At 61.3% G+C, this 57,671-nt stretch carries 37 protein-coding genes and 2 pseudogenes (1 of these 39 cut by a window edge); 13 read left to right on the top strand and 26 right to left on the bottom strand.

Annotated features, from left to right (window positions below; genetic code table 11):
• Positions 1-283: 283 nt before the first annotated feature.
• Positions 284-837 (top strand): annotated as a pseudogene (locus AC0IXR_RS12830) (succinyl-CoA synthetase subunit alpha); the annotation flags it as partial.
• A gap of 127 nt (positions 838-964) precedes the next feature.
• Here the strand turns inward: AC0IXR_RS12830 and AC0IXR_RS12825 are convergent.
• From AC0IXR_RS12825 to AC0IXR_RS12795, 7 genes are all read right to left on the bottom strand, one after another.
• Positions 965-1,495 carry a hypothetical protein gene (locus AC0IXR_RS12825; RefSeq protein WP_471760953.1) on the bottom strand — a complete coding sequence of 177 codons (531 nt, stop codon included), beginning with the start codon at positions 1,493-1,495 and terminating at the stop codon, positions 965-967.
• 375 nt (positions 1,496-1,870) lie between these two features.
• Entirely contained in the window at positions 1,871-3,334 is a 1,464-nt protein-coding gene (locus tag AC0IXR_RS12820) for a class I adenylate-forming enzyme family protein (protein ID WP_471760952.1), read from the bottom strand.
• 27 nt (positions 3,335-3,361) lie between these two features.
• Positions 3,362-4,093 carry a CoA-transferase subunit beta gene (locus AC0IXR_RS12815; RefSeq protein ID WP_471760951.1) on the bottom strand — a complete coding sequence of 244 codons (732 nt, stop codon included), beginning with the start codon at positions 4,091-4,093 and terminating at the stop codon, positions 3,362-3,364.
• Positions 4,086-4,913 (bottom strand): CoA transferase subunit A, encoded by an 828-nt coding sequence (locus tag AC0IXR_RS12810; RefSeq protein ID WP_471760950.1) that lies wholly within the window; start codon positions 4,911-4,913, stop codon positions 4,086-4,088. Before AC0IXR_RS12810 ends, AC0IXR_RS12815 begins: the two co-directional genes overlap by 8 nt.
• A gap of 27 nt (positions 4,914-4,940) precedes the next feature.
• Positions 4,941-5,657: an enoyl-CoA hydratase/isomerase family protein gene (locus AC0IXR_RS12805; protein ID WP_471760949.1), complete on the bottom strand. Its 717-nt coding sequence runs from the start codon at positions 5,655-5,657 to the stop codon at positions 4,941-4,943.
• Complete coding sequence (locus tag AC0IXR_RS12800) at positions 5,654-6,811, bottom strand: CaiB/BaiF CoA transferase family protein (protein ID WP_471760948.1); 1,158 nt, start codon at positions 6,809-6,811, stop codon at positions 5,654-5,656. Before AC0IXR_RS12800 ends, AC0IXR_RS12805 begins: the two co-directional genes overlap by 4 nt.
• 17 nt (positions 6,812-6,828) lie before the next feature.
• Entirely contained in the window at positions 6,829-7,677 is an 849-nt protein-coding gene (locus tag AC0IXR_RS12795) for an IclR family transcriptional regulator (RefSeq protein ID WP_244483658.1), read from the bottom strand.
• 232 nt (positions 7,678-7,909) lie between these two features.
• Here AC0IXR_RS12795 and tcuC point away from each other — a divergent pair, with 232 nt between their 5' ends.
• The 6 genes from tcuC to AC0IXR_RS12765 all read left to right on the top strand — a co-directional run bounded on the left by tcuC (position 7,910) and on the right by AC0IXR_RS12765 (position 15,510).
• A complete protein-coding gene (tcuC, locus tag AC0IXR_RS12790; RefSeq protein ID WP_471760947.1) occupies positions 7,910-9,217 on the top strand; it encodes a tricarballylate/proton symporter TcuC in 1,308 nt (435 codons plus the stop codon).
• Positions 9,218-10,196: 979 nt separating this feature from the next.
• Positions 10,197-11,546 (top strand): site-specific DNA-methyltransferase, encoded by a 1,350-nt coding sequence (locus AC0IXR_RS12785; RefSeq protein ID WP_471760946.1) that lies wholly within the window; start codon positions 10,197-10,199, stop codon positions 11,544-11,546.
• Positions 11,546-12,037 (top strand): DUF5681 domain-containing protein, encoded by a 492-nt coding sequence (locus AC0IXR_RS12780; RefSeq protein WP_471760945.1) that lies wholly within the window; start codon positions 11,546-11,548, stop codon positions 12,035-12,037. Before AC0IXR_RS12785 ends, AC0IXR_RS12780 begins: the two co-directional genes overlap by 1 nt.
• A gap of 712 nt (positions 12,038-12,749) precedes the next feature.
• Positions 12,750-13,280, top strand: coding sequence for a DUF3489 domain-containing protein (locus AC0IXR_RS12775; RefSeq protein WP_471760944.1), 531 nt, complete (start codon positions 12,750-12,752; stop codon positions 13,278-13,280).
• Complete coding sequence (locus AC0IXR_RS12770) at positions 13,280-13,828, top strand: DUF2924 domain-containing protein (protein WP_056433801.1); 549 nt, start codon at positions 13,280-13,282, stop codon at positions 13,826-13,828. The genes AC0IXR_RS12775 and AC0IXR_RS12770 overlap by 1 nt, the downstream gene beginning before the upstream one ends.
• The gene (locus tag AC0IXR_RS12765; protein WP_471760943.1) at positions 13,828-15,510 is read left to right on the top strand and encodes a recombinase family protein; all 1,683 of its coding nucleotides are present in this window, start codon (positions 13,828-13,830) and stop codon (positions 15,508-15,510) included. The genes AC0IXR_RS12770 and AC0IXR_RS12765 overlap by 1 nt, the downstream gene beginning before the upstream one ends.
• Positions 15,511-16,403: 893 nt before the next feature.
• On the opposite strand, the gene AC0IXR_RS12760 is transcribed toward AC0IXR_RS12765, so the two are convergent.
• The 3 genes from AC0IXR_RS12760 to AC0IXR_RS12750 form a co-directional block, all read right to left on the bottom strand.
• On the bottom strand, positions 16,404-20,339 hold the full coding sequence (locus AC0IXR_RS12760) for a peroxidase family protein (protein ID WP_471760942.1): 3,936 nt from the start codon (positions 20,337-20,339) through the stop codon (positions 16,404-16,406).
• Between the two features lie 144 nt (positions 20,340-20,483).
• Entirely contained in the window at positions 20,484-26,504 is a 6,021-nt protein-coding gene (locus AC0IXR_RS12755) for a peroxidase family protein (RefSeq protein WP_471760941.1), read from the bottom strand.
• A 1,438-nt stretch (positions 26,505-27,942) separates the two neighbouring features.
• Positions 27,943-28,806, bottom strand: a complete 864-nt coding sequence (locus AC0IXR_RS12750; protein WP_471760940.1) for a helix-turn-helix transcriptional regulator — start codon at positions 28,804-28,806, stop codon at positions 27,943-27,945.
• Between the two features lie 98 nt (positions 28,807-28,904).
• On the opposite strand from AC0IXR_RS12750, the gene AC0IXR_RS12745 reads away from it, so the two are divergent.
• Positions 28,905-29,807, top strand: a complete 903-nt coding sequence (locus AC0IXR_RS12745) for an SDR family oxidoreductase (protein ID WP_471760939.1) — start codon at positions 28,905-28,907, stop codon at positions 29,805-29,807.
• A gap of 195 nt (positions 29,808-30,002) precedes the next feature.
• On the opposite strand, the gene AC0IXR_RS12740 is transcribed toward AC0IXR_RS12745, so the two are convergent.
• The 10 genes from AC0IXR_RS12740 to AC0IXR_RS12695 all read right to left on the bottom strand — a co-directional run bounded on the left by AC0IXR_RS12740 (position 30,003) and on the right by AC0IXR_RS12695 (position 43,400).
• A complete protein-coding gene (locus AC0IXR_RS12740; protein ID WP_471760938.1) occupies positions 30,003-31,259 on the bottom strand; it encodes an amidase in 1,257 nt (418 codons plus the stop codon).
• 35 nt (positions 31,260-31,294) lie between these two features.
• A complete protein-coding gene (locus AC0IXR_RS12735; protein ID WP_471760937.1) occupies positions 31,295-32,611 on the bottom strand; it encodes an amidase in 1,317 nt (438 codons plus the stop codon).
• A gap of 67 nt (positions 32,612-32,678) precedes the next feature.
• On the bottom strand, positions 32,679-33,656 hold the full coding sequence (locus AC0IXR_RS12730) for an ABC transporter substrate-binding protein (RefSeq protein ID WP_471760936.1): 978 nt from the start codon (positions 33,654-33,656) through the stop codon (positions 32,679-32,681).
• 117 nt (positions 33,657-33,773) lie between these two features.
• On the bottom strand, positions 33,774-34,694 hold the full coding sequence (locus AC0IXR_RS12725; RefSeq protein ID WP_056453607.1) for an ABC transporter permease: 921 nt from the start codon (positions 34,692-34,694) through the stop codon (positions 33,774-33,776).
• Positions 34,694-35,479 (bottom strand): ABC transporter ATP-binding protein, encoded by a 786-nt coding sequence (locus AC0IXR_RS12720; RefSeq protein ID WP_244031534.1) that lies wholly within the window; start codon positions 35,477-35,479, stop codon positions 34,694-34,696. Before AC0IXR_RS12720 ends, AC0IXR_RS12725 begins: the two co-directional genes overlap by 1 nt.
• Positions 35,480-35,562: 83 nt before the next feature.
• Positions 35,563-36,543, bottom strand: coding sequence for a quinone oxidoreductase family protein (locus AC0IXR_RS12715; protein WP_471760935.1), 981 nt, complete (start codon positions 36,541-36,543; stop codon positions 35,563-35,565).
• A gap of 553 nt (positions 36,544-37,096) precedes the next feature.
• On the bottom strand, positions 37,097-38,863 hold the full coding sequence (locus AC0IXR_RS12710) for a GGDEF domain-containing protein (protein WP_471760934.1): 1,767 nt from the start codon (positions 38,861-38,863) through the stop codon (positions 37,097-37,099).
• A 436-nt stretch (positions 38,864-39,299) separates the two neighbouring features.
• The gene (locus AC0IXR_RS12705; RefSeq protein WP_471760933.1) at positions 39,300-41,576 is read right to left on the bottom strand and encodes a xanthine dehydrogenase family protein molybdopterin-binding subunit; all 2,277 of its coding nucleotides are present in this window, start codon (positions 41,574-41,576) and stop codon (positions 39,300-39,302) included.
• A gap of 188 nt (positions 41,577-41,764) precedes the next feature.
• Positions 41,765-42,559 (bottom strand): SDR family NAD(P)-dependent oxidoreductase, encoded by a 795-nt coding sequence (locus tag AC0IXR_RS12700; protein WP_471760932.1) that lies wholly within the window; start codon positions 42,557-42,559, stop codon positions 41,765-41,767.
• A gap of 655 nt (positions 42,560-43,214) precedes the next feature.
• Positions 43,215-43,400, bottom strand: coding sequence for a hypothetical protein (locus AC0IXR_RS12695; protein ID WP_471760931.1), 186 nt, complete (start codon positions 43,398-43,400; stop codon positions 43,215-43,217).
• Between the two features lie 150 nt (positions 43,401-43,550).
• Between AC0IXR_RS12695 and AC0IXR_RS12690 the strand changes: the two genes are divergently transcribed.
• A complete protein-coding gene (locus tag AC0IXR_RS12690) occupies positions 43,551-43,790 on the top strand; it encodes a hypothetical protein (RefSeq protein WP_471760930.1) in 240 nt (79 codons plus the stop codon).
• A 501-nt stretch (positions 43,791-44,291) separates the two neighbouring features.
• Here the strand turns inward: AC0IXR_RS12690 and AC0IXR_RS12685 are convergent.
• Together AC0IXR_RS12685 and AC0IXR_RS12680 are read right to left on the bottom strand one after the other, a co-directional pair.
• Positions 44,292-45,414 (bottom strand): annotated as a pseudogene (locus AC0IXR_RS12685) (IS3 family transposase).
• Between the two features lie 159 nt (positions 45,415-45,573).
• Positions 45,574-45,924, bottom strand: coding sequence for a hypothetical protein (locus AC0IXR_RS12680; protein WP_471760929.1), 351 nt, complete (start codon positions 45,922-45,924; stop codon positions 45,574-45,576).
• A gap of 176 nt (positions 45,925-46,100) precedes the next feature.
• On the opposite strand from AC0IXR_RS12680, the gene AC0IXR_RS12675 reads away from it, so the two are divergent.
• Both AC0IXR_RS12675 and AC0IXR_RS12670 read left to right on the top strand, forming a co-directional pair.
• Positions 46,101-46,709, top strand: a complete 609-nt coding sequence (locus tag AC0IXR_RS12675; protein WP_471760928.1) for a PAS domain-containing protein — start codon at positions 46,101-46,103, stop codon at positions 46,707-46,709.
• A 19-nt stretch (positions 46,710-46,728) separates the two neighbouring features.
• Positions 46,729-46,842, top strand: coding sequence for a DUF6894 family protein (locus AC0IXR_RS12670; protein ID WP_471760927.1), 114 nt, complete (start codon positions 46,729-46,731; stop codon positions 46,840-46,842).
• 282 nt (positions 46,843-47,124) lie between these two features.
• Here the strand turns inward: AC0IXR_RS12670 and AC0IXR_RS12665 are convergent, their stop codons facing one another.
• Together AC0IXR_RS12665 and AC0IXR_RS12660 are read right to left on the bottom strand one after the other, a co-directional pair.
• Positions 47,125-47,490: a hypothetical protein gene (locus tag AC0IXR_RS12665; protein WP_471760926.1), complete on the bottom strand. Its 366-nt coding sequence runs from the start codon at positions 47,488-47,490 to the stop codon at positions 47,125-47,127.
• A 71-nt stretch (positions 47,491-47,561) separates the two neighbouring features.
• A complete protein-coding gene (locus AC0IXR_RS12660; RefSeq protein WP_471760925.1) occupies positions 47,562-49,019 on the bottom strand; it encodes a methyl-accepting chemotaxis protein in 1,458 nt (485 codons plus the stop codon).
• 307 nt (positions 49,020-49,326) lie between these two features.
• Here AC0IXR_RS12660 and AC0IXR_RS12655 point away from each other — a divergent pair, with 307 nt between their 5' ends.
• Both AC0IXR_RS12655 and AC0IXR_RS12650 read left to right on the top strand, forming a co-directional pair.
• Positions 49,327-50,823: a GGDEF domain-containing protein gene (locus AC0IXR_RS12655; RefSeq protein WP_471760924.1), complete on the top strand. Its 1,497-nt coding sequence runs from the start codon at positions 49,327-49,329 to the stop codon at positions 50,821-50,823.
• Between the two features lie 328 nt (positions 50,824-51,151).
• Positions 51,152-51,757, top strand: coding sequence for a PAS domain-containing protein (locus tag AC0IXR_RS12650; protein WP_471760923.1), 606 nt, complete (start codon positions 51,152-51,154; stop codon positions 51,755-51,757).
• 628 nt (positions 51,758-52,385) lie between these two features.
• Here the strand turns inward: AC0IXR_RS12650 and AC0IXR_RS12645 are convergent.
• Together AC0IXR_RS12645 and AC0IXR_RS12640 are read right to left on the bottom strand one after the other, a co-directional pair.
• Positions 52,386-55,139, bottom strand: a complete 2,754-nt coding sequence (locus AC0IXR_RS12645; protein ID WP_471760922.1) for a bifunctional diguanylate cyclase/phosphodiesterase — start codon at positions 55,137-55,139, stop codon at positions 52,386-52,388.
• Between the two features lie 206 nt (positions 55,140-55,345).
• Positions 55,346-57,671: the 3' portion of a calcium-binding protein gene (locus AC0IXR_RS12640; protein WP_471760921.1), read on the bottom strand. It continues 110 nt past the right edge of the window; only the last 2,326 of its 2,436 coding nucleotides appear in the window; the start codon falls outside the window, past its right edge; it ends in the stop codon at positions 55,346-55,348.

Raw genomic sequence — 57,671 nt, 5'->3', positions numbered from 1 at the left:
GAAGCGTACCCTGCTTCGAGAACGATCTTCCAATGGTGTCCTAAATAATAGAACTTTCTTCGAATATGTGAGTCTGTACCCATTGACGGGCTTCAGGACACGCTGGATCGGACAGTGCAGCCTGGCGGTTTCTGGGGCCCCTCCACATGGCGGAGGCCTTGCTGAAGAGGCCCGCGAAGGCTCAATAGGCACAGATGAGCTAAGACCCATTGGCGACGGAATACTGCAGCAGCACGGTCGCAATGATCGGTGTCAGCCCGCTCGCGAAGATTTCGTCTGGAACGTCATCGCGATCCATCACGCGGCTTCGACGAACTATACCTGCATCATCGGCCCGAACACCGCAGGCATTGTCACCCCGGGCGAGGGTTTCGTCAGCATCATGTCTAGGCACAACCCGAACATTTTCCAGCCGCGCGAGTTCGGCGTGATCTCGCGCTCCGGCAGCCTCGGCACGCTGATCTGCCTCAACCTGACTAGGGCTGGGATCGGCCAATCGACCTTCCTCGGCATCGGTGGCGATCCGATGATTGGCACCACGACTCGCGACGCGCTGAAGGCCATCGAAGAGGATCTGCGGGCCCGTGCGGTAGTGCTGGTCGGCGAGATCGGCGGCGCGATGGAAAGGCGACGGCGGAATACGCCTCAGGCATGTCGAAGCCCGTCGTGTCCTTCATCGCGGGACGCGCCTCCCGACCGGGAGTGAAGATGGGCCATGCCGGGGCGATCGTGTTGGGCACAGTGGGAAGCTACGACGGCAACCGCCGCGCGCTCGTGGCAGCTGGCGTCGACGTTGCCGATACGCCGACAGAGATCCGAGGCCTGCTCGAAGCCGGACCCGGGGGGCCACCACCCAATCGACAGCAATGGTACTCAGGGCCAGAGTCACAGACCGAAGACCCTGCGTCGAAAGCGCCGCGGGCCTGTCAGCCCGCGGCGCTTTCGACGTTGAAATGTCAGCAGTTTATGCGCCGACGATCATCTTAAGGTGACTGACTAGCGAGGCGACCGTGCCGAATTTCTCGGCGAAGTCCGGATCGAAATACACGGCGCGCGCGGCGACGATCACGACGACCATCGCCCAAAAAAGGCCGGTGCCCGAACGCAACGCGATCCGCGAAGCGGCGCCGGGACGATCTTGGTCGCAACCCTGTGCGACGGGCTCGCCGTAGGGGTCGAATTGAATGGGACGCATGACGATCACGAGTGCTTGATGGCTGCTTTCTAGATCGTCACAGCATAGCCTCAGAGCAATGGCGGCGATTTCTATATTTAAGTGGCGATGGAGAGAGTCCTTCTCCCTGCTGAATCCGTTAGAGAATATTTCACTCGAACACGTCTTCCAGTCCTGTTTGAAGCCCTTGAGGAACGCCACTAGATTGGGCGCCAGCGCGTTGCAAAGATAACTGCCCTCCTGGATGATCGCCGTCGGTAGGCTGACAGGCGCGATGCGCCAGGCGGCCGACGAGAACCCCGATTCCGTCACGGCGAGCACGCCCAGTGGATCGCCTTATGCGGCGTCGAGCCCCAAGGCGGACACCATTGCTGCCGGACGATGGCTGAGGATGCGCGCCAGACCCTGCTCAATCGCGGCGAGCCACCCGTAATCGCCGGCGCCAGGGGGCAGTGGAAAGTTGAGGCTGAAGCCGTCGCCTGCCCCATCCCGGTCTCGTCGGCGAAGCCTGCGAAGAACGGGAAGTCGTTGGCTGGATCGGCTAGGACCGAAACGGTCAGCATGCGAAATCATTGTCCCGCGCCGGAAGAATAATTCGAGGTCGTGCCGCGTCGCCGACAGTTTCGAGGCTATCCGCATGATGACATCCCACTGCCAGAAGGCTCTTTTGCCTATCTGCCCTCAGAGGATGATGGCTCAGGCGTTCAGCAGGCTCCGCAACGACTTGCGGTCGGTTTTGCCGACTCCGTTCGTGGGAAGCACGTCGAGGCTGCGGATTTCGGCCGGAACGTAGATCCGCGCGAGCGAGCCGCGGATGAAGTCCTTGAGGCCGGTCTCGTCGAGAATCTCCCCGTCGCGCAGCACCACGAAGGCGACCGGCACCTCGCCGAGATCGGCATCCTGAGCGCCGACGACGCAGCAATCGCGTACCGCTGGGTGGGTCGCGAGCTGCCGCTCGATCAGGGCCGGCGAGATGTTTTCTCCCCCACGGATGATCACGTCCTTGATCCGGCCGGTGATCGCCAGGAAACCGTCTTCGTCGAAGCGGCCCAGATCGCCTGTGCGCAGCCAGCCATCGACGATAGGCTGCTCCGCGCTGCCGAGATAGCCAGTCATCAAGGCTGGCCCGGTGATCCGGATCTCGCCTTCCCTGCCTTCGGGAACCGGCTCGTTCGTAACCGGATCGAACAACGAAACCGTCTGGCCCGCTAGGACCGTCCCGATCGTTCCAAGCTTGCGTCGCTCCGGCGGGTTCATTGTCGAGGTGCAGGTCGCCTCTGATAGGCCGTAGGAAACGATGAGGGGTACGCCGAAGGCCTCCTCAATCTGCTTATGGAGGACCGGTGTGATCGGGGCCGAGCCGCAGCGCAGGAACTTCAGCGAAGGAAAACGCTCACCCGGTATCAGGTGGGGCAGCATCCGCGCGTAGATCGTCGGGACGCCCGTTAAGTAGGTCGGTCGGTCGTTGCGAAGATGCGCGAGGGTCATCTCCGGCTTGGATCGGTCAAGCAAGATTAAGCTCGCTCCGGCTAGGAAGGGCACGATCAGCTGATTGTTGACACCGTTGGTGTGATAGAGCGGCATGACGTGGAGCAGCCGGTCAGTCGACATGGTGCCCGTGTGCTGCACGACGCCATCGGCGTTGCAAATCAGCGCACCATGGCAAAGCAGCACGCCTTTGGGTCGGCCGGTGCTGCCTGAGGTGAACAGCAGCATGGCGTTGTCGTGGGGTTCGAGCGCCTCGTCGATGAAAGCACCCTCCCCCTCGAGGTCGCTTAGGGGGCGGATCGCCAGGCGCGTCTGTGCCGAAATGTCGAAGCGGCCGATTAGCGTCTCGTCCACCACGAGGTGGCGCATGCCGACCACGTCTGCCTGTTCCGCAACGATGTCGGGAGCGAGGCCGGGTTCGAGGAAGCTGACGCAGGCGCCGGCCTGCATCGCGCCGAAATAGGCCGCGATGGCGTCGACCGATTTCGGAGCGATCACGCCGACCATCGCGCCGCGACTGACGCCCCAGGTGCGGAATCCCGCCGCGAAGCCATCGATCCGAGTCTGGAGATGGGCGTAGCTGACCGGTTCCGGAGCGATGATCGCTGTCAGGCTGGCTGAAGCATGGCGCGTCATCGCCTCGCGGAGGCGTGCGCTGATCGACTCGGCCATGACGGATCCTCCCGATTGTTCTTAGGCTCAGCGCAGCTTGATCGCCGCGTTGCGTTCGAAGTCGCCGTCCGCATCGAGCGTGGACAGCGCGGCCGCTTCCGCGTCGGTCGGCGGAGCCGTGGGCTCGGCACCGTCGGCCTCGAAGGCGAAGCCAGTGCGGGCACGGACCTCGTCGAGGCTCGCCGCCGGATGCCAAGAGGACAGGACGAGGCGTCCCTCTCGCTTCATGAACACCGCGATAGGCGTCACCACCCCGTGCATACCGCCGGATGCCGTGATAAAGTCGAGGGTCTCGACAAGCGTCCTGATCGAGTGCTCAGTGCGCCAGGTGACGGCCCGCCTGGCGGTCGGGAGCATCACCGCGCCGCCGCCGCCGCCGGGCAGCCGGACCTTCGGCGCGTGCCAATCCCCGATCACCGAGACGTTGGTGCGCCCGAGCCCGTCGACCTGGGCCGCGCCGAGGTAGCAGAGGTCCATTTGGCCTCGGGTGCAAAGGTCGTAGAAATCCTCGTTGGAGAAGATCGAGCGCGAGCCCTCTGCCAGTACTGGGTCGGAACTCGAAATCGGAACCTTTGACGGGCGCGGATCCACGCCGCCAGCGACGTTGATGTAGGTGTAATCGAAATCGTAAGCCTGCTTGGCGACGAGGCAAGCCAGCATCGGCAACGCCGAGTTCACACCGCTGAAGGTGATCTCGCGGGGGCGGACGAACCGGGCGAGGTTCGTGACGATGTAGGAGAAGCCCGACCATTCACGCATGGGCCGCCTCCCGTGCCTCGGGGGCAGAGTCGAGGTGCTGTTTCAGCACGGCCGCGCCATCTTTCATGTACGCTTCCACGGCCGGGTAATCGACCTCGTAATGGGGCCAGCACGAGCCCGGCCAGGCTCCGTTCTCGACCACGCTGATTGCTTCGACGAGGAAATGGGGAATCAGCGTCAGCTCTGGCTGCTCGCGGAAGGAAGCGCTCGGTGCAAGCTTTTCGGCGACCACCAGCACGCGCTTGGCGGACCGGCTCATGATCCGGTCCCAATGCGAGGTGCCGTAGACGCGGACATCGCCCTCCTCGCTGACTTCGTTGGCCATGATCACCGCGAAATCCGGCGTGATCTTCGGAATGGCATAGACGGACTCGCCTGTGCCGTAGGGGTCTTCGATCTGCTTCCAGCCGTTCAGCCCTGGCAGATCGGAGCCATGGATGCCGCCACAGGGCATGAACGGCACGCCGAAAGCCGAGGCGCGCAGGCCCGCCGTCAGGGTTGCGCAGGCATGCTCCTCTAGCCTGATCTCGCCCCTCTCGACCGCTTTCCGGTACCAGGGCGCGAGGCCGAAATTGCCTTCCATGGCGACGATGCCGGCCCGGGCTCGCGCCAGCGCGCCGGCGCGGCACAGGATGTCGATGTCGTAACCCGGGGATTGCTTGACGACTTCGAGGTCCTTGCGACCCTGGCGGATCAGTTCGCGCACCAGGGCGAAGGGGCCGCGGTGCAGAAAGCTGCCGCCAAGAGCCAGCGAGTTGCCATCGGCGACGAGGGCCGCGAGCTCCGTCAGAGGAATGATTTTCGATGAGTGCGAAGCCACGTCGGCTCTCCAGATCGGTGTTTCGTCTCAGGCGCGATAGGCCCGGATCCGTTCCTTCAGCCCCGGCCGCGCGGCCGAGGTGACGAGGTCGGCGAGATCCATCGCCCGCGTGTCGGTAGAGGTGGCAGCGATGAGGTCGGCGTTCGCTTCTACGGATAGCCGCACCGAGGTCGCAGCGGCCGTCGCGACGACCTCGTCCCAGTCCTCCTTCGGCGCGGCCTTCGTGAGGAAGCCGGCGGCCAGCGCTTCGGTCGTGTCGAAAGCCTGGCCTTCCTCCAAGACCTGCCGGGCCAGCGCGTTGCCGACCCGCTCGGCGTATCGGCGCGTGCCAAGCACGAGCCCGAAGGACAGGCCCGGCATCCGGAAGGTCGCGCCGGGATCGGCGACGCGCCGGCCAGAGGAGCAGATCAGGTCGACGCCCGCGCCGAAATTCCGGCCATGCGCGAGGGCGAGAGTGTCGAAGGGCGCGTGATAGACCGCCTGCAGCAACTGTTCGATCCGGACAAAACGCATGACGAGATCGCCTTCGGAAAGATCCTCGTAGCCACCGAAATCGAAGCCGGCACTGAAGTTGCGCCCGTTGCCCTTGAGGACGAGCAGGCGCACATCGGATGTGCTCGCCTGCTGGATCTGGTCGAGCAGCGACTCGACGAGCGGTGCCGAGAGCGCGTTCATCTTGTCGGGACGGTTGAGTGTCAGGGTCAGCATGGCGCCGTCCCGCGCGATCAGAAGCTCGTCCATCATGCGCTCTTCGCGATAACGGCCGCGGCAGTACCGAACACCTCGTCATTATGTTCGCCGAGCGCCGGAGGGTCGCGGTAGATTGGGAAACCTTCACCCGAGAATTTCAGCGGCGAGACGAATGTGCGCGTCTCGACACCCGAGGGCAGCGTTACGGGCTGGACCCAGCCCATATGCGCGACCTGCGGGTCGGCGAGCGCCTCGGCATAGCTGTTGATCGGCGAGCAAGGCACGCCGGCCTTCCGGAAGCGTTCGAGCAGGTCTGCGCAGGAATGGGCGGCGAAATCCCGTTCGAGAATCTCGAGTAGTTCGGTCTGATGATCGGCGCGAAGGGCACTTGAGGCGAAGCGCGGATCGTCGATCAGGTCCGGCCGTTCGATGGCCTTGCAGGCCGCGCGATAGAGCGCGTTGTTGCCCGCGGCCATAGCGAAGTAACCGTCCTGGGCGCGGAAGGCCTGATAGGGAGCGTTGCGCGGATGGGCGGAGCCGAGACGCTCCGGGGCCTTGCCGCTGCCGAAATACTGGCTCGTCTGGAGAGCGCCCATGGCGAGCGAGGCCCCGAACATCGATGCGTCGATATGCGTACCTCTGCCGCCGGCGCCCACCTGCAGCAGCGCGGCCGCAATGGCGTAGGCGGCATAGAGGCCAGTCCCGAAATCCGAGATCGGCACTCCGCATTTCACGGGTGGCGCCCCCGGCTCGCCGGTCACGCTCATGACTCCGCTCATGGCCTGGAGCGTCAGGTCGAATCCGGCCTCGCGCGAGCGTGGACCCTCCTGGCCGTACGCCGAGATCGAGCAATAGACGAGCTTGGGCTGGTCGGTGCTCACGGTAGCGTAGTCGAGGCCGAGCCGCTGCATTACGCCGGGGCGGTTGTTCTCTAGCACAACGTCCGCGGAGCGGATCAGATCGCGCGCCTGAGTGTTCCCGGCGGGATCCTTGAGGTCGAGGGTCACCGAGCGCTTGTTGCGGTTGAGCGAGGCGAAGTTCTCGCTGTAGCCTGCGCTGATTGGAGGCCATGCCCGCATGGTGTCGCCGCCATCCGGGTTCTCGACCTTGATGACGTCGGCGCCCATGTCGGCGAGCAGCATGGCGCAGAACGGACCGGCAGCGACGCTGCAGAATTCGATGACGCGGATACCGGAAAGCGGTCCCAAAGCCTGTCCTCCTGAAATCAAGCGGGTTCGCGCATCACGCCAGTGCGGATGATCCGCGGCGCGAGGTCGATGGGGTTGTAGCCAAGAGCGCGTGACAACCCGCGGGCGGCGTCGACGACCACATCGCTAAAGCGTCGTAGAGCCGCCGGATCAAGCCGATCCGAGGGGCCGGAAATACCAATCGAGGCGATGGGCTTGCGCATCGCGTCATGGACGATGGCGGCCAATCCGCAAACGCCCTCGCGCCACTCGCCCCGGTTGATCGCGAAGCCCTGCACCCGCACCTGCTCCAGCTCGCGCCGCAGCATGTCGAGGCTGGTGATGGTGCGCGGGGTATACGTCGGGAGCGGATCGGTAAGATGCGCCAGCGCCTCCTCCTGGTAGGCGAGCAGCGCCTTGCCGGAGGCGACGCAATAGGCCGGAGCCCGGCCACCGATCGAGGAATAGGCCCGCACCGGATGCGGGCTCTCGATCTTGTGCAGGTAGATCACCTCTGCCCTGTCGAGCAGCGACAGGTGGATCGTCTCTTGGGTCTGGTCCGCGAGCGAGCGCATGAAACGCTCGGCGACCTGCCGCACATCGACCCTGGCTAGGACTGAACTTGCCAGCTCGAAGAGCTTCAGGGTGCACTCGTAGGCGCCACCCGGAGTCGCGCGGACATAACCCGCCGCGACCAAGGTCTGCAGCGTGCGGTGGACGTTACTTTTGGTCAAGTCGAGAGCCCGGGCGAGCTCGCTGACGCCGCGCGGCGCCTCACTAGCCGCGAGGTGTTCAAGAACGGTCAGGCCTTTAAGAAGTGTGCTGTCCATCGTTCCAATATTCAATACGGCGTCCTGAATAAACTCATACCGCTGGCGTATCTGCATGGTCAAGTCGGTTGGGGGAGAAAATTGAACAATGCTTCTTAATATTACTCAATGTACCTAAATTCATGCACGATGGTTCCGCATCCGATTGACGGGCGCGGCATGATTTACCTAATGTAGCATATCATAGACCGTCGTTCTAAATATTAGAACAAGAGAATGTCGGTTTTTGAGCTCTTGCCCACCGGACGTGTGGGCGGTCGAGACTTTGTCGGGTTACGGGAGGGGAAACATGGACGCCACAGTAAAGGGACAGTCGAACAAGAAGGATGTCGTCCGCGTTGTTAGCGGCAACTTCCTCGAGATGTTCGATTTCATGGTCTACGGCTTCTACGCCTCGTACGTAGCGCAAGCCGTCTTTCCGAACGACAACGAGTTCGTCTCGTTAATGCTTTCTTTGATGACTTTCGGCGTTGGCTTCCTGATGCGCCCACTCGGCGCCATCGTGCTCGGGGCTTATATCGATCGGCACGGACGCCGCGCCGGCCTGATCTTAAGCCTCGCAATCATGTCGGTCGGCGTCGCGATGATTGCCTTCACCCCAACCTACGCGTCCATTGGCCTTGGCGCGCCTCTCCTGGTTATTGTCGGACGTCTACTCCAAGGCTTCTCGGCAGGGGCCGAGTCAGGCGGCGTCTCGGTCTATCTTTCCGAAATCGCAACCCCCGGAAACCGCGGATTCTACGTGAGTTGGCAATCCGCAAGCCAGCAGGTCGCCGTTGTTTTCGCCGCCATCATCGGTGTCAGCCTGCGCGGTATCCTGACCGATCAGCAGATGCTCGAATGGGGTTGGCGCATCCCTTTCCTCATCGGCTGCATGATCGTTCCTGTGCTATTTTGGATTCGACGCTCGATGCAAGAGAGCGAGGAGTTCACCCAGCGCACTAAGCGCCGTCAGCCGACGCTACGCGAGATCTACGGCTCACTCCTGCAGAACTGGGCGATTGTGTTTAAGGCCGTACTGCTCGTCACGCTGACGAGCGTGTTCTTCTACATGATCACCGCCTACACCCCAACCTATGCTCGGCAGGTGCTAGGCTTGAGCGCTAACGACAGCTTTCTTGTCACGGTCTGCGTCGGCGTAGCAAACTTTATCTGGGTGCCCGTCATGGGTGCCGTGTCTGATCGCGTCGGGCGCCTTCCCGTCCTGATCACCTTCTCGGTACTGATTGCGATCACGGCCTATCCAGTCATGGCATGGCTGGTGTCGGACCCATCCTTCGCGCGGCTGTTCGCGGCGCTGATGTGGATGTCTTTCCTTTACGGCGGCTACCAGGGCGTGATGGTCGTCACGTTGACCGAGATCATGCCGGCTGATGTACGCGCCACCGGCTTCTCGCTAGCCTACAGCTTGGCCCAGGCGATTTTCGGAGGCTTCACCCCCGCGATCTGCACTTATCTCATCCATGTGACCGGCAATCGCGCCATGCCCGGCTTGTGGCTCGCCTGCGCTGCGGTGATCTCTATTATTGGAACGCTTACGCTGTTTCGGAATACCAACCTGTTCCGCAGGCTGACTCCGGCGGCCGGCCCGGTCTGATGTAAAAACTTCAGTCGCGGAGCCCTGAGGACATTGCTCGAATTTACCGGCATCCGCGACTTCGTATCACCCAATCCGGCAAATGCACCTGCATTAGTTACTTGACCCAGCGGGAGGCGGGGTGCCCGCTCTTTCGACTCTCCATCTGAAACCGAGCGCTCATTTAACGATCCTTAACTGTCGTAAAGCCGCTGAAGCTGCTACGTCCGCGCTGCTGTTGACCGCCGCAGTCAGAGCGAAGGGCCGGTTTTGTCGCTTCAGTTCCAGGAAGTAGACCGGCAAGAATCTACTCGTTGCGGATATCGCTCGTATGCACAGTGCGTGGAGCGGCCTTTCAAGCTATTTAATTAATCTTGAAGGCGCCTGCCATTCGACGTCACATGCTCGCGGATGTCGCCGGCCATACTCGCCATGTCGGCATCGCTGATCCAGTCGCTTGCTCGACGGCACCGACGAACTCGTCGTCAGGGTAAGCTGCTGCAAGGAGGACCCGGGCCTTACCTTCTGCGGCAGCCCGGGCTGTTATCAATAGGCAGAATCCTTTGGCCAGGTGAACGACGCGCCGATCACTTCACAAATTAAATCGGTCGCGCGGCAACGTCAGCAGTTTCGAAATACCGTGTGGGCCCCGCCCTATTCGGCAGATAGCGGACATGGCGTTCGCGGGCTCAGTTAATGGAATACGGCTAAAGTGGCTTGACACCCGACGGGTAAACTGTGCATTTTTATTATGTCTTGAAGTCTGTGTCCGCAGCGGACCGGCTTGGACCTACCTGCAATCTTGATCCTCCCCGAACGGTGTGCCTGACTGGCCCGCCTCGCGATCGCATATCTCCTCGCCTCGTGGCTCCCGCTCCGGGGCGTTTCTGTCTCCAGGCCTGAGCGGCCCTTCTCTCACAGTACTGCGCTGACTTTGACCCTGCAGCCGTATGGCACGCGGGCTCGTCGTCGTGCGCGCTTTTCCAAGGACATCCCCATCATGACGACGAACGCACTGGCCTTTCCCACGGCCGGGTTGACCATCCTCGACCAAGCTCCGACCTCCCTCAAACCCAACCCGCGCAACGCTCGCACCCATTCGAAAAAGCAGATCGCCAAGATCGCCGACAGCATCATGGCGTTCGGCTTCACCGTACCGCTCGTCGTCGACGAGACCGGGCTCGTGCTCGCCGGGCACGGACGCTTGTTGGCGGCCAAGCAGCTCGGCCTTCACACGGTCCCGACCGTCCGGCTCGATCACCTGAGCGACACGCAGAAGCGCGCCTATGCGATCGCCGACAACAAGATCGCCACCCTCGCCGGATGGGATCGGGCGACCCTCGCCCTTGAGCTCGGCGAACTCGCCATCCACCTGCCTGAGATCGGCCTGGATCTCTCCATCACCGGCTTCGAGATCGCCGAGCTCGATCTTCTGACGGGGGATCTCGAAGAGGAGCGCCTCGCCTCGCGCGAGGACGAGCAGCATGAGCCGGAAGCACCGATCTCGCAGCTCGGTGACCTCTGGCTGCTCGGCCCGCACCGGATCCTGTGCGGCAGCGCGTGCAGTAGCGATGACGTCGAGCGTCTGATGGGCGGACGAGAGGCCGACATGGTCTTCACCGATCCACCCTACAACGTGCCCGTCAACGGCCACGTCATGGGCCGCGGCAAGGTCCAGCACCGCGAGTTCGTCATGGGCTCGGGCGAGATGACGGAGGAGGCCTTCACCGCCTTCCTGAGCGAGAGCCTCGGCAATGCGGTCTCGGTCTCCCGTGATGGAGCCCTGCACTACGTCTGCATGGATTGGCGCCACCTGCCGGAGCTGCATGCCGCGACCCGCCCGCTCTACGGCGAACAGAAGAATCTCATCGTGTGGAGCAAGACCAACCCGGGGCAGGGTTCGCTCTACCGCTCGCAGCACGAGTTGATCGCGCTCTACAAAGTTGGCACAGCCAGCCACACCAACAACGTCGAGCTCGGCCGGCACGGACGCAACCGTTCGAACGTGTGGACCTATTCCGGGGTCAACACCTTCAAGGGCGCGGGCGATCTGGCGCTGCATCCCACCGTCAAGCCGGTGGCCCTGGTCGTCGATGCGATCAAGGATGTGACATGCCGCGGCGCGATTGTCCTCGATCCGTTCTCGGGCAGCGGCACGACCTTGCTGGCTGCGGAGAAGACCGGGCGTGAGGCACGGGTGCTCGAACTCGACCCGGTCTATGTCGATGTCGCTATCCGGCGCTGGCAGGCCTTCACGGGCCGCGACGCCATTCTCGACGGCACGGACGAGACCTGGGACGAGGTCCGGTCGGCCCGTACGGCCCCTGCCCTGCTCGAGGAGGCTGCGTGATGGCGGACGCGACGAACACCACGATGATCAAACCGAAGCGACGCACCGGGTACGAGGTCGGGTACGGCAAGCCACCGGCCGACCATCGCTTCCGGAAAGGTCAGTCCGGCAATCCTCGCGGCCGGCCCCGGGGTCACTCGGCCCCGCTTGGTCGGCGTGATCTTCTGGACGCGCTTACCCAGGCCGCGCGTGAGCCGATTGCTGTCACCAAGGATGGTCGCACGATCCGGACCACTCAGATCGAGGCGCTTGCCCAGCAGCTCACCCGGAAGGCACTGCAGGGCGACATGAAAGCCGCCAAGCTCCTTTTCGATACCATCAAGGCCCTGGCACCGGCGACCGAGTTCGATGGGATGTCACACGAGGAATGGCTGGAGGCCCTGGACGATCGTCCGAAGCTCCACCCTGGCATTGAAGTCCGGTTCGTCGATGCTGGCGATATGCGCTCAAGGCTCGGAGCGAACTTAGCCCCCTCCCCTGATGCCTCATAATCCCATGCAGCCGGAGAGCATCACCGCTCTCCGGCCTTTTTCGCGTTTGACCCGAGACGATCCCTGATCCCGCCGATCGACTTGCCTGTTTCGCCGACACGCGTCCCTGTTTGGCTGAGACCAATTCCCTGTTCCGCCGCACAGGGAATTGCTCCTTAAGTCATTGCCTTGGCTGCTGTATTGCCGGGCCAAAAAGAGCCTGGGAACTGCACCGCTCCGTTTCCCTGTTGTTTTCCCTGTTAGCAGGGAAATGGCGCCAGAGACCGGTTTGGACGGGATGCGTGCCCCACCACTCGCTCCCCGCGAACGACGGACGTTCGCGTTTGGCGGGAGATGTGCGGCGTCTCAAGGGCATAGCGAAAAGCTGCCGTTTTGAGGTCTCCTCTCCGGGGCGGTGCTGCGGCCCCGATTCTGGGCGGTTTTGGCCGTTTTCTCGCCTGCTGCCGGTGCAGCTTCCGCTACATGCCTGCTCATCGCGCTGGAGACCGGTTCGCAGGCCAGCGGAGCCGAGGTTCGCTGGCGGTCGTACACTGGCGTGTGAGCAATTACTGCCACTTCGGACTGGACTTGCGCTGCGAATGGAGCGGAACTGTCAGCGTCCTTGAGGCCGCCGACGCGGTTGCGCCTTCGACCCCCTGCCGATCCCTCGCGATCGGTGGGGTTGCGCTGGTGGCAGCAGACCCGCTGCCGACCCATCGCAAGGTCCACCCTCATGATCGACGAGACACACCAGGCGCTGCTCAAGGCAGCCGCCGAATCACCAGACCAGTTGATCGCCCGGCCCTCTGGGCTGAACGCCCGAGCCGCCAAGGCGCTGTCCGCCAAGCTCTGCAAGACGATGTTAGTGATCGAGGTCGTCGTTCCAAAGGATCAGCCGCACTGGCGTACCGATGAGCGCGGTCCGATCGGACTGTGCCTCACGCCAGTCGGCCGGGAAAGCCTTGGCCTTTCTCCTGATGCACCCGGTTCCGACGCCTCGCCGCCGGTTGCGGATGCCAGATCGGGTAGAGCCGAGACGAAAGCGCGACCCGGCACGAAGCAGGCGCTGATCATCGCGATGCTGCGGCGTGACGAGGGCGCCACGCTCGCCGACCTGATGGGGGCCACCGGCTGGCTCGCCCATTCGACGCGCGCCGCCCTGACCGGCCTGCGCAAGCGAGGGATGACCCTCGCAACAGCACGCGATGCCGAGGATCGGACCGTCTATCGCCTGGCTGATATTGCCACGACGGAGGCCCGGTGATGGCCGCCGTGATCAGCCCCGAGCTCAAGCGCGAGATCGAGGCGCTTGCCTCACTCGATCTGGGCGACCTGCGCATCCGCTGGCGGCAGCATCTGCGAACGGCCCCTCCCCCACATCTGTCTCGGACCCTGATGATGCGGCTCCTGGCCTACCGCATCCAGGCCAAAATGCTGGGCGATCTCGATCGCGACAGTGCCCGGCTGCTCGATCGGATCGCGAAGGAGAGGCTGCGCCGCCGCGCCGCCGCCGAGCGGGCCGCCAAGCCGAAGGCACCGCCCCTCGTCCCGCCGATCCCAAGCCCAGGGCTTCGACCCGGCACGCTGCTGGTGCGGGAGTTCGGGGGCGAGGTCCACACCGTCACTGTGGTGGCGGGTGGGTTTGCCTGGAGGGAGACGACTTATGCCAGCCTGTCGGAGGTCGCCCGCGCGATCACCGGCACCCGCTGGAACGGTCCCCGCTTCTTCGGGCTTCGGGACAAGGGAGCCACCAGGGCGCCAAGCAGCGGCGACGAGTCCTTTTCGGCTGTGGCCACGGGAGGGATGGCGTGATGGCATCCCTCTCCAAGCCGTCGCACCTCAAAGCCCAGCCTCCGAAGATCCAAGCACCCAAAAACCAGGCTCCTAAACCCCAAGCCCAGAAGACCCTGCGCTGCGCGATCTACACCCGCAAATCCACCGAGCACGGGCTCGATCAGGCCTTCACCTCCCTCGACAACCAGCGCGAGGCCGCTGAGGCCTACATCAAGAGCCAGGCGCATGAGGGCTGGCGCCTGCTGCCCGACGCCTACGACGATGGCGGCGTCTCAGGCGGCAGTCTCGAGCGACCGGCCTTGCAGCGGCTGCTTGCCGAGGTCGAGGCGGGGCGCGTCGATGTGGTGGTGGTCTACAAGGTCGACCGGCTCACCCGTGCGCTCTCGGACTTTGCCAAGCTCGTCGAGCTGTTCGACGCGCACGGCGTCTCCTTCGTCTCGGTGACGCAGGCCTTCAACACCACCAACAGCATGGGACGGCTGACGCTCAACGTCCTGCTGTCGTTCGCCCAGTTCGAGCGCGAGGTCACGGCCGAGCGCATCCGCGACAAGATCGCGGCCTCGAAGCGCAAGGGCATGCGCATGGGCGGTCCCGTGCCGCTGGGCTACCGCGTCCATGACAAGAAGCTGGTCCCCTGCCCCGATGAGGGGCCGCGAGTACGGGCGATCTTCGAGCGCTACCTCGCACTCGGCTGCCTCAACGGGCTGGTGGCCGATCTGCAGGGCCGGGGCATCCTGACCCAGCGATCCCCGCGCCGGGATGGCACGATCCGGGGCGGTATCCCCTTCACCAAAGGTCCGCTGGCCTATCTGCTACGCAACCGGGTCTATATCGGCGAGGTGATCCACAAGGACCGGCACTATCCCGGAGAGCACGAGGGCATCGTGCCGCGCGAGCTGTTCGATGCGGTCCAGGCGGCGCTGAGCCAGAAGGCGCAGGCGCAAGGTTCCGTCCGGGGCAACACCGGCTCGTGGCTGACAGGTCTGCTCTACGATGATCGCGGCAACCGGATGACGCCGAGCTCGGCCAGGAAGGGGGCGCTCCGCTACCGCTACTACGTCTCGCGCGCCCTCGAGACGGGGCAGCGCGGCGAGGCCGGCTCGGTCGCCCGCGTGTCGGCACCCGAGATCGAGCAGGCGGTGCGGGAGGCGCTTACACCACCCTCCCCAGACCAACCTTCCCCATCCGACGAGATGCCCCTGCTCGCCCAGGTCAGCCGCATCGTCGTTCACCCGAGCCATCTTGCCATCAGCTTCGTCCCGCGGGATGGTGCAGAGCACGATCACAGGGCGTGCGGAGCAGGCAGCATACAGCCCTCCCCGCTTAACGTGCCTTGGTCGGCCCGACCGAGCCGTCGTCGGCGCCAGATCATCCGCGCTGAGGGTGATGGAGGAACAGTATCGCTGCGGCCGATGCGGGTCGAGACCCGGGCCCGCCTCGTCGACGGGATCGCCAAGGCTCGCTTCTGGCTCGATGACCTTGTCAGCGGCCGTGTCGCCGACACCCATGCCATCGCCGTGGCGGAAGGCTGCAGCGAGCGCTCGGCGCGCATGACCCTCAACCTCGCCTTCCTGGCTCCATCCGTCATCCAGGCGGCGATCGCTGGCATCTTGCCGGAAGGGTCCGGCATCTCCGCGCTCATGAATGCGCCAATAGCCTGGAGCGAATATCCTGACGCATACGGCGGCAATGCAACGTGAAGGAGCACGTGCTGCGATTTACCGGCAGCGCACGGTCATACCGGCAGTCGGACGCTCGTTGTCATCTTGCTGCGGCAGCAATGCGCCATAAGCGGAAGTTCGCCGCCTGCCCAAAAGCAGACGTTCCGCATGCGACCCAAGTCTGACGTCGGGATCGTCATCGACGCTTCCCGTAAGCGGTCATTCGTTAGTCGTCCGGCAACTTCGGCTCGGGGTAGGAATAGAGAGCGAACCTTAGCTTTTGGACGAGAAGCGATCGCTCCACATCTGACCAACTACGCCATCCAGACCCTTTGTCCCGTCCGCACACAAGCGGACGTTACAGCGAATCCCCCGTTACCACTTAAATTTACCGATAACGACCGTTTCGCTCCGGGATTCAAGTTGTGGGTTAGCAGATGTTACGCGCTGCTTAGGTGGCAGCCTCAAATAACTCTTCTCGGTCTTTAGGCGTCCACAACAGGGGGACCGCAATGGCGGCCCAGGGCATGCGGTGAAATTCACCGCCTCGGAAAATCTCTGTCGATTGACGCAAAGATCGTCGGCTAAGAGACTGAGGGTTCGCCGAGGCCTGGATCTGATGAACCAGTGCCAGCGAAGCTGGTCTGTCCCCACCTATCGCTCAATTCGCCCCGGTTTCACGAGGTAGCCCACTGTATATACTCGGCTGATGCTTTGATGAGGGGAAGGTTTTCGGAAAGATATCCCGGTCTAATTTTGTGTTACTTGTTGTGAGCATGCAGGGGCGGCGACATCCCGAATGGTCGGCTAAATCGTCCCCCTCCGGGCGTTCTCCCCTGGCCGCGTCCGTGAAGCGGACGTTTCGTGATAAATTCATCAATGCTGCCGATTCGAGCTTCCTCGCGCCGAGGAGCGCGAGGAAGCGGATCGTGTCACGACAGGTGGAAGTCGGTCTGTGTGACGGTGTTGGCATTGACGCGGAGGAGCAGGATCGTGTCGGCCCCGATCATGACGGTGGTGTTGGCACCGGACTGATTGATCGAGACCTCGCTGGCGAAGTCGGCTGCCGTGATGCCGAGACCCGACAGGTCCATGACGTCCTGGCCACCGGTCGGGTCGGCATCGAAGCCGACGATCTGGTCCGATCCGAACCCGGACGCGAACACGAACGTGTCGTTTCCGGCGCCCCCTTTCAGGGTATCGTTCCCGAGGCCGCCGTTCAGACGATCGGCGCCGCTACTCCCGACGAGCGTGTTGGCGAGTTCGTTGCCGGTTAGGCTGAGGCCGCCGACCTTGGCGAAGAGGTTTTCGATCGATTCACCCACCCCCAGGGTGAAGTTGCTGCTGGCGTAGATCTTGTCGGTCCCAGCCCCGGCCGCCTCGTGCACGACGTCGTTCACGCCGTTGACGTAGTAGATGTCGTTCCCTCCAAAGCCGCTGAGGGTATCGGCACCGGCACCGCTGTAGAGCGTATTGACGAGCTCGTTGCCGCCAAGGCTGATGCCGAGGTTTCCCGCCTTGGCGACCAGGGTCTCGACCGATTCACCCGCCCCCAGGACGAAGTTGCTGCTGGCGTAGATCCTGTCGGTTCCGCCCCCTGCCACCTCGTGCACGACGTCATTCAAGCCGTTGACGTAGTAGATGTCGTTCCCCCCAAAGCCGCTGAGGGTATCGGCACCTGCACCGCTTTGGAGCGTATTGACGAGCTCGTTGCCGCCGAGGCTGATACCGAGAGTTCCGGCCCTGGCGACCAGGACCTCGACGGCTTCACCTGCCCCCAGTGTGAAGTTGCTGCTCGCGTAGATCCTGTCGGTTCCGCTACTGGCCGCCTCGTGCACGACATCGCCCAACTGATCGACGTAGTAGATGTCGTTCCCCGACCCTCCGGAGAGGGCATCCGCACCCCCAAGACCGTCGAGGACGTCGTTGCCGAGGGCCGAAGTGATCGTGTTCGCCAGATTGGTTCCCGTGAGCCGGTCGGCGTAGTCGCTGCCGAAGAGGTTCTCGAAGCCGTGGATCTGGTCGCCTTGCGCATGGCCGCCGCTGGCAGTCAAGGTGAGAAGATTGACCGTGACGCCGGCATTGGAACGCGCGTAGCTCAAGGTATCGATGCCGCCCCCGCCTTCCAGGTTGTCGCCAGCTCCTCCGCCCTCGATCATGTTGGCGAGGTTATCGCCGGTGATCCGGTCCGCGAGCGCGGAACCGACCACGTTCTCGACATTGACGGTCACATCCCGTTCGGCGTCGCCCCCCGATGCCTCGTCGGGCAATAAGCGCCCGCTGCGGACCTGCATATTGATCCTCACGCCCGCCGCGGAGGCGCTGTAATCCACCGTATCGATGCCGTCGCCGCCATCCACCGCATCGCGGCCCGCTCCCGGAGTGAGCCAGTCGTCACCGGCGCCCCCCTTGAGAAAATCCTTGCCGGCTCCGCCGCGGAGTTTGTCGGAACCCTCGCCGCCGTCCAGCACGTCATCGCCGCGACCGCCGTTCAGCGTATCGTTCCCGTCCTCCCCGTAGAGGTAATCGTCCCTCGTATCGGGGCCTGAACTCAGCGTATCGTTTCCACCCTCGCCGTGGAGGGCGTCGCTGCCTCCCGTTCCGCCGTTCAGAATGTCGTTCCCGGCACCGCCATAGAGCGTATTGTCGCCCGACGTTCCGATGATACGGTTGTCGAGATCGTTGCCAACGAGGACGAGGGCGACGCCCGCCGCCACGCCCGCTCCGGTGAAATCGCGGTTTGCCTCGCCGGCGGCCAAGCTCCGCTGCTCCGACACTTTGAACGTGTCCCAGTGGCCATGCGCGATGCCGGAATTCCGGGCGATCAGGTCCGAGAAATGCTGCGCGTTGATATCGTTGACGAGCATCGTGCCGTCGAGTTGTTCCAGGTAGTAGAAGCGGTCGCCTTCCTGCAGTCGGTCCAGCTGCTCTTGGAATATCCACGTGAAGGTGGAGCCCATCTGGCTGCCACCGCTGGGCGCTTCGGCAAGACCACCGATCCACAGGTCGACGTCATTCACATGGCTGATGCCGGTGCCATTGATCTTGCCGTTGGCCGGATCGATCACGTCCTCGCCATAGACGGCCTTGAACTGAGCCAGAAGCTCGGCTCTTTGCGCGGCGTTGCCGCGAAGGTGGGCCCCAAATTCGTTCCAGTTCTGGTAGGCCGCAAGGCTTGGCACGCCCGGCCCCCCTGCATAATCGGACGCTTGGCCGAGAGCGTCGAGACTTGTGCCCGCACTGCTCACTTCGGCCCTGAACTCGTTCAGCGAAGAGAGCCCGAGTTCGCGCCCGCGCATGATGTTGGCCGCGCCGAGATCGAGCGGAAGCCCGAGAAGCTGGCTGCGGACGGCCTCGACCAGCTTCTCGTCGATCTGGTCGTGTGCCACTTGCATCGTCCCGGCCAGGAACGCCGCCGTCCCTCCCGTCACGCCCGGGTGAGCCGAATCCTCGCCGGCGAACATGGCCGGGTTCAGGAAGGCCTGGATGAGGGGAACGTCCTTCAGTTCTCCGTTGGCATCGACGTAGGGAATCGTTTCGTTGATCATCGAGTGACCGACGCGATACATTGCACCAGCGAACTCCTCGGAGATCGCGGCGTTGACGTTCGCGCGATAGCCACTGAATCCGTGGTCACCGGCACCGGGAATCTCACCCGACATCGCGGTAGCGAACTCGTCGAAGACGATCCTCTGATATTCCGCCGAGGTGATGACCTTCGCGGCTTGGAAGACCTCCTCCGTGCTCCATTCGGGGTGAAGAGCGCGGATCTGGTCGGCCTGATAATTATGCTCCCGATGAAAGACGGTATGCACAGAGGTCAGCGCGACGTTCTCGTTCGCCCGGTGATCACCGGCGATGTAGTAGGACAGCAGCGTTTCCAAGCTGAAGTTCGGATCGGGCTGACCATCACGGCCGAGCGGGGACGTGTCGAAATCGTTTTTGTCGCCGAGCAGGATCGTGTGCTTGCCGTCGCCGATATCGGCGAAGTCGACGAAATTGGCCGCGTTCTTCAGGTAGGTCCAGGCGGCGTAGTCTCCCCCCGATGCGCTCGCCAGATCGAGGGCATGGGCCATATTGGCATCGCTGACTCCGTTGTTGAGCAGGACGTCCTTGTAGGTCGCGAGGGTCCCGCGGGCGACGCCGTCCGGGCCGACCTCCTCCACGCCGTCGAGGAGATGATGCGTTTTGACGAGATGGCCGCCCGCATCGCGGATGACCGCGCCGTTGGCATCTCTCGCGGTTTCGCGAAGCAGCCAGGTCATGCCGGGTTCCGACCCGTAGGTCTGATTCTGGTCCACGAAGGGCGAGACCTTGTTCAGATGGTCGGTTCCATTCACGTTATCCAGGACGGCGTTGCCGTCCGTGTCGATCGTGTATCGGGCCGCGCGGCCGCCGATGAGGAACTGCAGCTGGGGCGGAACACCCTGGGCGATGATGTTGTCCGTCGTGTCGATGGTCAGGCCGGGATTGGCGGCCGCGATCTGCGCGAGCTTCGCGTCGACGCCGCTCATATCGACGAATTGCGATCCGCCGCCACGGTCGTAGAAATCGAGGCCGTGATCGAAGAACTGACCGAACGACATCAAGAGGAGATTGGTGCCGTAGCTATTCGGCGTCTCGACGGATTGACCGTTCTGATCGATGGATTCGGAGACGACGTTGCTGATGACCCGCTCGTTGGGGAGCAGAGCGCCGCTGGCTCCGATCACCCGAACGCCGTTGATGCTCCCCGGCTCATAATGAGCAGCCGTCAGGCGAACGAAGGGCTGGTCGGCGTTGCCCCAAGAGGGGTGCGCGAGGTTGTTGCCCTCGCCGTTGATCGCCCTGAAATCACCGTCGTCGAACAAAGTGTCGAGAAAGGCCAAATCTTGCGATCGAAGCGAAATCGTCATTGGAACACTCCGTATCTATTGAGTAAACGGTGGTGTTCGCCGACTTTCATCGGCGTTCATCGGTCTAAACAAGCGGCCGATATTGGTCGTGTGCGCGGCGGGTTCGACCGGCTGCGGCTACAGAAGGTGGAAGTCGGTCTGTGTGACGGTGTTGGCATTGACGCGGAGGAGCAGGATCGTGTCGGCCCCGATCATGACGGTGGTGTTGGCACCGGACTGATTGATCGAGACCTCGCTGGCGAAGTCGGCTGCCGTGATGCCGAGACCCGACAGGTCCATGACGTCCTGGCCACCGGTCGGGTCGGCATCGAAGCCGACGATCTGGTCCGATCCGAACCCGGACGCGAACACGAACGTGTCGTTTCCGGCGCCCCCTTTCAGGGTATCGTTCCCGAGGCCGCCGTTCAGACGATCGGCGCCGCTACTCCCGACGAGCGTGTTGGCGAGTTCGTTGCCGGTTAGGCTGAGGCCGCCGACCTTGGCGAAGAGGTTTTCGATCGATTCACCCACCCCCAGGGTGAAGTTGCTGCTGGCGTAGATCTTGTCGGTCCCAGCCCCGGCCGCCTCGTGCACGACGTCGTTCACGCCGTTGACGTAGTAGATGTCGTTCCCTCCAAAGCCGCTGAGGGTATCGGCACCGGCACCGCTGTAGAGCGTATTGACGAGCTCGTTGCCGCCAAGGCTGATGCCGAGGTTTCCCGCCTTGGCGACCAGGGTCTCGACCGATTCACCCGCCCCCAGGACGAAGTTGCTGCTGGCGTAGATCCTGTCGGTTCCGCCCCCTGCCACCTCGTGCACGACGTCATTCAAGCCGTTGACGTAGTAGATGTCGTTCCCCCCAAAGCCGCTGAGGGTATCGGCACCTGCACCGCTTTGGAGCGTATTGACGAGCTCGTTGCCGCCGAGGCTGATACCGAGAGTTCCGGCCCTGGCGACCAGGACCTCGACGGCTTCACCTGCCCCCAGTGTGAAGTTGCTGCTCGCGTAGATCCTGTCGGTTCCGCTACTGGCCGCCTCGTGCACGACATCGCCCAACTGATCGACGTAGTAGATGTCGTTCCCACCAAAGCCGCTGAGAGTATCGGCACCGGCACCGCTATGAAGTTTGTTCGTAAGACCATTGCCCCCAAGGCTGATGCCGAGAGTGCCGGCCCTGGCGATGAGGCTCTCGACTGCTTCACCAGCACCCAGGATGAAATTGCCGCTCGCGTAGATCTTGTCGGTTCCGCCACCGACCACCTCGTGGACGACATCGCCCAGCTGGTCGACGTAGTAGATGTCGTTCCCTGACCCTCCGGAGAGGTCATCCGCACCGCCAAGACCGTCGAGGACGTCGTTGCCCGCGCCCGCCCGGATGATGTTGGCCCGGCCATCGCCCGTCACGGATTCCGGCGCGACATCGTTGATCGTGATCGTGAAGGTTTTCGTGAGGGTGTATTGCCCATCACGGACGGACACCGTGATGTCGTGGCTCGGCGCCTGCTCGAAATCGATCAGCGTCCGGTCGGCGATGACAATCTTTCCCGTATTGTCGATAGCGAAGCGGCCACCGGCATTGCTCACCAGGGAATAGGTCAGGACGGCCGTATCAGCGTCGACACCGACGACGCTTCCGACGACGGAACTATTAACCCGGTTCTCATCGGATGAAAGCGGCCCGCCGACGATGTCGGTCGGTTGATCGTTGATGGCGATGACAGGGGCGGTCGGTTCCGATGTGAGCCGTTCGGGAACGCCGAGACCATCGATGAAACTCGCGACAACGCGCAGAGACTGACCTGCCTGGAGGTCGCCGGGCGTGAAGGTTGCGCCGGTTGCGCCGGGGATGTCGCGCCAGTCGGTCCCGTCGAAGGACTGCCATGTCAGCACCAGGGTGCCCGGCCTGATCCCATTGAGATCGTTAAGGCTCAGAACTGCCGCGGTGAGGACCTGCTTCTCGGTGGGCGTCGCATCATTGATCGTCACCGCCCCGGTCGCGATGGCGTTGGTCCCGCTGATCGTGATGGTCTGATCGGCGAATTGCAGCCGCTCGATGTTGCGGATCGTATCGGTGCCATCCGTACCGACGTTGTCGGTCACGGTGCGGCGTCCGCCGCCATCGGGTCCGCTGATCGTGTAATCCGCGACATCGCCCGAGAAGACGGCGGTATCGACGTCGTTGACGCCCACGCCCGTGGTGACGATCTCGCGGACGATGCCGAGCTGACCGGGATTGATCGCCCCGGACAACATCTGCGCCTTGATCTCGTTCAGGCTGTCCACCGAGCGAATGACGGCGCCGCTGCCGTCCTTGTTCGCATGAACCGCGATCCGGACGTTGAGCCAGGCATCGCCGTCGATGAAATCGCTGCCGAGATTGCCGCGGATCAGGTCGCTGCCCGCGCCGCCGAGAAGGATCTCGCCGCCTGTGCTGCCGATACCGGCCCCTCCGCTCGGGTCGAAGACCACAGCGTTCGGCAGGCCCGGCGCCACGTTGAGAAGTCCGCGCAGGCCGGTGATCCTGTCGACGCCCGCCTGGGTGAGCACGTTGACGAAATTCTCACCGATCACGAGCTTGGAAGCACCCGTCAGGGTGTCGTTGAACTTCCATCCCGACAGGCCTTCGACGGAATCGAAGCGGTCTCGAAGGATGATGTTCTCCCGGTTGTCGAAGACGCGGATGCCGAGATCGGAATCCGCCGCGTTCGGATCGCCCTTGTGGATCGACCAGTCGAACCCCTCCATACCGTTGTTGCGCTGAATGCCCGGCCCTTCGACCATGATGTCGTCGCCGTTCTCGCCATCGTAATCCGTATCGTTCCCCTGACCGTTCAGGACGTCGTGGCCCACGATGGTGCTGTTGAAGAAGAGCTGCGAGTTCTCCCCCGAGAGCCCGTCGAAGCCTTCGCCGCCCTCGATCCAGTCGTCGCCTTCGTTGCCCATCAGGTTGTCGGGGGCGCTGCCGCCAAGGACGAAATCGTTGCCCAGCCCGGCAAACACCTCCTTGGTGTCGGTGGTACCCATGATGAAATCCTGACCGGCATCGCCGAACAGCAGATCGAGGCCCGTGCCGCCGTTGATAACGTCGTTGCCGAGGTTGCCCCGCAGCACGTCGTCACCGAATGGATCCTCGATGATATCGTCGCCATCGCCGCCGAAGACGTTATCGGATTCCATGCCGGCATTGAGGTAATCGTCGCCGCCGTCGCCCCAGAGGGTGTCGATGCCCTTGTCGCCGTAGAGCTTGTCGTTGCCCTCGGTGCCTCCGAGGACGAAATGCTCGCCGCCGCTCACCTTGAGCGTGCCGCCGACGTCATGCACCTTACCGTCGACGGTGATCGTGGCGCCGGTGTAACTGCGCACGACCTTGGGATCGATCGCCTGTTGCGATGCCCTGTCCCAGGTCGGATCCGTGCCCTCCTGAGCGATGCCGCGGTCGAGTTCGAGGATGTGATCCGGCGTGGTGAAAAGCGAGCCGTTGAGGTGGGTGGAGTAGAGCCCGCCCAGATCAGTGTTGCGCATCACCAGATCGGTGAAGGTATTCGGCTCGAGATTGTTGAGCAGGTTCAATCCCTGTGTACGGCTTAGGTAGTAGAGCCGGTCGCCGTTCTGCAGATGCTCCATCTGGTATTCGAAGACGAAGTTGAAGGTCGAGCCCAGCATGCCGCCGAACTCGTTCAGCTCCTCGGCCAGGCCGCCAATCCAGAGATCGACCGTGTTGAGACCGCCGAGGTTGCCGCCTGCATAGTCGCCGGTCGCGTTCAGGAAATCGAGTCGATCGCCCGCGACGCCGCTACCATTCTCGTCCACCCCCAAGACCAGTTCCATGGCCGCAACACGCTTGGCATCGACCGTCGTCGCGCCGGCGATGGTCGCATGGGTCCCGTAGGCGGCGATGAAGTTGATGATCGAGGTGGGATTCTTGATGTGCTGTGCGAAGTCTGCCCAGCTCGTATAAGGCTTGAGATCGGGGTCGCCGAAATCAGTATAGAGCTGCTTGCGGGTCTCGTTGAGCGAAGGCACACCGGTGTCGCGGGCGCGGGCGATATTCAGCGCCGCCAGATCGAGCGGCAGGCCGAGCAGGTTGCTGCGCACGTCCTGGACGATGAACTCGTCCATCTCGTTTCCCACGTCGCGGGTCAGGCCCCGGATGATGGCACCGTTCGTCGCGGCGAGATCATGGGCCGTACCGACATACATCTGCGGATTGAGGAACGCTTCGATCAACGTTGCCTGGGCGTTGTCGCCGTTGACGGAGTTCAGGTCGTTGTCGAGCCGGTCCACCGTCCCGGTGAGCATCGAATGGCCGAAGCGGTAGACTACATGCGCAAACTCGGCCACGATCGATGGGTCGATGTCCGCGCTGTTGGTGAAGACGAACGGATCGACGTTCGGCTGAACGCGGCGCGCAAATTCCTCGAAGACAAGATGCTGGTACTGCATTTCGGTGACGAAGCGCGCGGCTTGGAAGAGGCGTTCACCGTCCCATTCGAGTCCTGAGGCGGATGGAGGGATCTGCGTGATGTCCTTCGTCAGCCATTCGTTGATGAAATCGATGTCGCCGGTGGCGAGAATCGTAGCCTTGTTCTCCTCGACCAGACGGTTGTGCTCCGAATGGAAGACGGAATGCACTGCGGTGAGGGCGACGTTCTCGTTGCCGCGCCCGTCGCCGGTCACAAAATGCGCGTCGAGCATTTCGTTGTCGTAGGTCAGCGGATTTCGGTCGTCGGCCACGAGATCGGCCGCATCGATCCTGCCGTCGAAATTGAGGTCCTTCAGATCGTCGAGATCGATGCCACCGCTCTGGTTCGCATCCCGGATGACGCCCGCTCCGGCAGCGAGGTCGGCCGCGTTGCTGACGCCGTCGCCATTGAAATCGAGGCGGTCGTCATCGGCGACCTGTTGCAGCTTCGGAGTTCCCAGATTGTGGTCGTGATCGACGAAGACCGGCTCGGCGTGATGCGCGATGTCGTTGAGGAAGGCGTGGTTGGTGCCGATGGACCCCGCCGTGGTGATGCCCGCGGCGGTTCCTTCCTTGAACCAGGGGGTGTCGTGCGTGGCGTCCGGCGCCATGACCAGCTGAGCGTAGCCGTTCTCGCCGGGAATGAAGCGACCATACTGGTCGGTCTTGAGGAGCGGCACGTTGTGGACGTCGAAATCGCCGAGCCGGATGCCCAGCATCTCGAGCGCCTGGGCCTTGACCTCGGCCCAGTTCCCGATTGCGCCGTCGAGGGATCCGTTGCTCGCCTTGCCGTCGAGGAGGCGCCCGGTCGAGACCGCATGGCCGAGCGTATTCTTCTCGTATTCGCGCAGGAAGACCTGATGAGAAGCATGTGATGTATAGGTCTGGTTCTGGTCGACGAACGATGTCGTCGTGTTCTCATGCTGCGGGACGCCGTTCGCATCGAGCGTCACGGTCGCCCGCGTCAGCGCCATGAAGTTGGTTGGACTGCCCGGTACGTAAAGCGGGTCGTCGGGCTGCAACGGAATATAGACTGTACCGTTATTGCCCTTGGTGACGAGATCCAGCCCATGGTCGAAGAACTGGCCGAAGAAAGTCATCCAAGAATTAAAGCCCGGGGACAGACCGACATCGGGTGACTGGTTCGGGATCTGGGCGATGTCAGCGTTGGTGACGACCAGCTGGTTGCCCGTCGGTGTCTCCCCGGGGCGGATCGGAACCTTTCCGGGATGATCCGCCTCGAAGGCCGCGAGCGAGAGGGGATTGTTGAACCAGGCGTCGAGGGCCGCCGGGTTGTCGACCGTCATTTTGACGATGAGATTGGAGATGATGCGCGGATCCGCGTCGGCGACGCTGCTGGAGATACCATAATCTGTGTTAGTTATCGTAGGGGCGCCCGATCCAGGAGGACCGAGAGGCATCGTGTCCCCGTCGTCGTCATTCATGAAGACCGGGTCGAGCAGGCGCGGGAACGGATTATCGCCGGCACCGTATTCGGGCTGTAGGAGGTTGTTGTCCTGACCATCGACCGTGCGCAGGCCGTAGGGCGTTAAGGCGGCATCGGCGTCAGACAGGCCGACATAGACAGACTGAATCGCTGCCGTCATCGTCTTGCCGTCGGCATGCGCCTCCGCGATCTTGATCTGCTTGAGTATGAAGCTGAGATCATCTTGATTGACAATGAAACTTGTAGTCATTGCTCCCTCCCCTGATCGAAAGTATTCGATTTTTACGCGATTATATTTGACCTTCGAGTCTTTCAACTGCTCGACGTTTTTAAATATTACGCTCTATGCATCTTTGATATATTCAAGAAATATAAGTTCAATACTTATAAGCGCGGAGATGAATCGCTCAATTGAAGAGCCATCAGCGCAACAAGTGAAAATAAATATAGAAATCGCCGCAATCAAATGCCTATGTCAGTATTACTTCATGCTTTAGGGCGATAATCTAGCGCATATTTTGGCATATAGTCCGAAATAGATGGTCGACAGAGCATTTTGCCTAGTACCGACCATGCCGAAGGGGCGGCAACGGCTCGCCCTCCGGGAGAGTAATGCTGGCGATTTCCCTGCACGAGCCAGCCACCAACGCGGCCATGCTTGTGGTGCGATCGGTTGTTAATACCGAATTGATCTAACGGCTGAGCCCGCACGCGAGCATCATCGTAGAGGCACCGAAAGAATCCGTCACCGAACACTGCATGAGGGCCGACGCCGCGAGGGTAACCAAAGATGGACAGGGCAATAGGCGACTGGCAGCCGATCGACACAGCCAAACCCAAGACATGCAAAGATTTTCTTGTTTCCTGCCCAAATGGATTGGTTACCTTGGCGTGGCTGGCAGACGATGGATGGAGCGACTCCACTGTGCCGGACAACCTCGATCCGCGGCTGGATCCTCAGCCAACGCATTGGATGCCGTTGCCTCAACCGTTTCAGACCGGAGATCCCCCGCCTCGTCTACGCCGGAAAAGGGAGAAAGATGGAGGAAGGTGAGAAATCGAAGATCCATCCTTTGTGCTCATTTTTGCATCGACAATTTTCGACTGTATTGATCTGCTGTTTTCGAATTTATTATAAATTAAAAACGACGAATAAATTACAGCGAATGCAGAGTGAATATTATTTCGAAATTTGAGGATATTCTGGTAGAAATTCTAGATCAATAATAATCAATCTATATATCGCATAGCAATATATGAAAATAAACTGTTAACGACAAGTTTGAGTCTATTCAAATTATTTCTGCGTGATTCGGCGGCAGGAAAGACTGTATGGTTAGTGTGCGGAAGGGTGGACGCCTTCTCCCGTCAAAACTGCTTTATGAAACAGCTTACCCTGGCTATCATCATTCGTAAAAGTGACACCGAACGTCCGTCTGTGGGTAGCCGACCTACTTCCGTTCACGGCACGATCCGGATCCAAAGTTCTCACTCCCGCAGCGTCCGCTATCGAGGTGCTGCCAGCGTCGGCTGGACAGCGGCTATATGCGCTAAGCTGTCGATTCGCGGCCCTCGTTCGAACGTCCGTTTCTTAGATCTCGTCGCTTCAAACCGGACCGTCGCAAACCCACCCAGGCCGGATGTTGAGCAGATTAGTACGTCCCGGGCTGCCACCAGCCCATACGCTGCTAGAGGGGCTCCGTAAGGGTGCATTCGGTCTCGGACCTCTCGTGAGTACCGCGAAGGAGTGTGCCGATTCCATCCCGAACGCTTTGCATGACGGGGTTATAGACGATCATGCCGAGATCTGGACGGCCGTCCACGGAGAAGGCCGAGAACTCCAGCTCGATGGAGCCCAGGATCGGATGCCGGAGCCGCTTGATCCCGTCCGTGTGCGCCCGGACGTCGTTCTCCTGCCACAGGGCTGCGAACTCCGGGCTGGTGCGACTGAGTTCCTCCGCCAGTGCGTTGACCTCGGATGCGGCGCCCGCCCGCACCGCGTCAGCCCGGAACGCGCCGACGACATAGCGGGCGACGTTAAGCCAATCATGCTGAGCTGCCCGCATACGTGGGTCGCCGAACATGCGGCGCAGGATGTTGCGCTCGCTGGGGGGGACCGTGTCCCAGTCGGTCAGCACCACGGCGGCGGCGCGGTTCCAGGCTACCACGTCCCAGGTCGCCGTCTTGATCAGCGCGGGGCTGAACTCAAGCGTATCGAGAATCCGCTGCAGGCGCGGGGTAATCCCTTCCTTCGGCGCGTAGCGGACCTCGGGAGGACGGCCCAGGGCCAGCATGAACACGTGTTCGCGCTCCGGCTCAGTCAGCATCAGCCCGACCGCGATGCGGTTCAAGACGTCGGCCGAGGGCGCTCCACCACGTCCCTGCTCCAGCCACGTGTACCAAGTGGCGCTGATGTTCGAGCGCTGGGCGACCTCCTCCCGGCGCAGGCCGGGCGTGCGCCGGCGGCCCGAGAACCCGAGCGCGGCAGGATCAAGCCTGGTCCGCCGGTCCCGCAGGTATGCTCCGAGCGATGTTTCCGAGCTGGCAAGCATGGCGATCCTGTTAGTCCATATACCGGGATACGGTCACTACTTTAAAGGGATCGGTGGTGAGCGGATAGTTGGCGTCTGAACCCAACGGACAGCATCTCATGCTCATCTTCCTCACCGGCGCCACCGGCTTCATCGGTTCGGCCATCGTCCCCGAACTCCTCTCCGCGGGCCATCGGGTCCTGGGGATGACACGGTCAGAGGCTGGGGCACGGGCCCTTGCCGAAGCCGGCGCAGAACCGTTCCTCGGCAACCTGGAGGACGTCGACAGCCTCCATCGCGGCGCTGCCCAGGCGGACAGAGTCATCCACACCGCCTTCGACCACGATGACTTCTCGAACTTCGTCGCCAACTGCGAGAAGGACCGGCGCGCCATCGAGGCCCTGGGCTCGGCGCTAAAGGGGTCCGACCGCCCGCTCGTGATCACGTCCGGGGTCGGCCTCGGTTCCCCGGCCCCGGGACAGCCGGCAAGCGAGGACGTCTTTAACGCCGAGTACCCGAACCCCCGCGTGGCCTCGGAACTCGCGGGGGCAAAACTCCTGGACGAGGGCGTGAACGTCTCGGTGATGCGCCTCCCGCAGGTCCACGACACGGTCAAGCAGGGGCTCGTGACCTACCTGGTCGATCTCGCGCGCGCCAAGGGCGTATCGGCCTATGTCGGGGACGGAGCGAACCGCTGGGCGGCAGGTCCCGTCCTCGACGTCGCGCGCCTCTATCGCCTCGCCGTGGAAAAGGCGGAGGCGGGTGCTCGCTACCACGCGGTCGCCGAGGAGGGTGTCAGCGCCCGCGACATCGCGGAGGTCGTCGGCCGCGGCCTGAAGGTGCCGGTATCTGCCATCTCGTCGGAGGAGGTGGCCGGACACTTCGGGTGGCTTGGCCTGTTCGCCGGACACGACATGTCAGCGTCCAGTGTCTGGACGCAGGATCGGCTCGGCTGGCGTCCGACCGGACCGGGCCTGCTGGCCGACCTTGAGCGGATGGACTACTCCCGCGCCTCGTCTTGAGAAGGTGGACAACGCTTGAGAACGGCCTCTTCGACGCCTTCACCTGTCGACCGCAGAAAGTCGCAAACTCATCCGACATAAACGTAGAGCAAACGGACGGGTCCCGACCCAACCTTGCCGTAGCAGTTCCCTTACGCGAGACCTAAAAGCGGTCGTTCTGCGTGCCGTTTTACTAGCCTACTGGAATAGCTCGCATCAGCGATGGTGCTCATGCATCACCGTCTCGGCGAAGTGTGCGGCCGTCAGGGCCCGGGCATCGTCGCCAAGGCGGGCAATTATCTGCACGCTGAGCGGCAACCCGGCCGGGGTGCTTCCCACCGGCACGGTCACGCAAGGAACCCCCATCAGCGTCCAGAGGCGGTTGAAGCGGGAATCGCCCGTGCTGGCATAGCCTTCCGGCGCCGGGCCGGGCGCTGAGAGCGTCAGGATCACGTCCACGTCGTGCTCTGCAAACACATCGGGCAATTGCCGCCGGGCGCGATTCGCCACCTTCAAGGACGCATCGTAGGACTTGGGCGACACGCCTTGCGCGGCATCGAGATGCGCGCCCAGGAGTGGTCCGAGGTCCGCGCGATGCGTGGTGTATTCCCAATCCAGCGCCTGGGCCGCCTCAAAATCCTGGATCGTGCCATGAAGCCCGAAGGCTTCGGCGAAGACCGCTGGCAGGCCGACATCGCGCAGGCGGGCTCCGGCGGCTTCGGCGGCAGCCCGCACGCGTTCGAGGGCATCCAGCGCTTCGGGCTCCGCAGCGGTGCAGAAATCCTGCAGGACGACGCCGATGCGCGGCGTGCCTAGCTCTGTTGCGGGAAGGTCGAGACCCGGACGCCCCGTCATTAGCGCGAGGGCGTGGGCGGCATCGGCGACGCCCGCGGTGAATAGGCCCAGCGTGTCGAGCGTCCAGGAGAAGCATTTCATGCCCACCGTGGGCAGGAGCCCGAAGGACGGTTTCATCCCCACCACTCCGCAATAGGCGGCCGGGCGGATCACTGAGCCCCCGGTCTGTGTGCCCAGCGCCAGCGGCAGCATCCCCGCTGATACAGCGGCGGCCGAACCCGCCGACGAACCGCCCGGCGTATGGCCAAGGTGGCGCGGATTTCGGGTTTGTGTCGGGTCCAGGAAGGCGAAGGCCGTTGTGGTGGTCTTAGCCAGCGGTACGGCGCCGAGCCGCCTCAGGCGTGCCACGATGGCCGCATCTGCGCGCGGGCGCCAGCCTTCGTAAATCGGCGACCCCATCTGCGTTGGCAGGTCCGCAGTGTCGAGGATATCCTTCACTCCTACAGCGATGCCCGCGAGGGAACCTTGCTCAGGTACGACCGGATCGGGATTTCGGCTGACCAGCGCCTGGATCTCAGGCTCGTGCTCGGCAATCGCGGCCTCGGAGAGGGAAATGGCCTCGCGCGGCGTGAGTGAGCCGGCATCGATCTGCTTGCGCAGCGAGAGGAGGGACAGCATGGGGCAGCGTTCCGATGATCGCGATGTGCGGGTTTTCAGGAGGCGGGGCCGAAGACGGGAAAGGTGATGGGACGGGCCAGGACCGTCTCGCACCAGCGAGCTGTGCGCAGAAGCGCAAGATCATTGCGGTAGGTGCCCACAAGCTGGATCCCGAGCGGAAGCCCTTGGCTTTCCCCAGCCGGAAGCGCGACGGCCGGAACGCCGAGGCAGGTCCAAGGCACGCAGAAGGCGGGGTCGCCAGTCCAGACCAGCCCTTCTGGGGCAGGGCCGGAGGCCGGCAGGGTGAGGACCGCATCGGTGCCTGCCAGCACCGCATTGAGGTCCGCCCGCAGATCGGCCTGCCGTCGTAGGGCTTCAACGTAGGTAATTGCCGGGATCTGCGCACCTTCCGCGACGAGATCCTTGAGCGGCTGGCTCGTCCGGCCGGGGAAACGTTCCACCAGAGCTCCGAAGCAGGCGCTGGCCTCGACGGCGAGAATGGTGCGCGCGCATTCCCACAAGCCTTCGAAGGCGGCCGGGAGCACGAGGTCGGACACATGGGCTCCGGCCGCTCGGAAAGCTGCCGCCGTGGATTCGAGCAGTGCGCGCTGTTCCGGTTCGGCCCTGTCCCAGATCGTGGTCCGAAGCAGCGCGAGGCGCGGCGACTCACGGGGCGCCAATCCCGTGTCGAGGTCGACGGAAAAGCTCGGCAGCGAGCGGCCGTGCAGGTCCTCTTCGTCCTGGCCGATCAGATGCGCTAGGGCGAAGGCGGCGTCCGTCACCGAGCGGGTGAACAGGCCGACATGGTCGAGTGAGGGGGCAAGGGGATGAACGCCGACCCGTGGAATGGCGCCGTAGCTCGGCTTGAGACCGACGACCCCGCAATAAGCGGCCGGCCGGATCACCGATCCGAAGGTTTGGGTACCGAGGGCCAGGGGAACAATACCGGCCGCTACGGCAGCTGCTGATCCGCTCGATGAGCCACCCGGCGTATGTCCGCGCTTCCAGGGATTGTGCGTCGGTCCCGGATGGCGCCAAGCGAACTCGGTGGAGACCGTCTTGCCGAGCACCGAGGCGCCGAGGGTTTTCAGGCGGGCAACGATCCAGGCATCTGCGGCGGGCACGTGGTCCACATAGACCGGTGAGCCGTTCGTGGTCGGCATGTATGCAGTGGCGATGATGTCCTTCACCCCAACGGGGATGCCAGCCCAGGCTCCGTCTCCCGGCGCGGGATCCGCAGAGAGAACAGTGAAGGCGGCAAGATCCGAGCGGGCAAGGGCGGCATCATGGCTGGCCGCGAGGTAATCGCCGGGCGAAACGCGCCCATCACGAAACGCCCACAGGGCATCGACGAGACCGAGTTGGTTGAGCATCGAGGTTCCGTTGTCTTGCGCAGCCGAATGCCGCGCCGACGCGGCGCGGCATTCGGAAAACGCGGCTTCAGTTCGCCGCGAGGCTCTTCTCGATGAAGTCGCGGCGCACGAAGGTGGCGTAGTCAGGCAGGCCTGAGAGATTGCCGAGCGCGACCTGCGTCTCCATGCCGGTTTTGAGGGCCTCAGCGGTGATGTCGACGCTATCCGGATAGACCTTCTCACGCATCATGCGCTTGACCGCGGCCTCGACCACGGCGGGGTCAAGGTTCGGGAACTGCTTCTTGGCGATGGCAATCGTCTTCTCGGGCTCGGCGTGCATGAAGCGGATCGCCTTCTGCATCCCAGTCACGACCTTCTGAGTGATGGCGGGATCGACGTCCTTGCGGGCGCTTACGGCCGAGAAGGCGTAGGGGCCATAGCGCTCAGGAAAGCTCAGCACGACCTTCATGCCCTTGGCCACCACCTGGTCGAGCCCCGGCTCGTACATGACGGCAATCTTGGCCTGTCCGGCCAGAAGCGGGCCTGGCTCGGAGCCGAGTTGGACCTGGGTCATCTCAACATCCTCGGGCTTGAGACCGTTCTCCTTCAGGAGCTTCAGGAACAGCGATGTGCTCGTGGTCGGCATCAGCCCGGTGACGATCTTCTGACCCTTCAGATCCTTCACGTCGTTGAAAGTCACATCCGGGGTGGTGGCAATCCACACCGCGGCCCCGTTGACCACGTTCGCCACGACGTTCACAGGCGCGCCCTTCGAAGCAGCGATGGCTGTCCATTCGGGGCCGTGAATCGAATACTGCGCGCTCTTCGAGATCACGGCCGAGAGCGCGGCGGCTGGGGCGCCCGCCGTTTCCTTCGTCACTTCGACGCCTTCGCCCGCGAAGAAGCCGCCATCCATGGCGACGTAGAAGGGCAGGTAGAGCATTGATTGGAAAGCTTGCGACACCGTGACCTTGTCCGCTGCGCGGGCCGGCAATGCCACGAGGCTGGCGAATCCCACGGTCACTGCCAGGGAGGTTGAGAGACGCAGACGCTTGGAACGGATCATCCGTGAGGCCCTTCTTCGACAAATCTTCGGTAAGCAGGAGTTTGGAAAGCCTGTGCCCCGCGTCGATCACGCAGTGCGGCCGACGACAGCAGGCCCATCGGCGCGGGTGGTCAGAGATCAAACCTGAACTTGGCCGGCAGTGATGATCTGCCGCCAGGGCAGAATGCGACGCTCGGCGAAATCGATCACGTGGTAGAGGAGGAAGCCCACGAACATCAGCACGAACAATCCAACCCAGACGGTATTGAGGTCGTAGAGGCTCGAGGCCGAGTAGATTAGGTGTCCGAGGCCGCGCTGTGACGAGATGAACTCGCCGACCACCGCGCCCACGAGGGCGAAGCCGATGTTGATGCGGAACATCCCGATGATGGCCGGAAGGGTCGAAGGCACGATCACGCTCTTGAAAATGCGGTTCTTCGAGGCGCCCATTGAGGCCAGGAGGGCCTGCAGGTCGGGGTCGGCGTCGCGCGCGGCCTGATACGCGGCGATCAGGGCCACGAGGGCAGTGAGCGAAACTGCGAGCGCCACCTTCGAGACGAAGCCTGTGCCGAACCACAGGATGACGATCGGGGCCAGCGCGATCTTCGGCACCGAGTTGATCGCCACGATGAAGGGCTCGACGAGTCGCGCCACGAAGGCCGAGTACCAGAGGCCGAGGCCGGCCAGCGACCCCAGGAGCGTGCCGATCAGGAACCCGATGATCGCTTCGATCACGGTGTACCAGGTGTCAACCGGCAGCGATCCGTCCAGCATCGAGGCGAGGAAGACCCGCCAGATGCCCGACGGGGCACCGACCAGGAATTCCGTGAGCCAGCCGGCTCGGACCGCGATTTCCCATGCAAGAAAGAACACGGCGACCGCCAGCAGTTGGATGATGCCGCGCCCGAGTGTCGTATCCGCCGCCCGCGCTAGGGCGCCCGGCTTCGCGCGGGGCCGGGCAACAGGTTTCTTGGCGGACCGGACTGATGCTGGGGAGGAAGATTTTAGGTTCTGGGACGTCTTCAAGGCTTCCGACGTTTCCAAGGTGTGCGTCGCCATCAGGCCGCCCTCTGACGGGTCTGGATCTCTAGTTCGCCACACAGGGTCTGGAAGTAGTCGGAGAAGCGCGGATCGCTGCGCGCGCCGATGGGCGAACGGGCATCGAGTCCGATCTCGTGGACGGACTTCACCTTGGTGGGACGATTGCCCAGGACGACGACGCGCTTGGAGAGGGCGACGGCCTCGTCGATGTCGTGCGTCACGAGCACCACGGTCTTGTGGAAGGTCTCCACCGCGTCGAGGAGCACGCCTTCGAGGTAAAGCCGCGTCTGGTAGTCGAGGGCCGAGAAGGGTTCGTCCAGGAGCAGGATGTCGGGATCCATGATCAGGGTCCGGATCAGCGCCGTCCGCTGCCGCATGCCTCCGGACAGCATCTTGGGGTAGGCGTTCTCGAAGCCCGACAGACCGAAGGTCGAGAGATATTCACGGGCCGTGTCGAGGGCCTGGGCCCGGTCGACGCCCTTCATCTCCAGGCCGAGCATCACGTTCTGCAGGACTGTCCGCCAGGGAAACAGCAGGTCCTTCTGCATCATGTAGCCGACCCGGCCCTGGAGCCCGGGCACCACCTCCCCGCGAAACGTCATCGTTCCGCTGTCGGGTTCGAGAAGTCCGGCGATGACGTTGAACACCGTCGTCTTGCCGCAGCCGCTGGGGCCGATGATGCTGACAAAGTCGCGCTCGTAGATATCGAAGCTGAGACCGTCGAGGACCGGGACCGGACCGCCCTTGCCGGGAAAGGACTTGCGGATGCCGTCCAGGCTGAGTTGGACCTCGGGAACCGTCATGAACCCTCCATGTGTGAGGGGCGGCTCCAGCAAACCTCAGGCCAACGTAATTATGGATGCAAAAAATCTCGCCGAGCGCCGGTCTATGGACTGATGAGCAAGGCGCCGCCAAAGCGACGCTCTTCCGCAGCAACGTGGGCCTCCACGACGTCATCGAGCGTGAAGCGGCACCCGATGTCGACGTTGACATGACCCTGGGCGATGGCCTCGAACAAGTCGGCCGCATTGGCACGGAAGGTCGCCGGGTTGGCGTTGTGGGGAAAGACGGAGGGGCGCGTCAGGAAGAGGCATCCCTTCTTGTTGAGTAGCTCCGGGTCGACCGCTGGGGCCTTGCCGGACGAGGCACCGTAACAAACAACGAGACCGAACGGTGCCGCACAATCGAGCGACTTGATCAGGGTGTCCTTGCCGATCGCGTCGTAAACGACACGAGCCTTTCGACCGCCGCTCGCTGCCAGGAAGGCTTCAGGCCATTCCGGATCGTTGAGGTCGATGACATCCACGCACCCAGCGGCGATCGCGGCCTCCCGCTTGCGGGGTGAGCCTGTGGTGCCGATGACCGTGGCGCCCAGCGCCGTCGCCCACCGCGTCAGGATCTGCCCAACGCCGCCGGCGGCCGAATGCACGAGCAGAAGGTCGCCAGCCTGCACGGCATGTGTCTTCCGCAACAGGTACTGGGCCGTCATCCCCTTGAACAGCAGGGTTGCCGCAGCCTCGTCGCTCACCGTGTCCGGCAATGCGACGAGCTTGTCGGCAGAGACGTTTCGAAGGTTTGCATAGGCGCCGACGCCAGCGTTCATGTAGGCGACCCTATCGCCGATCCGGATGCTCGTGACACCCGAACCAACGCCATCGACGACCCCCGCCGCCTCGAAGCCAAGGCCCGTTGGTAGGGGAAGCGGATAGATGCCCTTGCGTTGGTAGATGTCGATGAAGTTAAAGCCGATGGCCGTCTGCCGAATCCGCACCTCATCCGCCATCGGCGGTGGAAGCTCCTCCGTCGCGATCGATAGCACCTGGGGCGAGCCGAACTCGGTGAGCTTGACGACGCGTCTCGTGACCATGCGAATGCGACTCCGTGACAGCCTGATGCGGTAATGGGGTGATAAGCCTCGTCGAAGGCTGTCGCACACGTTGGATCCAGCCGCCACGGCCAAGGTGTTATTCCCCGGCGACCCCAGCTCCGTTGGGGCAACTACGGATCATTGAGGACATACCATCGCTCAGCTGGAAGCGATGTCCGGGTAATGACCTTACGCTGTCAAAAGCAGATAGTCCGCTTGCCACCCGACCCGGTCGTAGAGTGGACTGTGAAGACACGACCCAACCTTGCCGTACAAGATAATTCACTTTGGACCCCAAAGCGGAAGTTCGTTTTCTCGTCATTGCAGTGGCCTGCCCGGACGGGATTTACGACGACCGCAACCAAGTCGAGCGCCTCTAGGCTAGGCTTAGGGAATGGCGCGCCTCGCCACCCGCTATGCGAAGACCGTCCTCAGCTTCATGGGCGTCGTCTGCCTTGTGGCCGCCCTCAATTGGCTCAAGCGATGACACACCCTAAAGGCTTGCTGTCAGACACAGATGTGCTCCGCGAGATCAGAGCTGGAGCGCTCACTACTATTCAGCTGCGACACGAAGGCGACCTGGTGAGCTAGCCGGCGCTTCGCGTTCGGCGCGCCAACCTGATTGAACTGGAGCAATCGCGACTTGGTTTCTTCCGCCATGTTTGGCGCGATAGAGTGCCGTGTCGGCTGCCTTGACGAGGTCAGCGCTGTTGCTCGAAGTGCTCGGCAGAGAGGACACCCCGAGCGATGCCGAGACCTTTGCACCATGGGCGCCGGACAGAGCCTCGATCCGCTCTCGGATTTGTTCTGCCTTGAGCGCTGCATCCTCAAGGCTGCAGTCGGGGAGAAACACGATCAGTTCCTCGCCACCGTAGCGACAGGCCACATCGGTCTCACGGAGCGCTCCGACGATCGCAGCCGCCGCTTCCCTCAGAACTGCGTCACCTGTCGCATGGCCGTGCTCGTCATTAAGGCGCTTGAAGTGGTCGAGGTCGATCATGATCACCGAGACCTTCCGCCCCTCGCGCTCGGCAATGCGGACATATCGATCGAGACTGTCCTCCATGTAGCGTCGGTTGTAGAGGCCCGTCAGTGGATCGCGGAGCGCCTGATTGCGCAGCTTCTCGCGCAGAGCGATATTGGACAGGGCGAGCGACATCGCGTCCCCGAGCGCCGAACTCAGCGGCAGGATGTCAGCGAGGCGTTCCTCCGCGTCCGAGCCCTGCGCAAAGATCTGGAGAAGGCCAAGGTTCTCGCCCCGCGCGACCATCGGGATTTCGAGGGCGGCGAGGCCGGAGACATGATGCTCACAGCAAAGGGCTTTGGAGCCGCCGCGGTTGATGTGCGGCTTGCCGCGCTTCATGGCCCAGCACTGGTTTATCGCGATTACCTCAGGCAGGGGCGATCCATCCTCGTATGCCCAAGAGGTCGAGAGGACGAGGCGGTCCCGTGAATTGTTGAAAACATAGAGCGCGCCGCTGAACCCGCCGATCAACTCGCCAGCGGTGGCTCGGAGGACTGCGTTTGCATCGTGATGATCGGCAGCGCTCTGGAGCATATCCGTCATCTCGAACAGATGGCCGATCTGTGTTCTGGAAGCGTCCATGTCCGTGATGGCCGTCGCCCGGGCCTGGGCATCTCGCGCACTTGATCGGAATGCGAAGATCATCACTCCCGCAATAAGAATCTGCGACAGCAACACGACACTTTTGCCGATCTCAATGCGCGTTTCATGGTCGGCGAAGTGCGAGTTCCAGTCCGCCAGGAAGGCATCGAACGCGCGACGCATGGTACCAATCAGAGCCGCACTCCTGCGCTCTCTGAGCAGGGTCTGAGCCGCCTCCAGCTTCCCGGCGCGGACGAGTTCGAGTGTATCCGTCCAGATGGCTTCGAGCGCCTTAATGCTGGCATCGGCGGAAGCGCTGGTCCCGTTGGGCGTCTTGAGGAAGGGATCGAGCCGGACGAGATACGTATCTCGACGGCTATGGAGCGCTTCGAAGGCGCGGCTGTACTCGCTGTATTCGCTGTCTCCGTCGCCGAGGGCTCTGTTGAGGACGTAGCCTTCCGCGTCCATAAGAGCTTCCTGGGCGATACGCATTTGCCGCCCGCCCTCGCGCAAGTCGATGAGAGCCTGCTGATGCCGGTTGGTGTAGAAGAAGCCTGAGAGCACGATCGTGATCATGACCACGACGAGACCAACCTGAGCGACAAGGCGATGCCGGACATTGTTGCGCCGGGTGCTAGTCATTTGGATGCCCACTTCGCGCCCACTCAATGCCATCGCCGGTCCAATAATGTTGGCACCGACACGGATCGGCACGCAGGAGACAGAAAGGCACCGAGCTCCTGTTTCCGGGTGAAAGAAGATGGCTAAGAAATAGGTTTTCTCCCGAGCAGGTGCGTTCCGGGGGGGCGTCCGGGGTTTAGCTCGCGCTCAGCCATAGCAGAGTGCCGCTTGCTTCCCCTCACAGCAGACATCTTAGTGGCGGAAATCTGACGGTTGGTACCGTCCGCATCCGACCCAAATCGGTCAGTCCTTATCCATCGAAAACTGCCCGTAAGCAGCCATATGTCGAGCTGCGGTGGTGATGGGCCCACCATCAGTGGTGGCACGAAGATTTGAATTCACCATAAGGGGCTAGCCACGCCAAAGAGCGACCTACAGCCCACCGAAACGACTGTCACGCACTTGGTCGCGATACGGCGGAACAAGGGACGACAAACCTATTCTGAAAATGGAGTTCGCCGGACCATCATCAGAGGAGGCCTTCGGCTCGGATTGGAAGGCGCCTGAAGCGACGGCCGCTTGCATGATAGATGGCGTTCGCGATGGCGGCGTTGACACCAATGATGCCGAGTTCGCCCAAGCCCTTCAGGCCAAGTGCATTCACCTCGGTATCCTCATCCGGCACTAGGATTGCCTCGACTTCCGGAGCATCGGCCGACGTCGCGACAAGGTACTCGGCCAGGTCGTCGTTGCGATACGCGCCATGGTCGAGCACCGTTTCCTCCAGGAGAGCCGATCCCAGGCCCCAGATCATCCCGCCCGTAAGTTGGCTCTTCGCGGTTAGCGGGTTGAGTACGCGCCCTGCCGCGAAGGCACCGAGCAAGCGCGCCACCCTGATCTCGCCGGTCAGTGAATGTATGTGCACTTCGGCAAATTGCGCCCCGAATGCCCAGGAGAGCGCCTTGCCATGTGCACCGCTTTCGAGAGCCATGCGACCTTCTTGGATCCGGCCAAGATCGTCCTGCTTGCTCCCGTCCGGGATGAGTTCGGCCAGCGTCTCGATCGAGACGGGATCAAGCCTGCCAATAGCATCGGACAAAGGTTCGGTGCGGCCGTCCGCAGCGGCCAGCATGCCGCCGACGAGACGCAACAGGGAGGGATCCGATCCGGCCAGTAGTCCGTTCGCAGTTGCGGCGCTCTCAGCAAGGCGGCGTCTCAAGGTCTCACAGCCAAGCTGCAGCGTATGAAGCAGGCTCGTCGTTGTGGAGGATCCGCCAGAGACGCCGGCTGCGGGCAGTAGGGTGTCGCCCAAAAGAACATCTACCGTTTCCAAAGGTACGCCGAGCCAATCGGCCGCGCCCATCGTCAGGAGGGTCGTGATGCCGTTGCCGATCTCATGGTGGGCCGTCTCGACCGTGACGCGTCCGTCCCGTGCCAGGACGATGCGCAGGGACGCCGGTGAGATCTTCACGGGCCGAACAGAAGCCGCGCATCCAAGCCCGACGAGCCAGTCTCCATCCTTCATCGCGCCATGTGTCGGTAGTCGTCGCGACCAGCCGAAAGCCGAGGCTCCCGCCTCGAAGCACCGCATCAGAGGCCGCGTTGAGAAAGGCTTACCGGATATCGGGTCCGTCGCCGTGTCGTTCCGGCGCCGCAACTCGATAGGGTCGAGGCCGAGGGCCCAGGCCATCTCGTCGACCGCACTTTCGAGCGCGAAAAGGTAGGGCACTTCTGGGGGCGCCCGCATTGGCCCCGGCGTATTGCGGTCGACGCGGATAGCCCGCTCATCGGTGGAGACGTTGGCGTACCCGTACAGGCTCGCGGTTACGTCCGTGCCTTCCATTGCGAAGGCATCGAATCGCGAGGTCGTCATTTCCGCCTCGTGCACCAAGGCGATGAAATGCCCCTCGTCATTGGCACCGAGGCCAAGGGTGTGCCGTGTCTCCGGCCGATGGTTCGCGATGGTGAAGCACTGACGCCGCGTCGGAACCAAGGACACGGGTCGACCGAGCCGCTTAGATGCCAGCGCGACCAGGGCGGTGTGCTGGGATAAAGCGAACTTCGAACCGAAATGGCCACCGATCAGTCCAGCGATGACGCGGATCCGCTTGGCATCGATGCCGAGCTGGGCAGACAGCCCATGTCGAACGGCGCCAATGTAACGTGTTGGCTCGTACACTGTCAGGTCCGGCCCCTTCCACGCGCACGCGGTCGTGAACAGCTCCATGGGGTTATGGTGCTGCACCGGCGTCTCGTACCGCCCTTCAATACGGTAGGCTGCATTGGCGAAGGCTGCTCGCGCGTCGCCGTGTTGCGGGTCGACGTGCTCCTTTTTCAGGTCGACCAAGCGCACGGTCTCGGACCCGGGATCGTCAAAGGTCGCGGCGAACGGCACCGCTTCATAGGCAACCCTGACGCAATCGGCCGCCTCCGCGGCGGCCTCCCTCGTCTCGGCCACGACCAAAGCAACGATCTGCCCATGGTAGGCGACGGCGGAGGATCCCAACGGAAGATGCGAGCTGTTAGTATAGCCCCCAGCCATCAGGTGCTTCACGGGCTGGATCTCGCCGGCGAAATCCTCGTACGTGAAGATCCGAAGGAGCCCAGGTACGGCCGCCGCGGCATGCAAGTCGAACTCCACGATACGGCCACGGCTGATCGTGCTCGTGACGAGTGCGGCATGCGCCATCTCGGGCAAGTGCACGTCGGAGGAATAGACGGCCGTTCCCGTGACCTTCGAAGGACCCTCCACCCGAACATGAGGCTGTCCAAGCATTGCGGTGTCTCGGGACGCGTCAGTCGCCATTCCCATGGGATCTTCCCTGTTACTTGAATGGATCGTCATGGTAGGGGCGGCTACGAACTCGCCCCGGCAGGACCTGATAGGCCAGTGGTCCTTCAGGAGGCTCAACGACGCGCGCTTCTTCCATTCGGCATTGCGCATGCCCCGTGCAGGGACGTCTCATTCGGCACTGCGGGAACACGAAAAACCGTTCAGGAATCGGCTGTGCCAGGCGCGGCGGCTTTGCCGTGCATCGCGGCGAGCAGACCAGACGGCGTGACCGTCGCGATGGCCGACTGCAGCTTGTTGTGCCAACCGCTCACCACGTCGCCCTCACCCTTCATCATGGCGTCGAAGCCAACCTTAGCGACGTCCGCGGCATCGTCCTTCTTCGACGTGCCAACCTTGGTGTCCATCATGTCGGCGCGCTCGAAGAACTCGGTCTCCGTCGCGCCAGGCATGAGGCAGGTGACCGTAACGCCACTGTCCTTCAACTCATGGCGTAGCGCGAACGAGAAGGAATCGAGGAACGCCTTCGTGCCGTTATAGACGGCCTGGTAGGTTCCCGGCAGGAAGCCCGCGATAGAGCCGGTGATCAGGATGCGGCCGGATCCCCGAGTACGCATATCGCGGCCGACCTTCTGAAGCAGGTCGAGTGTGCCAGTGACGTTGGTGTCGACGACATGGCGGACGTCCTCGAAATCTTGGTCGAGGAACCCGTGGCCGAGGCCCCGTCCTGCATTCGCCAACAGGGCGTCGACGGGTCGGCCTATCTTCCCAATGGCGGTATACAGCGCTGCGACGCCCTCGCGCGTCGCGAGGTCGGCTTGGACGGCCTCGACCTGGGCGCCCAGCCCACGGAACACTTCGGCAGCCTCGTTGATGCGAGCCTCGTCGGCAGCGACGACAAGGTCAAAGCCCTGAGTGGCGCAGATCTTGGCGAGCTCGTAGCCGATGCCGGTCGAGGCACCCGTGACGATGGCAAGTTGACGAGAGGTCGTGCTCATTCCGGAAGCCTCGTGTGCGCTTGAACCAGGGATGTGAGAAAGTTCGGGATAAGATCAGACTGATGCGGAGCGAACGCTAGCCTGCCCTCACGTGCCTCCCGAGACCTCAACGCATGCGGCGCGCACTGGTGCCTGCATTGGTTCGGAAAGGTTGTGACATAAGGGCCTGAGCAACTTCACGCCCGCTGATGTCTACTTCGGACGCGGCGAAGGGATCCTGGCCGAGCGGGAACGCATCAAGCGCCAGACCATGATGGATCGCCGCTTGCGCCACCACGCGCAGGCTGCCTAACCTCTTACCCCAGATGGACCAGAGCCTCCGTTTCTGAACACCGCTGAATGTCCCAAATCATCTGACGACGGACAGGTATGCGGCTGGACGATATGACGAACGCGTGTCCGGCTCACTGCGGAATTACTCCCACTGCGCGGAGCCCTAAGCATTGATTGAGGGTAGGAGCCCGTTAGGGGTGCAATCAATCCAAGAATGTCAACACGCCCAACAGGTACGTCGCGAAAGACAGGAGAGCGAGGGCGCACACGTCGAGCATGGCGCGGTGATAGGCCGGAGCGGCAGTCAGCTCCTTAACCTGTCTGTTGACGGTGCGTCTCAAGCGTAGCCGCCAGCAGATCGTGCCTATGAGCTACAGTGTTGCTATTTAGCACCATCTAAGCGAAGCATCTCTTTGCGCCGCTCCTCTCGTTGAGAGAGTTCCTGACCTACCTGCCACAAGAGAGCACGTGCCAGGGCAATCATCGCAGGTGTACCTGCTTCGATCACAGCCTCATGCGCGGCCAAGCAAGCCTCAGCCATGGAATTGAAACACTCGTCATCTTCCATTCTTTACGAGCTCCTGTCCTACATCTATCTATCTCAAGTTAGTAAGTTGCAAAAACTATCTAGGAATCAACCCTCGTTTTCTCCACGAGGCCGTGATTTGATTGACGCTTGAAAAGTAGGTAACTCGATTGCGCGCAATCGGAGATATCGATGTCTGAGTGGGATGCTTCTGGATACGGCACGAACCGAAAGGAGGCCCTTTTAGACAAGCTCGCTACGGCACTGGATTGCCCAATCTCGGCGTTTTCCGAACCCTCGTTAGGTGATCCGATCCAGACAGCCGAGCTCTTGCGGCTTTGGGCCATGATAGACGACGAGCAGGATCGTCTGAACGTCCTGAGCTTCATCCGCACCCTTGCTCTAAGAACCGACGTTCCGCAGAGCCGCTGACGTCAGAGCAACACCCGCAGCCTGTCCAGGGATGCAGAAACCTGCCGGAAAGGCAGGGTCGCCTTCACGCCAGCGGCTCGCGAGGCCCGTCGCAGGTAGCGAAGGCAATGCGATTACGACATGCCGCCGTTCGGCAAGCCGGACGATGCCATTAGGCCCACCCCTTGATGTGAATCAGCTTTCGGCTGGCTGCCGGGGGGATCAAACGTCGCTCAGCGCACGCTTCTATTCCGGCAGCCTAACAGCGAGGCTGGCAGCCCTAGTCCGGGGGAGGAGGCATGGCAGACGGGAAGCAGAATCACTCTCGGGTCGATGCGACGCCCGAAGCTGGATCTACAGCACCTGAGCCGCCAAAGCGGGACAAACATCCCAAGCCCGCTGAAACCGAAGCGTAGCCTGATAAGGCATTAACAAACCAGGACGTTGATCTGTAAGGGCGGACGAAGAGGTCAACCGTGTCCTTTCCTTAGTGATCCTCCCCCAATTTCGCGGACACAGGTGTTAGCTCGCGTTCCGCTTGGCCTGTTCGGGGGGGATGTAGCTGAGAGCCGAATGGATGCGCTGCCGATTGATGTCGTTCTCGATGTATGCGAACAAGTCGCGTCGAGCCTTGTCCTGAGTCGCCCATCGTCGTTGGTGGACGAGTTCGACTTTGAGGGTATGGAAGAAGCTTTCTATGGGAGCGTTGTCGTAACAACAGCCAGTCCGGCTCATGGATGGCGTCGCCTTCATGGCAGGGAGCTGCGATAAGCCTCGGCGGCGTATTGGCTGCCGCGATCCGAGTGACAGATGAGGCCGTCTCCAGTCTTTGCCGTTGGGCGGCCGACGTTAGTTCGGTGCGCATGGACCAGCCGACGATCTTGAGAATGGCGAGATCGAGGACGGCGGCCAGGTAGATACAGCCCTCGCCGGTGGGGAGGTAGGTAATGTCGCTACGCGGTCCTTCGGTTCCGCCAGCCAAACCGTGTCGGGCAGTGCGGGGAGAAGTGTTGCACCAGCAGGTTGGGCGCGATCGGCCGATCGTGACGGCTGTCGGTCGTGCAGGGCAGGAACCGACGCCCAACTAGAGCTCGGATGCCTTGACGACGCATCAGGCGCTCCACCCGCCCGTGGCTGGTTGTTCGCCCCTCCGCGCGCAAGGCCGCATGCACCCGAGGTGAGCCATAGCAACTGTGATGTTCGGCACGAATTCGTCGAACGGTCTTCAGGAGGTGACGGTTGGATACCGACCTGTTGCTCTCAGGATGTGATCGAAAGCCGTAATAGCCGCCGGGGGAGACTTTGAGCACGCGGCACATAAGACGCCCCGGCTAGGTGCTCGCATGCTGCTCGATGAAGGCGAACGTCACTTGGGCATCTCCGAGAAGATGCCGATCGCTTTTTCTTGGAGTTCGCGCTCCAGGCGCGTCCGGTCAAGTTCACGCCGCAGACGGGCAATCTCGGCTGCTTGTTCGGAGGGGGAAGCCACCGGGCTCGCAGGCACGGATCCTGGTGATCCTGCCGGTCGCGACGGTGGAGAGCCATCCATCAGCGCCGTGCGCCACTGCCTCAGCATGGAGGGTTGGATCCCAAGTTCGGCTGCGATCTGCATCTGGGGCCGACCGCTGCTTTCCAACAGGGCCACCGCCTCGCGTTTGAACTCAGGCGTGACACCGGCGGTGCAGCGAAGTAAACTCGCGTCGCGTCTTGGCCATCAAACACCTTCCGCGCCCGCAGAGAGCGTATCAGAGGTGTCCGCGAAACCGGGGGAAGATCACGCGTTTGCAATCTGCTACTGGGGGCATTACGCTTTTATCGCGGGACCAGCATCGATAGAGCCATATGCCACCTCACAAACCGCTTGCAGGCATCGACGGCGCATCTCCGGGTCTGTGATGCGGACGTAAGCGTCGAGCAGTTCCAGGCACTCGCGACTTAAGGTGGTATCGGTCGATTGAACTGAGTTGTTCGCGCTGTGCATTGCGTTTGGAGTTTTGCCTGGGTCCTGCAGCGCGGCGGCGGATATTCCAAGCTGCTCAGCGATGCGATGCTGAAGGTCCTTGCTACGGCTTAAGCCTGTTCGGTCCTGTCTGCCTGCCTCCGCGTCCGACAAGAAGATTCCCGCCACCTCAAAGTCATCGAGCTTGCGGCCCATTTTCTCATCCCCGATTGCATGCAAAATTCGGCCAAGCTTGTGTACCTCACCGGACATGCAAACGCGATAGTGCAAAGGTACCAGTAGGACACTTGCCTCTTACCCCCATTTGTTAATATTCTATCAGCCAGTTTCGATGCCAACTCAGGCCGACATGTGAGACGATAGAGGCTCTGATGGCGCGACGGGATACATGCGCGGTTGAGGTTTTACAGATCGTCCTACAGGACGCGATCGATGCCTCAGACATGATCGGGCGTTGGGACTGGGACATCCCCAATGATCGGCTGTACGCAGATGCAACAGTCGCTCTGCTTTTTAGCGTCGATCCCGCGATGGCGCGGGGCGGAGTTCCGCTGAGCCTGTTCCTGGACGCCATTCATCCGGACGATAGGACAAAAACTGCCGAGGTCATCGCGAAAAGTGCGAAGGCGGGTCACTCTTACGTGCAGGAGTATCGTGTTCATTCGGCCGATGGAGCTATGAGGTGGGTCTTAGCGCGCGGCCTCATCGAACTGGACGAGACAGGCCAGCCCCGGCGGGGGACTGGGTTCCTCGTCGACATCACCCAAAATCGGGTTGATGAAGCCGCTTATTCGGCTGGGATACCTGAATGTACAAGTCATCCCTTAGAAGAAGCGGCTGAGCATTGCTTAGTCGTACGAGGCGCCATCCAAAAGCTCTCCGACCCTCTTCTGCAAAGCATGACTGATATGCTCTTACTGGAGCTTGGACGTCGTATCTCGAAGCTTGAAAACGACCAGCGCCGTGCACGAATGAATTAATCTACGAGAAAAATTCTTTATGGAACGCTACTTCTTCGACGTCGAGAATGGTCACATCACGGTAGACGACGATGGCAGAGAACTGATTGGAGCTGACGCAATCGCCAAAATCGCTATGAGCACTCTAGCTTGAGTTCGCGCGTTTTGAGAGCGCAACCAACAGCGAACGCGAGCTTTCCGCGACCGTTTGGAATGGGCAGGGAGCCAATCTATCGAGCGTTCGTCACCGTGAAGGCCGAGTGGTTGGCCAGTGCAAGCAGCCGATCCGGTGCCCATAAAGATCAGGCTGAGAGTAACCTGCTGTAGCTGCATGGATCCTCTAAGTCAGAGAACCGATCGGATACCCGTCACACCAAGCTTTGCGCTGGGCACGCGTGTAGCCCTTGCGAGGCATATCGTGTAGACTAGGCCTATCCTAACAGGCTGGCTCACGACCGCCTTGAGCAAAAGTAGCAGCATAGAGCCATTCGTGCCGGATCATAAGTTTAGCAATTTGTGCACTAAGAACGTCGTAGCTCTCCCGAATGCGACGAAAGTTCGCGTTCGTTTGCTCCTGCAGATCACGCAGATAATGGAGCTTTTCGGTGTCTACATGATCGTCGAGAGAGTAACTGCTCTCGCGAAGGGCCAAAAGTCTAACCTGCTGCTCGATTGAGGCTAGGGCATCGAACAGTTCAGCAAGGTACTCTTGCGCATTCATGAGCTGTGCTAGGCTCGCTTGGAAAGTTCGCCGCATCCTAATGAGGTCGGGGCCTGGAAGCAGGTCGTTCGCAGGCACCATGAGATCATTCTCCTCCCACCAACGTTGCTTGGCGTTCGATCATGCGGCCTCGGGCAATGCGGCTCACACACTTAACGAGCGAGAACACGAGCAGCCTGCTTTGTCGTGTCGACAGCGTATGAGACCTCGTCGATCGATGCCGAGATCGCCAGCACGTTCTGTGAAATGGCTCGAACTGCTTCGGCTGCCTCCTGCATGCTGAGTGATATCTCACGTGTCACCACGCTCTGCTCCTCAACCGCAGCGGCCGTGCTGACAACGTAGTCCCGCATGGTCTCGACCGATCCCTGGATCGTTCCGAGCGTACCAGTGACCTGCTCCGAAGCTGTTTGTACGCTATCGATCTCACTGGAAATTTGGCTCGTGGCACGGGCTGCCTGGACGGCGAGGTTCTTGACCTCCTGCGCGACCACAGCGAAGCCGCGTCCTGCTTCGCCAGCCCTAGCCGCCTCAATGGTCGCGTTCAGGGCCAGCAGGTTGATCTGGCTGGCGATAGTCTGGATCAGGGCCACGATGCCGCTCATCGCCGTCGCAGCTGCTGTGAGCTTCTGGGTAACCGCACCCGCTACCTCTACCTGCGCATGCGCATCGTCCGTTGCGGCGCGTGCCTTGCTCATGCTGTGTGAGATTTCATCGACGGAGGCCGCCAGTTCTTCGGAGGCGGCAGCCATGGTTTGTACGTTACTGGCTGTACGTCCGGCAGCCTGAGTGGCAGACCTCGACTCCTGCGAGGAGAGCGAAACAGCACCGTCGATCTCAGCAAAATTCTGTTCGATCAGGCGCTCGAGGTCAGCCAACAAGGCGACTTGCGCCGTAATATCGGTCGAGAACTTCACGACCTTGTAGGGACGCCCACTCGCATCAAAAATGGGATTATAGGAAGCTTCAATCCAAACCTCGCGGCCATCCTTGCCGATGCGCTTGAATTGCCCCTTCTGGTACTCACCCTGGCGCAGGTTGGCCCAGAACGCAGCGTAAGCGGGACTGTCGGCGAACGCTGGATCGACGAACATCCTGTGACGCTGACCGACAATCTCGGGCAGCGTGTAGCCCACGACCGACAGAAAGTTCTCATTGGCCTCAATGATGGTTCCGTCTAGATCGAAGGCGATGACGGCCTGAGCCTTCTGGATGGCCTCGATCTGCCCTTCGCGATCCGCATCGAGCCGCTTCTGCCGTGTAATGTCGGCAGCGAATTTAATGATCTTGTAGGGCTTGCCACGACGATCAAAAATCGGGTTGTAGGACGCCTCGATCCAGACCTCGCGGCCATCCTTGCCGATGCGCTTGAATTGCCCGGCCTGGAACTCGCCAGCTCGAAGCTTCTCCCAAAACTCTTTGTAGGCACGACTGTCCCTCACGGCGGGCTCGACAAAGTCTCGGTGCTGCTGCCCAACAACCTCCTCTGCGCTAAGACCAAGCACGGAAAGGAAGTTCTCATTGACGCGAACGACAGTTCCATTGAGATCGAATTCGATCACTCCCTGGGACCGTTCGAGCGCAGCGAGCTTAGCGCTATCTTCCGTCATCGAATGCTGGTTGCGACTGAAGAGCATTGAAAAAACTTTCGAAAGCTATCGCGCGATGTCGGCCCGTAGTGCCCACAAACTACGCTCCAGCCCTAGCTGAATACTCGAACAACAGATGGTCACCATCATGCCGCATCCGTTAACAATGAGTTCAATTTCACCCAAAATTCAACTGACATGAGAACTTTCTGTACTACGTGCGGATTGGGCCTACGATTAGGAGCCCGTGATGGCTCACCGCATGAGGTGCATAATGTCCGCATCAACTGCCGTTCGGCATTCGTCTCGCTGGATGCAATCAGCCTTCTTGCTGGGCGCCCTGAACCTGCTTTCAGTGATCGGCATTTGCGCAGTCGCGGCGTTCCTCCTTTGGGAGATGCGCCTCGATGCAACGCGGCGCACCGAGATCAGCTCGCGCAGCGTAGTGCAGGTTCTGAGCCGTGACATCGCGCGCAATATCGAGATGTACGACCTTTCCCTGCGAGCGGTCGTCGACGGCATGAAACGATCCGAGGTGATGCAGGCGCTCCCCGAGTTGCGACATATGATCCTGTTCGATCGAGCGACCTCAGCGGCTGGTTTCGCCAATCTTTTGGTGCTGGACCAGAATGGCAACGCCATTGCCAACTCCCAGACGCTCGGACCCATCTCGCTTAACGCGTCAGATCGGGAGTACTTTCGTTACTTCGCTAACCGAGCGGACGACGGGTTGCATATCAGCACGCCCATCGTCTCCCGCCTCAGTGGTCGACCCGTTCTCGTGATGAGCCGCCGGTTGTCGAACTCCGACGGCATATTCACAGGGGTCGTTGTTGGTGGCATTGAGCTCGACTACATCCGCAAGCTCTTCGCCACGGCTGACGCCGACCATCTTGGAACCGTCACTCTGTATGGGCCAAGAGGAACGATCGTCATGCGTGACCCCTTCGATCCAGATCGACTCGGGATCAGCGTGGCACAAACGCCGAGCTACCAGAGGATGTTAGCTGCCAAAAGCGGCAGTTTCATTGGCCGAGCAATGTTAGAAGAGGGGGACCGTCATTTCGTGTTCGCTCAGATCGGCGACTACCCACTTCAATTGAGCACCTCCGTCACCCCGGCTCAGGTCTACTCCGACTGGCTTGGGAAGTCATTGGGGCTTGGCGTCGTCGTCGTCAGCCTCTGTGGCGCGACGGTGGTCTTAACTTGGATGTTCGGTCGCGAGTTGAGCCGCAGGAAGCGTTCCGAACAGGTTACTGCCGCTCTAAACGTCGAGCTGGAGCAGATGGCGACCACAGATGCTCTGACGGGGCTCGCCAATCGGCGACGCTTCGACGAGGTGCTCGCACGGGAGTGGAGGCGCTCTGTTCGCACCCAACAGCCGCTGTCCCTGATTTTGCTGGATGCGGATCACTTCAAGGGCTTCAACGACACCTATGGGCACCAGAGAGGTGATGCAGCCCTGAAGCTGATTGCCCGGTCGATCGAGGCGGCAACCGACCCAGCTCACGACATCGCGTGCCGCATCGGCGGTGAGGAGTTTGCGGTGATCCTGCCCGAAACGGATGCTGCCGGAGCGGAGATCGTTGCGGATCGCATCCGCGAAGCCGTATCAGGGTGGAAAGAGCCACACGCGGCAAACCCGCATGGCGTTCTGACCGTCAGCGGGGGCTTGGCTCAGATCCCGCAAGTTCGCGCTGCGGATACGGCTGCTCTCATCGCAATTGCCGATCGCGCGCTCTACCAAGCCAAGGCTCGTGGCCGAAACCAGATACGGGTCGCAGGTAAGCGCGAAGCTGGCCTACGAACCGTTGCCGACACCTAGAATACTGTTTTCAGGACTTAGGCCATCCTGAGCTACGTGGATGGCTAGCCTTGTCCCCCACCCCGGCGGCGTCCTAAAATAAACATCGTCTGCTTCAATCAAAGTCTCGTCGTCTAGGAGAAGAGATTGGGCTATATCATCGGATGGTATGCCATAAACCTTTCTAAAGCTGCGTTTGAATACACTATTCACATTAATGACCTTTCCTAAAGCATACTAACGTACAAAATCCTACCCTCGAACCGCAAAAGATTGATTTTTGTAAACACTTCCTATAGCCGCCTTATGCGATTGTACCCGACCAAATAAACGTAGGACGGAGTTCCAGGTGGGACAGAAGGGAATTGCAGCGGACGTCACGTTGGTTTCGCTCCAAGAGGCTATCGACGCACAGGATATCATTGGCCGATGGGATTGGGACATTCCAAAAGACTGCGTGTATGCGGACGCGCTAGTAGCTTTGCTCTTTAATGTTGATCCGAACCAGCTAGAGATTGGTACACCAATAAGCGAATTCATCGAAGGAATCCATCCTGGTGATCGTGCAAGAGTTCGTGACTTGATTACAAAATGTGCTAAGGCTGGCCGCTCGTACGTGGCGGAGTACAGGGTCTGTTCTGCCGACGGTCAAACGCGTTGGCTTCTTGCTCGTGGTCGTTTCTTTCTTGACACGACTGGAGAGCCCTTACGCAGCAGTGGTCTACTGATCGATGTCACGCACAGCAAAATCGATGATGTGGCCTATGTTAGGGAGACCACTTCACACTTAGAGCATCCTCTGGCGCAGGCTGCCGAGCATTATTTAGCAGCCCGGGAAGTAATTTCCGAACTTTCTCACCCGCGTTTGCATCGGCTGAACGATATGATTCTCTTAGAAATTGGCAGTGAGCTTGCAGCCCATGATAGAGTGCAACGCATCGCGCTCATGCATTGATCAAGCGGTCTGGGTCCTCTACTCCGCGGTATTTATCAAGTAGACAGAGCTAGTTCAGGAGGGCAGGTGACGATGTCGTTACTGTCCATAATGGTCGACAATTTAGGCGTCGGCAATTTAATCAAACATTATGTCGGTACATCAGAGGCTTGTCGGTAAAGTTTCTATCCCTCAAGCCTACTTGCCCTGCGAACTCGAAACGCGGATCGCTGCCTTCGTCGCGCATTACAACCACTGCCCAGCTCACGATAGCCGCCACGACGTCACGCGCGTCGAAGTCCACCTCGGACACGGCGAAGGGATCCTGGCTGAGCGGAATTGCATCAAGCGCCAGCTTTCATGTACCGCCGCTTGCGTCACTAGCCGAACGCTGCCTACTCTCTCACCCCAGCTGGACCGGAGCCTTCGCTGCTGGATGCTGTAAAATTTTCGGATAATATGATGATGGACAATTTTGCAATCAAATAATAATAATCTAATTAGATTGATTATTATCGGAATAAAGTTAAGTTTTATTTTGTTATGTTATTAATTTACTATTATACATATAAGATATTTTTTCATATTTGATAATTCACCGACCTAAAAAATCGTGAAATATTATTGTGTTTATGCAAGTCCCTAGTTGTTAGTATAATATTGATGAATTATTATTGCTAATTCCCACATCTTGATTAATCTTTAAGTTAACATCGCTTGAGTATTCGACAAAATTTCGATGAATATACGCATTGGTTTCATTGGATGGCAATGGTCGACTTATGAAATAACCCTGTATATCCGTGCAGCCCTCCATGCTAACTTGATCTAGTTGATAATTAGTCTCGACGCCTTCGGCCGTAACGGTTGCCCCGAGTTGCGTTGCGATTCCAACGATTGCTCGGACAATCGCCGCAGCACTGGGGTCGTCAATATCGCTGACGAAGGAGCGGTCGATCTTGATACTGTCGAAGGGAAAACGACGCAGATAGCTGAGAGATGAGTAGCCTGTGCCAAAGTCGTCAAGCGCAATGCGAACACCAGCGCTTTTCAAGCGATGCAGGCAGGCGATCACCGCCTCCGCATCCTGGACGAGAACGCTCTCGGTGATCTCCAATACGAGACGATTGGGCGGGAGACCTGAGGTACGCAGAGCCGAGATGACACTCTCTTCAAGCCCCGGTTGCTGGAACTGAACGGCAGAGACGTTGACGGCAATCCGCAGATGGCGAGGCCAGGCTGCCGCTTCCCGGCATGCCTCCTGCAGCGCCCAGGAACCGAGCGAGACAATCAGTCCGGTTTCCTCGGCCAATGGGATGAACGCACCAGGCGCAATCATTCCACGTGTCGGATGAGGCCAACGCATCAGCGCCTCGAAGCCGACGATCCGGTGGTCAGACAGACGCAGCACAGGCTGATAATGCATGGCAAAGCTGCCGCACATGATGGCCTCACGCATCTCCAACTCAAGCTGCATGCGGGCCTCGATAGCCGCATCCATACCGGGTTCGTAGAAGCGGTAGCTGTCGCGCGCTGCCTCCTTGGCTCGATAAAGCGCGAGGTCCGCGTTCTTGAACAGGGTTTCGGCTGTGTCGCCGTTGGACGGAGACAGAGCAATCCCAATGCTGACGCCGACAGTCACGAGGTGCCCGCCAAGATCGAGTGGTTGGCCTACCGCATCGATCATACGTTGTGCCAGCGAGCTGACTTGATGCACGTGGTCTACGTGCGAGACGATAATCGCGAACTCGTCGCCGCCGAGCCGTACCACGACATCGCCGTCGCAAATGTTTGCGCGCAAGCGCGTGGCGATCTGGCAGAGCAGTTGGTCGCCCGCAGGATGGCCGAGTGTGTCGTTGACGGACTTGAACCGATCGAGGTCAAGGCACAGCAGCGCTGCCTGGCCTCGGCCGCGGCGAACCTCGGCCAGTCGGTGCTCTAAATGCTCGTAAAAAACGGTTCGGTTGGGCAAGCCCGTGAGCGCATCGTGGCGTGCCATGTAGGCGATGCGGTGTTCAGACGCTTTACGCTCCGAGATGTCGATATAAGTGCCAACCATGCGCAGCGGGGTGCCTTGCGGGTCCCGCGACACCACTCTGCCACGTGAGAGAACCCAGGTGTAGTCGCCAGACTTGGTTCGCATGCGGCGCTCAGAGGCGTACGTGGCGGATCGCTCCTCGAAATGCTCCGCTACAAGCGCCAGCGTCTGCTTCAGGTCGTCAGGATGAGTGAGCCCCATACAGGTGTTGATGTGCGCTTCGACCTCTCCTGGCTCGTAACCAAACATGGTGTACCAGCGGTCGGAGTACCAAACCTGCCCCGTGGTGACGTTCCAGTCCCATAAGCCATCGCTACCACTGTCGAGGGCGAGGGCAAGGCGCTGCTCGCTCGTGCGTAGGCGCATTTCGCTTTGAATGAGAGCGTCTTGGGTCGTGCGTCGCTCGGTTACATCGAGATCAAGGCCGACGATCTGCAGCGGCTTGCCAGTTGCCTCATCACGGATGATGCGGCCAAAGCTCATAAGCCAGCGGTACCCAGCACTGCCCTCGGGTCGCCTCACCCGATACTCTACTTTGTAGTTCGAGCCATCACGAAGCGCTGCTGCGTGAGCCGCATGGACAAATGGAAGGTCGTCCGGGTGTACCCTTGCGGCCCATTCGGCGATGCCGATGTCGATCCAGTCCGTTGAGCCCGACTCGCAATCGAACCCAAGCATGTTGGCGCTCTCAGGAGAGTTTTGCGCCACATTCCCATCCAAGCTCCACTGCCAAATTCCCGCTCCGGCAGCTTCCTGTGCAAGCCGGAGAAGATCGGTTGTCTGCTCAAGTTTCGCATGTGCGGTCCGGTAGCGCTCCTCGCTCGCTTTGATCAGCGACACCGATCGTATGCGCTCCTCCAGCGCGGATTCAGCTGCAATCCGTGCACGATGAAGTTCGATGTGAGCCACAACAATCCGAGCGAGGCCTTGCAGCTGGACTATCTGCAGCTCCGAAAACGTTCGCGGCTTGGTGTCGACGAGGCACAGCGTGCCAAGTCGAATGCCGGAGCGAAGAACAAGAGGGGCGCCTACATAGAAGCGGACAGCATGCTCGCCCGTTACTAAGGGGCTGTGGGCGAAGCGTGGGTCCGTCGTTGCGTCCTCCACGACGAGAACATCGTCAGACAGGATGGCATATGCACAGAACGCGATATCACGCGGTGTGCCATCTGCAGCGATCCCACACTTGGCCTTGAACCATTGTCGCTCGCTGTCGATGAGCGTGATCAGTGCGATAGGCACAGCAAACAACGTGGCGGCAGTGCTGCACACCGCATCGAAATGGGCCTCAGGCGCCGTATCGAGGATGCGCAGGTCGCGCAGAGCCGCGAGACGCTCGGCCTCGTTTGGCGGAAGCGGCGGCATGGTTATTCCATCGCTGGAGGTTGCTCATACCAGGCGGGTTAACGCACGCTACGCATCAAAGGATGAATAACTTTCACGCATGCGTACTCGATTGCGCAGCTTGCAGAGACAGCGGCGTCATTTGGGGGCCGTCATGTCTGATCAGTCGTTATATGGATGCAGAGAAGGGGCTGCCTGACGGCAACCCCTTCATGGCTTAAAAAGCGTCAGACGACGAACGATCCATTGTCGAGGACATGATGGCCCTGAAGAAGGACGGCGAAGTCAGCTGCTCCATCACCATTGGTGTCCCCCTGCACGAGGGTGCTTCCGCTCCCGAACTTCATTCGCAACTCACCAGCCTGCCCCGAGAACGCATCCGTTCCGATGAATTGGAAACTCTGGTTTCCCGATGCCCCCATATTTGCATCGATCTCACTGATGTCGATACGATCACCTTCTGAAGAGTCGAAATCCTTGATGGTGTCGCGGTTACCAAGGGTCACACCGCTGTCCAAAATGGTTTCGAAAACGAAGGTGTCGGCTCCATTTAGACCTGAAAGTATATCGTGGCCTGCACCACCATAGATTAAATTATCACCGGAATTGCCAGTGATTACATTGTCAGCATCGTTGCCTATTGCGACCAAATCACCCGAACCGTAGAGCATCATCCGCTCAATATTCGCTTCCATCGTATGGCTTACAGTTGAACGGATCGTATCGAAGCCTTCGTTCGGTTGTTCGATGGCGCGATCGCCGATGTTGTCGATAGTGTAGATGTCATTTCCAGTGCCACCGCGCATCGTGTCAGCACCGGTGCCACCGTCGAGCAAGTCATTGCCGGTTCCTCCGTTGAGGACATCGTTGCCGCCCCTGCCAAACAAGAGGTCGTTGCCTCCAAGACCATAAACGGTATTGTTGCCAGAGTTACCGTCGATCCGGTTATCGATGTCGTTGCCCGAGGCAACCAAATCACCTGAGCCGTAGAGCATCATCCGCTCAATGTTCGCTTCCATCGTATGGTCTACAGACGACCGGATCGTATCAAAGCCTTCGTTCGGTTGTTCAATAGTGCGATCGCCGATGTTGTCGATAGTGTAGATGTCATTTCCAGTGCCACCGCGCATCGTGTCCGCACCGATGCCGCCATCGAGAGCGTCGTTGCCGGTTCCCCCATCAAGGACATCGTTGCCGCTTCTGCCATATAGGAAATCCTCACCCGCAACGCCGTAGATTGTGTCGTTGCCGGCGTTTCCCTCGATCCTATTGTTGCCACCGTTGCCAGTGGCGACCAAATCATCAGAGCCATAGAGCATCATCTTTTCAATGTTGGCTTCCATCGTGTGGCTGACGGACGAACGAATTGTATCGAAGCCTTCGTTCGGTTGTTCGATAACGCGATCGCCGATATTGTCGATCACATAGACGTCGTTGCCGGCGCCACCGCGCATCGTGTCCGCACCGATGCCGCCGTCGAGGAAGTCGTTGCCGGTTCCTCCGTCAAGAGTATCGATCCCACCCCGACCATACAGAAAATCGTTTCCTGCATTCCCAAAAATTATGTTATTGCCAGCATTACCGTCGATCGTGTTATTGTTATTGTTGCCGTTAGTATCGATATTCCCGGATCCGCTCAGGATGACGTTTTCCACATTGGCGCCCAGGGTATAGGTCACCGACGAGCGAACGGTGTCGTTGCCTTCATCGGCCTCTTCGATGACCTGATCACCGGTGGAATCCACAACGTAGACGTCGTCACCGGCTCCGCCGCGCATGATGTCGTCGCCGGTGCCGCCAACGAGGACATCGTCGCCACCACGCCCGGTGAGGCGGTCGTTTCCAGCCCCGCCATCGAGGCGGTTGTCACCGGCATTGCCGACGATGCTGTTGTCGAGGGCGTTGCCCGTCCCGTCGATGTCGCCGGTGCCGGTGAGGACGAGGTTTTCGACATTGTCGGGAAGAGTGTAGGTCACCGAGGAGCGAACGGTATCGTCGCCTTCGCCGGCATCCTCCACCACAGTGTCACCGGATGAATCGACGATGTAGGTATCGTCGCCGCGGCCACCGATCATGGTGTCGTTTCCGGCGCCGCCGTCGAGGGTATCCCCTCCGATGCCGCCTCGCAGCGTGTCATCGCCGTCGCCGCCCGTCTGGGTGCCGCCGGCATCGATCACGATGTCGATGAGATCGGGCGTGGCGTCGAGATTGAGCCCGACCAGGGCGACCGTTTCATCGAGGGTTCCGAGGAGGAGATCCACGGTGCCGCCCACGAGATCTGTGACGAGGTCTCCAACATTGCCAAGAATGCCGGGGCTGGTTTCCGTTCCAAGATCGACCGGCTGGAATGGCAGGTCGAGCGTCGCCAGGACCGTATCGCCGAGCTTCACTTCCACGCCGTCATAGCCGCCGCTGGCCGACACCGTCCCTGTGAGGAGGCCTGTCGACGCCTCGATCTCCCAATTGCCGGTGTAGTTGTAGGTGAGGCCGTTCGCCTCGACCGTCAGAACCTCGAACGTATCCGTGCGGCTGCCGCCGAGGAGGAGGTCCCCG

The sequence above is a fragment of the Methylobacterium sp. AC832 genome (genome assembly GCF_979256025.1).
This window is presented reverse-complemented; position numbering and strand designations above follow the sequence as displayed.

Coding starts and splice junctions, on each gene's coding strand:
- AC0IXR_RS12720 (WP_244031534.1), bottom strand. CDS start 35,479: ATGACGGTTCCCGAGGTCCAACTCAGCCTGGACGGCATCCGCAAGTCC.
- AC0IXR_RS12745 (WP_471760939.1), top strand. CDS start 28,905: ATGCTCATCTTCCTCACCGGCGCCACCGGCTTCATCGGTTCGGCCATC.
- AC0IXR_RS12725 (WP_056453607.1), bottom strand. CDS start 34,694: ATGGCGACGCACACCTTGGAAACGTCGGAAGCCTTGAAGACGTCCCAG.
- AC0IXR_RS12690 (WP_471760930.1), top strand. CDS start 43,551: ATGTCTGAGTGGGATGCTTCTGGATACGGCACGAACCGAAAGGAGGCC.
- AC0IXR_RS12815 (WP_471760951.1), bottom strand. CDS start 4,093: ATGCGTGAATGGTCGGGCTTCTCCTACATCGTCACGAACCTCGCCCGG.
- AC0IXR_RS12740 (WP_471760938.1), bottom strand. CDS start 31,259: ATGCTGTCCCTCCTCTCGCTGCGCAAGCAGATCGATGCCGGCTCACTC.
- AC0IXR_RS12700 (WP_471760932.1), bottom strand. CDS start 42,559: ATGAGCACGACCTCTCGTCAACTTGCCATCGTCACGGGTGCCTCGACC.
- AC0IXR_RS12680 (WP_471760929.1), bottom strand. CDS start 45,924: ATGGGCCGCAAGCTCGATGACTTTGAGGTGGCGGGAATCTTCTTGTCG.
- AC0IXR_RS12665 (WP_471760926.1), bottom strand. CDS start 47,490: ATGGTGCCTGCGAACGACCTGCTTCCAGGCCCCGACCTCATTAGGATG.
- AC0IXR_RS12795 (WP_244483658.1), bottom strand. CDS start 7,677: ATGCAGATACGCCAGCGGTATGAGTTTATTCAGGACGCCGTATTGAAT.
- AC0IXR_RS12675 (WP_471760928.1), top strand. CDS start 46,101: ATGGCGCGACGGGATACATGCGCGGTTGAGGTTTTACAGATCGTCCTA.
- AC0IXR_RS12705 (WP_471760933.1), bottom strand. CDS start 41,576: ATGGCGACTGACGCGTCCCGAGACACCGCAATGCTTGGACAGCCTCAT.
- AC0IXR_RS12670 (WP_471760927.1), top strand. CDS start 46,729: ATGGAACGCTACTTCTTCGACGTCGAGAATGGTCACATCACGGTAGAC.
- AC0IXR_RS12730 (WP_471760936.1), bottom strand. CDS start 33,656: ATGATCCGTTCCAAGCGTCTGCGTCTCTCAACCTCCCTGGCAGTGACC.
- AC0IXR_RS12785 (WP_471760946.1), top strand. CDS start 10,197: ATGACGACGAACGCACTGGCCTTTCCCACGGCCGGGTTGACCATCCTC.
- AC0IXR_RS12715 (WP_471760935.1), bottom strand. CDS start 36,543: ATGGTCACGAGACGCGTCGTCAAGCTCACCGAGTTCGGCTCGCCCCAG.
- tcuC (WP_471760947.1), top strand. CDS start 7,910: ATGGACGCCACAGTAAAGGGACAGTCGAACAAGAAGGATGTCGTCCGC.
- AC0IXR_RS12645 (WP_471760922.1), bottom strand. CDS start 55,139: ATGCCGCCGCTTCCGCCAAACGAGGCCGAGCGTCTCGCGGCTCTGCGC.
- AC0IXR_RS12750 (WP_471760940.1), bottom strand. CDS start 28,806: ATGCTTGCCAGCTCGGAAACATCGCTCGGAGCATACCTGCGGGACCGG.
- AC0IXR_RS12765 (WP_471760943.1), top strand. CDS start 13,828: ATGGCATCCCTCTCCAAGCCGTCGCACCTCAAAGCCCAGCCTCCGAAG.
- AC0IXR_RS12805 (WP_471760949.1), bottom strand. CDS start 5,657: ATGATGGACGAGCTTCTGATCGCGCGGGACGGCGCCATGCTGACCCTG.
- AC0IXR_RS12755 (WP_471760941.1), bottom strand. CDS start 26,504: ATGACTACAAGTTTCATTGTCAATCAAGATGATCTCAGCTTCATACTC.
- AC0IXR_RS12735 (WP_471760937.1), bottom strand. CDS start 32,611: ATGCTCAACCAACTCGGTCTCGTCGATGCCCTGTGGGCGTTTCGTGAT.
- AC0IXR_RS12780 (WP_471760945.1), top strand. CDS start 11,546: ATGGCGGACGCGACGAACACCACGATGATCAAACCGAAGCGACGCACC.
- AC0IXR_RS12660 (WP_471760925.1), bottom strand. CDS start 49,019: ATGACGGAAGATAGCGCTAAGCTCGCTGCGCTCGAACGGTCCCAGGGA.
- AC0IXR_RS12820 (WP_471760952.1), bottom strand. CDS start 3,334: ATGGCCGAGTCGATCAGCGCACGCCTCCGCGAGGCGATGACGCGCCAT.
- AC0IXR_RS12770 (WP_056433801.1), top strand. CDS start 13,280: ATGGCCGCCGTGATCAGCCCCGAGCTCAAGCGCGAGATCGAGGCGCTT.
- AC0IXR_RS12695 (WP_471760931.1), bottom strand. CDS start 43,400: ATGGAAGATGACGAGTGTTTCAATTCCATGGCTGAGGCTTGCTTGGCC.
- AC0IXR_RS12775 (WP_471760944.1), top strand. CDS start 12,750: ATGATCGACGAGACACACCAGGCGCTGCTCAAGGCAGCCGCCGAATCA.